We start from the raw sequence: 57,671 nt of genomic DNA, 5'->3' as shown, positions 1-57,671 counted from the left end.
CTGCCTGCCTGTGGCTTAGTAATATCACCGTTAACATAGCCCTGCTTACCTGCAAAACTATAATCTTCATAAAAGGTATAGGTCAATGTCACAGTAAGTTACTTAAACCAATATGAGAGGATGATGATTGATGTCAAGGGCCGCTCAAAAACTACGGTAGGAATCAAACTACGGTCCCTTAGATCAGTTTTTAACGAGGCTATAGAAAACAAAATCATCAAACGGGATAAATGTTACCCTTTCGAAAAAAGGAAATACCAAATTCCAACCTCCAAGAATATTAAAAAGGCTTTGGATATTAGTGAGGTTCAGCGCATTTATGAATTCAATCCAGAAAATGAATTCGATAGAAAGGCACGAGATTACTGGTTTTTCAGCTATCTATGTAATGGTCTTAATCCCAAAGATTTTGCCTATTTAAAATACAAGAACATTGACCAGGACTATATATCTTTTACAAGGGCTAAAACCGAAAGAGTAACCAGAAACAATCCTAAATTAATAATAGCCTTTATTACTGAGGACATGCGCCGGATAATAAACGAATGGGGAAACAAGGATCAAAATCCTAATAATTATATTTTCCCTGTACTCGTTCCCGGAGAAGACCTACTAAAACAACACATGAGGGTATGTTCCCTTGCAAAATTTATTTGCGATGGCATGCGGAATGTAGTCAAGGCCCTGGGAATTCAAAAGAAAGCTGGTAATGCAGAATGTAGACATACTACAGCAACAACCTTAAAGCGATCTGGAGCCACGACAGAATTTATCCAAGAAGTATTAGGCCATCACAACAAGAATACTACCGAAAATTATATGGATAGCTTTGAGAATGAAATTAAAAAACAGTTTGCACAAAAGCTTACCCAATTTAAATAATCGCTTTAAAGAGAAACACAACAACCTTAAACTAAGGCAGACTTTTATTCGACAATGGAGGAAATGAGGACAAAACCAATGCATGTCATGAGAAGTCCGGTATAAAGGCCGTCTCAAAACAAAGAGACGGCGTATTTCTATCTTTTTGGGAACTTATCTGTAATAGCTACTAATTGATCCAACACTATGGAAATGAACAACGAAACTTAATCTTACAATTCCTGAAATTTTGTTACTTAGGTCACTATTAGAAATATCGAGGCACTTACGTCAAATAAGTTTGAGACGGCTCGAAAGCCGAGGAAGTAAATTTTCAGGCGGACCATACCCTACATCGGTCAAATCCTGCCTAAAATCAGCTTTGGAAAGTTAAGAACTGGGGTATATTAATGCTCCTTAATTATTGTTGAGAATTCTATCGTTTTAACTCTTTTTAATTCTCCAGAGAAAATACGCTGGGTTGTCAATCATTTTTTCCTTATATTCTCTGTAATCTTTAAATCCCCGTCCTAATGCAATCATTGTTGCAATAAGCGACGTTCCACCTGATGCAAATGCACCAGCAAGGCCACCTACACCGAAAATAGTATTCAACGCAACTTGTTTTCTCAGATGGTTAAACTTCATTTTAATTCTTTGACCTTGTACATCATTAAGCTCATGGAAAACATTTTCTATTTTCTGTTTAAGCAGACTGGGGTCGGTAACCGACCGTAAATCGCGAAAGTTTTTTTCGAGCTCTAATCTAAAATTAGTAAAAACTTCTGCTTCATAATTTCTGATATCCATTAATTTTCTAACATCTATATTAGCCATAAACGGCAACTCAATGTTGAGCATTTGTGTTGCAGCAAATTCTGCAATAGATCCATTATCCCCAATTTCTTGATTAAGAATATCACTTTCAAATTTTTTGTTTAAAAGAATACTAGAACCAAGTACTCCGGACAAGTAGGTATCTTTTCGCAACTCCTCATAATGCGCGATTGCGGCCTGATTTACAGATTGTTTTACCCAAAGCTTAAATTCCAATTCAGATGGAGGAGTTTCTGGAAGCCATTTTCTTTCTTTTAGTGTTCGTGATTCTTCATCAAATGATATGACCTCGGATTGAAAAAGGAAATAGATTTTTCCGCCACCATTCCCAATATTTTCAAATTCGATTGAAATTCCTCTACCAGGAATAAGTGGTTGCTTATCCCGAATTATATATCCCCGTTCAGATTTTTCTAAATTAGAGACAATTACCTTATCCTTGTAAATCTGTAAAATCTCTTTCGGTAAAACATCTTCAAATTGATTCTCCTAATGTTTTAATATTAATTCTTTTGGTGGTTCTTTATAAAATTCAGTTGGAAAAACCTTAACAAAATCCCCTGCGATCATTGGTGTTAAATCTTTAAGATACTTGACAGCCTGGGCTATATCTGCTTTATTTATCCCGGTCTTTTCCATTCCAATGTATTTATTCAACGCTGCAGCTGTACCTGATCGCTCTTGTGTATGGCGAAAAAGTGGGTCTGAAACAATAAATTGATTGATGTACAATGCAGTTTGCTTAAGCAAACTTAATGGTGTTATGCCGTTGGTAGAAAATACACGTAAAGGCGATTCTGATTCTTTAATATCTTGCGCGATGTTCTGAATATTCTTCTTTATATATTCACGATAATTATTTAGCTTCCTTGCTAAACGCTCATCTGATTCATTTTTGAATTCATTTTCTATCGAAACTCTATTAAAAAGTATACTCTCATTAAGAAAGTCATAGTGAATACTTCCCATTCTTCAGGTTTTCATTCAAATATAAGCAAAAGGTCAAATAACGGAAACCTCCATGTCGCGGTTATGTAATAGATGAGTGCTTTTGTCCAGTTTACTCATGCTTATTTTAATAAAACTCTAAGCTCCATCGACAATAGGACCGTTTGTACTAACTCTACAACTAACACATTCGTTGTAGCGATAGAGCCAATTGGATATGACCCTATTAAATATTCTTAAATTCAAGTCGGTGTCTTCAGGCACAGAATTCAATTTTTTGCTTATGATAAAAAAGATTCCATTTACCTCCCCTTCATCACATGCCAGAGGAATTGGGCTGCAAATAATGCTAAACGCTCCCGCTAATCGTTCTTATGGCATGGTTGTCTGCGCTTAAATAACCCGAAACAATACCGATCAGAATAACCAATATTGCTTCGGCAATGGCAAATGCTACTATTGCCTTTTTTATAAAAGATATATACTTCTCTAATCGTTGAATAATATCCGTAAATGGCATAATGTAAAATTTATTCTAGGTAAATCCTATAAGCAATCTCATACGTTAACTAAGCATCATTTATTCTATATTCCATGATTCTTTTTGCAATATCCAAATCACTCCAATTTGGATATTCCGCAACATACTCCTCGACCATCTCTTGAATTAGATTTAATGAGAAAAGGTTTTTATATCGTATACCATCCATTTCAATAATTATGTAGCCTGGAATCGTTTCTGCATCAAAAAATGCAATTTCAGATTCAAAACTCAAGCTATCTTTCATGTACAGTTCTACAAGATCGTATTCAACGTCTGGGATCTGCTGATTTCGTAGCTGTTCAGCTTTGGAAGCTGTTTTTAAATGATCAATCAGTTCTATAAGTTTCATACGAAGTTTCATATAAGTATTCACTCATCTTTAGATGAAGTCAATTATCGACAGTCTGTTTGGACTCCAGCAGAGCAGCCTACAAATATGAGAATGGCGAAAAACCACAGAGTCTCTTTGGTAAAAGTATTTTTTGCGTTATAAATCATCGCTAATTAAATGCTCCGGCTAAAATGATATCAGCATTTCCTTTTATAAATAATAACACCTAGCAAATTACAGGATTACCCATTGAATAGGGGATTTCAATTCGAAATCCCCTATTATTATAATAACTCGTAAACTTACTCCATTACTCTATCAGGCTCTTACAAAAGATGAAATGACTCCTTCATGGTCGAGCTGCAACTTCTTATCAAGAATCCTAAATATGGTGATCTCCTTCCCAGGCATTGATGGTTGATCAGTAATCAATTTATCTTCCACTATTTGGTATGTCAGTAAAATAGTCTGGAACTTACCTTCTTCTTCGATGAGGTAAATAAGGTCACCATTGTCTTTAAACTCCATTGAAGCATTCCTGCCATACAACTCAATAGTGGGAATATGTAATGGATCTGTTTTCCATAGCCCTAAAAGTTCATTTGATTCCATAAAATTCGTCAAGCTGTTTAAGATGGATATTCACTAAATATTTGCTATCATTTTTCTCGCCATAACCGATAAGGTCTGAAACTTTCTTTGAGTAGTCCTCCATTTTATAGTGCCTTAATAAGATAGTCAGATAAGTTAATCTTTTCAATTCCTGAGAACCCTGTGTTTCATTATTAGACCACAGATCGATTAATTTGCTATCAGATATTCTGTCTTTGATGGTGGCAATTCCAATACGATCAACAATGGCAATAATATCGGATGACAATTGGTCTAAATCGGTAAATTGGTTAATGGTCCACCATGTATCTTTCCTATCCTCCATAAAATGCCCAATCCTGGCACTCCAATGGCAGTCAATTAAATTTGGTTTTGTCTCTAATGTATCTCCATCAAAATCTCTGATTACTGTTGAGGACACACCTAAATTTATCGTAAATTTTTTCTCAGTAGGGGAGTTATCACTACTACTTTGAAAATTTATTAGCCCCCAGTTATTATCAAGTTTAAGGTAAAAAGTATTTGACTTTTTCACCCATCCTTTTGCCTTCAAATGTTTTCCGACAAGGGAAATCAATTCATTAAATTTATCCATTAATTACCAGTTAATAGGTTTTCTTACAACGTCGACTCTATATTTTTCTGTTACCAACAACCAAAGGTCCTTCGCCCTCTGCGAGGCTCTGTATCTGGCAGACATACTGGCCTTGGCCTCGATTCCTCCCAGATTTTTACCTCCAAATTCTGCAGGAGCTGTCCATACGTCAAGATCAATAAACCTCTTGCCAAATGGAGTTTTCTTATAAACTTCTTTTACTACCGTCCGGCCTTCAGCCTCCAAAGCTGCCGCCAATTCATCCCGAAAAGCATTTCCGGCAAGCCTGTTAGCTTGCGCCGAAGAGGCACGTCTTGCAGCTGCTGTAACTGCCGCTTGTCCTGCTCCACGACTTATAGTGCTAACAAACAGCGCTTCAAGACCCATTGTAGTTATATTCGTTACAACGGGCTCAACATAGTCAGTCACAAATATAAAAGTTTTTCGCTGGTTCTCCATTTCTCTGCGCCAGGCAGCTCCTGTTGTTTTCGGATCTTCGAATTGGCGTACAGGAAAGCTATTTTTCAATTCAATTTGCTGGCTTTGTTGTAAATCAATTTGGGACTGAATATCATACGATCTTTGTAAAGATTGAAGCCTTTGTAGTTCGTACACTTGACGCTGTTGCTGTTGATTAGCAACATAAGCTCCAATCTGGTTGAAACCATTTGTAGTGAAACTTCGAATACCAGCTTCAACTGCCATCCTGCCGGCCTGCTGGCCGATCACATCAAAGGCTTTATACTGCCAACCCCAAATACCATTGACCAGCCCCCAAAATGGAGGATCATCACCTAACGGATCAAAAATAGATATTGGGTTATTGAAATTGCTGTTGTAGGGACTAATACCAGGATACTTTTCAGCAGCGGGATCTATCTGGTTCCATCTGCCAATTTGTGGGTCCAGGGTACGGTAGTAGGCGTCATATTGATTCAGTCCGAATTCGTCCGTTTGCTCGATACCATTATAATTTAAATTATTCTTTGCATAAGGATTTTTCAAAGCCCTTGAGCTGATGCCGGCCATGGTTAATCCGAAGGGATAATAGTGGGTTTCCTCTAGTAATGGACCAGCATTGTGATTAATCACAATATTGTCAAAATATACGTCCTGTATACTTTCATTGGTGGTATATACGTAGAGAAAACCGGTTTTTTTCATTACCATAGGGCTTGTCGCCAATGTCTGAAGCTGATCGGGACTGCCCTGTACCTGTCTTACGCCGCTGTTTTCGTCCACCATACTCATTTGCTCATCAAAAAGCACATATGCCAGGTAAGCTTTGGGCAGGGTTGTTACGTTCTGAGTCGGGTCTTTGTCCCGGATGGATTGATAGTTGGCAGCCGTAAAATTGGAGACTATGGGTGAGCCAGCACCGGTTCCATTACCGTGAGCGCCATCAACCGGACCGCTGCCAGTGGCAAAAGCCTGCAAAAGGGCAGCGAGCATATTAGCTACTGTGGTGCTTGAAGTACTGGCAGCGGCTGATTTATAAAACGCTTTGCTACCTAGCTGGATAGTATCGCCAGCCATTACCCGTAAGACAAGTGAGGGACCTATTTTCTGGCCGCCAGCGGAAGCGTTCAACTTTGCCAGATAATCATTAGGATTAGTAGTTGCATCAGTTGGGTAACCTACTGGTTTGGCTGCCCGGCAAAGGTTAATATTAGCGAATAAGGCATTTTCCTTTGCTGAAAGAGCGGTTTCCATAGTGGCAGCATAAGTTTGCTTTCCTGACTCTTCAGTAAGGACCATGCGGGTATTACCCAGGTGATCGGTAAGGAAATAGTCATAAACAAGCTGCACGGGTAGCCCGGTGGCATACAGATAAGATTATTTGCTTCCGTATACATCATTAAGTTGTTTAAGATGGGCTGTTACTAAATAGTTGCGATTATGTCTCTCGCAATACTTTGAGAAATCTTCCAGTGCCTTTCTATACTCTGGCAAATTGTAATACTTCAAAAATGTAGTTAAATAGGTCAATCTTTTAAGTTCTACTGGCCCTTGAGTTTCATTTCTGGACCAATATTCAATCAACCCATCATCTGTTATCTTTTCTTCAATAGCATGAAAGCTAGAATGTTACATTAGTCGTTTTATAAAACAAGTAAAAGAGAAGCTGGTTGTCGATAGGCAATTCCAGCTTCTCTTTTTATTACGATATTGCCTCAGAAATTTTACTGACCAGCCCTAAACGGAGCCTCATCTCCTAAAGGTCAAAATTGGATATTAGGTTGTTGAATGGTTTGTCTGTACATAACATAACTAAAGCCCACGATATTTCGGGGCCTTAGTTATATTCCGTTTTTGTTGTAAGTACTTGGGTAAAGATGTTACCGTCCAAACTCAATCAAGCAAATACCCTTTCTATCTATTCATTTTGAAACTTCTCGAAATCATCTTCATCTTTTAAAGCTTGTGGTAAAAATTCCTTTGCAGTTTCAAGGATGTACTCCCATTCTTCAACTTCTAATGAAACGTCTGCCTGAGAGGCATAAAATTTAAAAGACAATTCCTTTTTTGCTGAAATCGAAACTTCCAGAAAAGGAGTATCACTATTTTTTAAAAAGATTTCTAAATAGGGATATTCGGAATTAATATCTCCAACTTTTTCTACGCGAATGTTTTTCATATATTTTTTGTTATCTAAGTCCTCTAAATCCAATAAATATTCCATCTAATCCCCAACTTGCTGCGTTTCCATTACCCAAAGTAAAAGTAACCCAACCATTAGGATATCGGCCTCCTGCACCTGTACTTTTTGCACCATTACGCAATATATTTTTTATCGTGGTTGAAGCCAAATTGTTTATGGCTTCTGGAGTTCGATATACCTTCATCAGAGCTTCTGTGGATTCAAACCCAAAATATTCAGGATGTTTAGTTACTGCACGACCTGCGTTAGTAAACCTCCCACCTTTAAACGGTGAAATTGCATTTTTAAAAGCTCTTATTGTATTAAATCCTCCCTCAACTCCATTTAAGGTCACTCCAATAATAGCAGATGAAGCAAGTCCTTCCAAGCCCATGGTTGCAACCGTTGTTACAACCGGTTCAACATAATCAGTTACAAATATAAATGATTTATGCTGTCTTGCTAATTCATCATCAAAAGCAAAGCTGGTTTGGGAATATGGTTCGAAGACTCTTTGTGAAGCAGGATGCCCGTCTATTATTCTATTAGGACTAATTGAAACTTCTGGCAAGTCGATCGGGCCAGCGGTTTGACCATTAATACTCGACAATAAAATGTTTCGCGTTTGAGTCTGTTGCGACCTTCTCGCCGCGAGCTCTGCTATTTGATTGAATCCGTTGGTAGTAAAGCTTGTAATACCGGCTTCAACGGCATTTCTACCGACTTGTTGGGCAACTACATCAAATGCTTTGTAATGCCAGCCCCAGAATCCATTAAGAAAGCCCCAGATGGGAGGATCATCACCCAGCGGATCAAAAATGGAAATGGGATTATTGAAATTACTGTTATACGGGCTAATTCCAGCGTACTTGTAGGCAACTGGATCCAGCTGGTTTTGTTGTCTTCTTATCCCACGGAGATACTTGACCGATATGTCAGAAAATTCCGATGGAACAGAATCGAAAAAGAGCTGCTCGTTACCGTAAACCAGAAAAGCGGTAAACCCAAACCCAAAACAGAATTAATAACAGCAAATTATCCATTACCATCTGGCATTTAAGTTCTTTATTAAAATTGGTTTCATCAACATAAAAAACTTTTTGATGAAAAGTAAAATACAAAAAGGAATAGGAAGGCTTGTCGTGGTTCATCCGGAATTAACAGTCGATCCAGCAAATATGAAGGGGGAAATTGGAAGGGTGCTTGCTTTCAATAATTCGGCAGATATATCTGTTCAGTTTCCAAACGGCACAGTTGGAAGATACCAGCCTGATGCGTTACTTACTTTAAAGTCACCTGTGGATATATTAGCAACACTTAAGAGATCGCTTGAGCAATTATGCTTACATCAGCAAAAAAGTGTACTAGAAATTGCTAGACTGGTATTGAATGGCGAACCGATTAAAGCGCTTGAATCCACAGGGGGAAGAGAACTGTTTCTATATTATTGTACGATGAGCTTCCAACAATGGATTGAAGCGAAGCAAAAATCAAGCAATTCTTTGAAACTATAGAATCCGGTCGCTGGCTTGTATTAATGAAATATTTGTTTGGTGTTAAATATTCGGATGATTTTAATGGCTCTTAATCTACGGTTTTATGGGTGAGTATATAAAATACAAAGGAGAAGAGGTTAAGATAGGTACAGTAGAGAACTTGTATTACGTTACTTATCCTCAAATGGAAAATGCATTCCAGAAAGGGCTTCTTGAGACGGCACCTAATAATTGTAGTCCGCAACAATATCTTAATCCGGATTCTGGTTTTCGGTTCAGGTTTCCTTTTCCAGATGAAGATGGATTTAACATTTGCGATTCAAGATATCAGTATGACCGTGGTGTTAGTTTTATGGACTATTATGGCCAAAAGGTTGAAATTGTTCAACAGAAACTTCTCCATCGTCAAAGTGATAATAAGTTATGTCTTGCTTTGGTCCTGCGGGATTCGGAAAGAAATCGCTTTAGGATTGAGGACGATGCAGATGTAAAAGAGATATTGAAGCAGATAATTCGGAGTCGCGTGATCAATAGTTCAGATACAAATGAAATACAATTTTACCGGGAAATAGCGAGGAGAATTCTTTCCGGGTATATTTTACCGGAACATGCTTTGAAAGCCACCAGGCCCCTTAAAAAAAATAATGTACAGCGGAACAGGAAGCGAGGACCCGGAATTTAGGTTTAAACAAAAAATTTTAGGAATGGCAGATATTAAAAAACGAATACTACAGCTAAGTACAGGAAAGACCATAAAGCTTTTTGGTAATAGTATTGCTATTGGAAAATCTCTTGAACTAGGAGAAGGGTATGCACCCAATCTTTTCTCTGTCGGAACCGGAAATGATCGTGAAAAGCCAACTAGTACAGTAAGCAACCTACATTCCTTAACAGCTGAAGAACTGCATGAGATTGCAGATTTTAATATAAGGCTTTGGCTGGAATTAAAGGAAAATTTACGAAAATATGGGCCGACTAGTATTAAGGTTTTCAAATCAGGAGAATAAACTAGATATAAATAAAAGAACAATTTTGATTACAGTAAGGAAAAGGAGGAGGTATGGACACTATCTTTATTCCCAACGAAGGTGATTTTAAACGTTGGATAAAGGAAGCTTTACGGGAAATTACCGAATGCCAGAATGGAAATATTAGATCACAGGAGAGTACAGAAACCGAACCACTATTATCACGTAAAGAAATTGCATTTATGTTTAAAGTTTCCCTGGTTACGTTGAATAATTGGAAAAAGGCCGGTCTACCATCGTATAAGCAAGGTGGTCGCGTTTACTTCTTATATTCGGAGGTAATGGCTTACCTTAAACAAAAAACTAAACCAGAATAAATTGTTTTCTTCTCGATTATTAAAATGGCCCCTCGCAAATTTGCAGGGGCCATTTTAATAATACTTAATTTAGATAATCAAGGACAAAATATACCAAATCCTGGATCAAGTTGAAAAGTTGGGGGATGTCCATAAATTTTAGGCATAAAGTTTAGTCAATCTATAAAGAAAGAATTCTACATCCCGCACCCCTCGCAGTGCATTTCTAAAGGACTTTACTTTTGCATTGAATGATTCTGCAGCCGCATTGGTGGCTCTGTTGTTGAAGAAGTTGAGGATACCCAGATAATGAGTTCTGATAGTCCTGGCAACGGTCTTGAAGGATAAAATCCCCGCTTCCTCCACGTCATTATACCACAAAGCCAGCTTCTTAAATGCTTCTTCTTTACACTTACAATGTCTGTAAACCTCACCGAGTCGCAGGGATAGCTGGTAGGATTTATGAATAAGGGGGTAATGACTAAATAAAAGTTCCGCTCTCTGCTGCTGCTCTCTGGTCCATAGTCTGGGATGCTTAAATAGCAAGTATCGGCTTCTGGCCAGCAGCTGTTTAGCTGTATCGCCGTTAGCGAGCCTGACTGGCTCATACTTCATTGCGGCTCGTTTTGCCTGCTCGTATTCCAGATTCTCCTGTTCCAGGGCTTCCCAGCGATGCTTTATTCTGATTTCCTGTACCGCATCAAAAGCCAGGTGTTGCACATGGAAGCGATCTATCACCCGATGGGCGTTAGGGAAACAGGCTTTAACAGCGCTATTAAGGCTACCAGACATATCGATGGTAACTTCCTGTACTCTTCCACGCAGGCGCTTAGGGATTTTAAACAGTATTTCTTTCAGAAATTCAGACTGAGTGCCCTTGATCATAGCCACTATTGAGCCTTTGCGCCCTTTGGCCAGCTTATTAGTGACAATTGTATACAGTTCTCCACTGGAAAAGGCTGTCTCGTCTATACTTAAAGCGGCACCAATGTTTTGTTCAAAAAGCATCCATTCAGTAGCATGTTCTTTTTGATCCCAGGTACCAAAATCACTGAGATGATGCTTGTATTGCTGGCCTAACTGTTTACCGTCTATCTGAAAGAAATGGCCCAATTGCACAGGGCTTACAGGATATTTATCTAAGTAATCCTTTTAAAAAAGCACCGAACTCCGGTGTCATTCGTGTGCCTTTTTTAACTATTTCCCAATCTCTTGTTATTATTTCTCCATCCTCTAAAACCTCCCACCGACGGCGTTTGGCATGCAGGGTGACCTTTTGGCCACGTATAGGAAAATCCTGAATTGCAATTTCTGAGAAGAAACCTTTGGAGTGTGCTTTTCTATGCTGATGCTCTACTGGGATTGTATTCTTTTCTTCCAGGTATATATCAATACCCTCCTTATTCTGACTTGAATCAATTAAGTCAAAATACTCTAAAACCCCTGCTGGTAACAGCATCTCTACTAGTTTGCGAAAATTCTGATCCACGTGCTTCGTTGGTTAATCTGCTGCAAAAAAACTACTTTTTATCCCATCCCCCAACTTTTCAACTTGATCCCAAATCCTTAACTAGCAATGGTTGCATGATTTTTTGTATTTTTGTAATCAAAGTTCTTTAACACCTTACCACATTGGGATTTTGTGCAAATTTTGTGCAAATAAAAAAGGTCCACTTTCGTGAACCTTTATAACTAACTGATAATCAGGTGCCCAGAACAGGAATCGAACCTGCACTCCCTTTCGGAAACAAGATTTTGAGTCTAGCGCGTCTACCAATTCCGCCATCTGGGCAATCTTACTAATGAACTTACCGCTTCGCTTGCGGGATGCAAATATAGAAACTCTTACTTAATTCACAAATAAATTTTACATTTTTGTATATTTTTTTTCTAACTCCCTATTAACAGGGCGTCCCAGCCGGTTTACAAAGACATACAGTTCGCAAAAATACCCTACATTCAAAGATGGAAAACAAGATACATATCGGGCTTATCCGGGAAGAAAAACACCCCCACGATAACAGGGTTGCCTTTACTCCAAAGCAATGCCAATGGATCATGCATCATTACCCACAGGTGCAGATATTCGTACAGCCCTCCCCGTTACGATGTTACAAAGATGAAGAATATGGAAAAGCAGGCATCACCCTCCGGGAAGATCTTTCTCATTGCACTATACTGCTGGGTATTAAAGAAGTACCTGCTGATAAACTGATGTCTGGAAAAACATACCTGTTCTTCAGCCATACCAAAAAGAAACAGCCGCATAACCAGCATATGCTCCAAACTATATTGGAAAAAGGGATTACACTAATAGATTATGAATGCCTTGTGCATCCCGACGGACAACGTATCCTGGGATTTGGCTTTTTTGCCGGTATTGTGGGCGCTCATAATGGCCTTATGGCTTACGGGGAAAAAACACAGGCCTTTCACTTCAAAAGGGTACACACCTGCCATGATTTCCAGGAACTGATCAACCATTATTTCGGGATCAAACTGCCTCCACTGAAGATAGTGATCACCGGCTCCGGACGCGTGGCCGCCGGCGCCCTGGAGATAATGGGGCTGCTCGGTATCAAATATCTTCCACCGGAAGAATACCTGATCAATACCTATTCTTACCCGGTATATACCCAGCTGAAAGCCGGAGAGCTATACCTGCGGAAAGATGATAAAACATACAGCCGCGCCGACTTCCACCAGCACCCAGAGGCATACGAATGCCGCTTTCTTCCTTATGTTACTGCAAGCGATATCCTCATGAACGGGATTTACTGGGATAAGAAAATCCCCCCGCTCTTCCAGGCAGATGACCTGAAAAAAGATAACTTCCGTATTAAGGTGATCGCCGATATTACAGATGATACAAACGGTTCCATTCCCTGTAACCTGGGCGACAGCACCATTGAAGATCCCGTATACGGCGTTACAAAAGACAAGATGGAGCAAACGGCCCCCTATCTTCCCGAAACCATTGATATGATGTGCGTTAGCAACCTCCCCAATGAGCTGCCAAGAGATGCTTCCCAATACTTTGGAGATCAGCTGATGAAATATGTTTTTGATGAGCTGTTGAAAACAGATAGCGAAATAATCATGAATGCCACCATTACAGACAAGGGGAAACTAACTACCAGGTATAGTTATCTCGACGACTATGCAAAAGGAACAACATCATAAATAATTCAATAGCATTTCGCTTTACACTAAAGCTTTATTTCAAACATAAGCCGTGAACCAGTTCGCGAAACCGTAAACGGATGATCCTCTATTGCAGGCTCCGTAATGCTTATATAATAAGGGTTACAGATATTATCGGATTTCTCTTTCCTGTTAGTGTGAGATAGCGTAATACTACCTACATTGGCAATATCTATCCGGTACTTAAACACTCCTTCCTTCGTATCAGTCACAGGAATCACCAGCGCTCCATACATGGGAGATCCTGTTTGCTTTACAATCACTCCTCCTCTCAAACTCGGTGGCGCAGGGGTAATTGTTATGGCAGAAGTATCAATATTTTTTGATAACAGTATATTCTCCCCTGTTTGTTTATCCAGCAAAATTAACGCTGCCTGGGCCGGCATTCCTTCACTGAGCACGTCTTCACAGGGATTCTTTTGTGATGACTTTTTACACCCGGCACCTAAAACCGTAGCCAGCAGTAATATTAGCGACAGCTGATAAATTTTCTTCGTAAAAAAGCGAAGCAACCGTTTTTCTTTCATAAAACCATTTTATTTTTAATACAGAACAGATTATTCAATCACCCTTATGCCACTCTTCATTGAACTTATCTACCTCTGGTTTACTGGGTGCTGCCACTGCAACTATTACCCCGGTTCCATTATTTGTTATGAAGAACTTTAATGGCCTGAAATACTTTGCGCTCTCTCCAATTGCCTTATAATATAAGTCCCCGTTTTTTACGCTCCGGTTAAATTTAAAAAACGATGCGTATGGCGCCAAACCCAACCGGTATACGGTTCCGCTGTCCGACGATATATTGGTCACCGCAGTTACAACTGTATAGGTCCCCCCGTTCACAGCAGGATCTGGTTCCGGCAGATTTGATATAGCCTGTGCATTTTGTTTTTTACATGCAATAACCAGGGGAAATAACAGCGAGTAAAAAAGTATCTTCTTCATAAAATGAATCTAAGAAACTTTGCGAGGTTGCAAAATAAAAATATCGCAATTGTTATCTTGAAGATCATTCGAAGGGAGCTATCGTAAAAGATTAACAGTGCCTTTCAATTGTTTCTCTGTGCCATTGATGTTCTTATAGCGGATAGAATAAGTAGAAGCTCCAAAGTACTATGGCGGACTTTTACAGGTGCTGTCTACAGATATAAATAATACGGCTGCAGCAACTCTACAAACCCCGGCGTATACACCCGTTCCGCATCATACACGGAAAGCTCACTAACCACTGTATTCCCCGGCTTCCTGGAAAAAATACCCACAGTCCGGAAAAAGCCATGACTCACACTCTGCCGGATATATAACACCTGCTTCAGGTGAAGCCTTGCTGCCAGCGCCAATTCCCTGAAACCTTCAAAAGCCTTATAGGGCAGCAATACCGACAGCTCGCCGGAAACGGCCAGTTGCTGATCTGCTGCTGTGATCAGCTCCTGGTAACTCAGGTTGGTGGCATGCATCGCCTGGTCTTTTCCTGCATGCCCGCTTTTAAGCGCATGCTCATAGAACGGCGGGTTGCTGATAATAAAATCATACTTCACAGCCCCATCCATTTTTCGTATATCCTGCCTGGTTAGGGTCAATCTGTGCGCCCAGGGAGAATCATCAAAATTCTGCATGGCCTGGAGCGCTGCGGCAGCGTCCAGTTCCACCCCGGTTATTACCCCGTCTACCTGCTGAGCCAGCATAAGGCTCAGCAGCCCGGTGCCGGCGCCTAGATCCAGTATAGCCGGCGCCGTTATTTCATTTTCTGCCAGGTACCGCGCCGTGAAAGCGCCTTGTATACAGGCATCTGTACATACTTTCATGGCGCAGTGCTCCTGGTGAACGGTAAACTGCTTGAATTTAAAAAATGTGTTTGCCATCTTTATTTTGAATCTAACACCAGCGCCAGGTTGGGCATCCGTAAATTACGGTGAACAGATACCGGGTTTGCCTCCCTGATCACACAGCTTTCTACTTTACCATTGCCCTTTATATATACGGGTAGCTGCTGTATATATATTACCTGCGGTACGTTGCGGTTGATGCCCGCTACTGCCTGTTTTGCAAAGCGGTTATAGTATTTAACCACTAACTGGTTCTTTCCTTCTTTAAGCGATAACAGCACTGCTTCCGATTGTGTTCCTCCACGTTCGGGGTTATTATGCAGTACCTGTTCTTCTCCGTTCAGGTATACCGCAATACCATCTCCGCTGTTAAAACCTACCAGGTAATCACCCGCTTTCGGCGCTGTAATTTCCTGTAAAATATAACTGGCTACGCTCCTGCCGGCGGTTAAAGTAATGGGCGCATCATTTTTCCAGTCGCTGTGCAATGTCCATGCAGCGTTGTCTTTATCCGGCCATGGTTGTGCAGGATCAATATTTTTTACGCTGCCATGTGTTCCATCAATGCCGGACCAAAACGGTCCTGCGCTATACATCGGCCCCCATTGCAGGGAAGCGGCATCATTTTTCAGTGTAGTGGTTACGCCTCCATCCAGCAGTACTTCGCTGGTAACATCATTCAGCGTGAGCGCAATACGCCGGCCTTTCTCCGCATCACTGTACACCAGTTGCAGGGCCGCCGGCTTTTGTGCAGTAAATGCCCATGATTCACCCACTTCACTACGGTAGTAGCTTTCGTAATCAACACCGGAGAAGCTGAATAAAGGCGTGGCATTATGCCTGTTTAAACGGGTGGCATGACGCAGCAGGTGCCCAGGTGTAATATCCACCGCTCCTCTAAAAGCAACAGCCAGTACCGGGATTTCTTTATCGGCCGGTTTAAAATCTGCCGGTAACCGGAGATAGGTGTTGTTATCTTTCAGGGAGATTTTTACCGGCACCTTCTTCCCGCTGCCCAGTAATGTAACCTTGCTGATCTTACTGTTCAGTCCGGGCAATATAATAGTGCCCTGTTCTGGTTGCTGCAGTAAATGCAGGTATAATTTCCCGGGCTTCGCGGTTACTTCACCCCAGGCAAATGTAGTATCAAACGGATTGGCTGAAGCGCCATAAACAGCTTCCCCATTGAGTTTCAGCCAGGCGCCATTGAGCAGCAGCACTTCTTTTTCAAAGTCTACAACCGAGCCATCCCCGCGGGGACCAATATTCAACAGGTAGTTGCCACCGCGGCTTACCACTTTAATCAACCCTTCCAATTTCTCATGTGCCTTATCTGTGGCTTTACCATGTTGCTGCCAGCTGCGGTATCCCCATGTTTCATCATATACGGAGGCAGGTGTTTGCCAGGCGGAAGCAATCTTATAATCGGGGTATTGATTATCTCCCATTACACAAAAATCACCGGCATCATTACCCAAACGTCCGCTAACCATACAGCCCGGCTGCAGCCGATGCACAATATCTGCCAGATCGCGGCTCTGCTGCGCGGTAAGCGACCCCATATCAAACCAGATCTCAGATACAGGGCCATAGTTGGTCATCAGTTCTGTTACCTGCTTCTTGTTAAACTCATGATGTTCGGGGGTAATAGGATCGCTGTTGCTGCTTGAGATAGGATATGCCTGCGGAAAATGCCAGTCGATCAATGAAAAATACATCCCGAATTTCAATCCATGCCGGCGGCATGCATCCGACAACTCTTTCAGCACATCCCGCTTAAAAGGTGTTGCATCCACTACGTTATAATCTGTACAGGCTGTATGGAACATACAAAAGCCATCATGATGTTTGGAAGTCATCACCACCGATTTCATGCCCGCAGCCTTGGCCAGCAATACTATTGAATCAGCATTCCAGTGTTCAGGGTGAAATTGTTTGGCAACATCGCCATATACATCACTGTAAATTCCGGCGTGCGACTGTATCTGCTCACTGTATCCCCGGGTAACAGGTTTGCCTTCCCAAACACCGCCCAGCGTGGAATAAATCGCACCCCAATGGATGAACATAGAATACTTCTGGTTCTTCCACTCCGTCTGAGCCACAGGCGTTTGCGCCAACAATAATTTGCCCATCACAACAAGGCCCAATAAAAAAACAAAGCTTTTCTTCATAGATATGAAACAGTTATAAAAATCCCGTAATCAGCCTAATCATCATAATCCTGAGTCAGACAAAATCCGCATCGCCAAAGGCGAGCATAAAGCTAAACTGATATATGGATGGATGAGAATAGAATTTTAACAATTAGCAGTTCCTTTTTACCGTCCCTTGTTAACGGAATTTAAAAGCGGTTAAAAAGCGGCTCTTGCAGTAGGTACCGCATCCAGTGATGCAAAATCACCCGCCAGGTATTTATAGTAGGCGGTAATCGCAATCATGCCTGCATTGTCTGTACAATATTCAAACTTCGGAATAAAAGTACGCCAGTAATGTTTTTGCCCCCACTCCGTTAATGCAGCGCGCAAACCACTGTTGGCGCTTACGCCGCCGGCAATGGCAATATCGCGGATACCTGTTTCTTCTGATGCCTTCAGCACCTTGTTCAGTAATATACTAATGATGCGTTGCTGTATAGAAGCGCAGATATCGGGGAGATTTTGAGAGATAAAAGCCGGATCTTTCTGCTGATTCTCCTGCAGAAAATATAGAATGGCCGTTTTAAGCCCGCTGAAGCTGAAGTTCAGGTCCGGGATACGTGGCTCGGGGAATTTAAACCGGGCAGGATTACCTGTTTGAGCATACTTATCAATCAGCGGACCGCCGGGATAAGGCAATCCCAATATCTTGGCGCTTTTGTCGAAAGCTTCGCCGGCAGCATCATCCAGTGTTTCGCCAATCACCCGCATACGCAGTGGGCTTTCACATAAAACGATCTGGGTATGGCCTCCGGACACGGTTAAGCATAAAAAGGGGAAATCCGGTTTGGGATCGTCAATCAGGTTCGCCAGCACATGCGCCTGCATATGATGCACGCCTATCAGTGGGATATCCAGCGCCATGGCCATGGACTTGGCGAAGCAGCTGCCCACCAGCAGGGAGCCGATAAGGCCGGGCGATTGTGTAAAAGCAATAGCGCTCAGCTCCTCCCGCTTCACGCCTGCCGTTTTCAGGGCAATATCCACCACCGGCACTATATTTTCCTGGTGCGCCCGGGAAGCCAGTTCCGGTACCACGCCTCCGTATTGTTCATGTACTTTCTGGCTTGCAATATGATTGGATAATACCTTTCCATCTACGATCACTGCTGCTCCTGTATCATCGCAGGACGACTCTATAGCTAATATTTTAACCGACATAAGGAACAAAATTAATAAAAAAGGCGGGAAAACCCCGCCTGTACAACAGCCCCGCTGTTGCCGTTATTTTAAGCCCTGCTTAGTTGCTCCGGATGGCCACTACCGGATCCAGCTTACTGGCGGTATAGGCCGGGATAAAGCCCGCCAGCAACCCTACCAGGGCAGATATGCTCAGCCCGAATATGACAGATCCCGCGGAAAGTACCATCTCGAAAGTACCAGACAGGTTAATAATCACTGTAAGCAGGTATACCAGCAGTAACCCAAACGTTCCCCCCAATAAACAGAGGCTCACCGCTTCCAGCAGGAATTCCATCAGGATAATACCCCGCCGCGCCCCTATAGCCTTTTTCAGCCCGATGATATTGGTCCGTTCCTTTACGGTTACAAACATAATATTGGCAATACCAAAAGCCCCTACAATGAGCGCAAACACAGCAATCAGTCCCCCGCCCATATTAATGGCGGCAAACATGGAGTTCAGGCTATCGTTGGCCGTACTGATCTCATTCAGCGAAAAATCATCCTCCTCTTTAGGCCTTAACCGGTGACTGGCGCGCACTACTCCCCTTAGCTCATCTTTCAGCTGCTCCATGCTCACATTGGGTTTTGCTTTAATAAGGATGTATGGGTCCGCAAAACGGCGCTCATCCACCACGGTGCGGGCAAACCGGTATGGCAGGATGATGGCATTATCATACCCGATCCCGCCGATCATGCTCTCCCCTTTTTTCTTCAGCAGCCCGATGACCTTCACATCCCTGCCGGCTACCTTTACCACTTTGCCCATGGCCGCTTCCGGCGAAGGGAAAAGCCCATCCCATATCGTAAAGCCCAGTATAGCCACATTGGCGCCGCTGTTACTCTCACTGTTGGCAAAAAAACGGCCGTCCAGGATCTGTAAGGTCTGTATCTGGTCAAAGTCATTAGTCACCGCCATCATTGTCACCCCATCCATATAATCATCTCCAAACTCTACTTTCTTATTACCCGATTCAAAGTTAAAGGAAGCAAAGCTGGCGCTCTGCACCTTATCCTGGATAGGTTTGAGATCTTTATATTCCGGCTCCGGGCGGTTCATATATTTCCACCAGGGATACTCACCATTGCCACCCCAGGGCCACTTCTGCATATATACCACATCATCGCCCAGGTCCGCCAGATCCTTCCTGATATTGTGTTCCAGGCTGCCGGTAAGCGTAAATACCGCGATGATGCAAAAGATGCCGATGGTAATCCCAAACAACGATAAAAAAGTGCGCAATTTATTTACCCGCAGCTCCTGCATCGCCATTTTGAAACTATTCCATAATATTTTAAGGGTCGCTATCATATTCCAAATTTAGCGGATTTATCGGCACGGGCAGTGCCAATAAACACGAAATATAGCCGGACAAAAAATTTAGTTACCTTTGCTGCCATTTTTCGGATATATATGAAGTACGCTAACGAAATCAGTAAAAGAAAATCCTTTGCTATCATCGCTCACCCGGATGCCGGTAAAACTACGCTGACAGAGAAATTCCTCCTGTTCGGCGGAGCTATCCAGACTGCCGGTGCGGTGAAGTCCAATAAAATAAAGAAACATACCACTTCGGATTTCATGGAAATTGAAAGACAAAGAGGTATCTCCGTAGCCACTTCCGTAATGACCTTCGAATACCGCGATATCCTGGTGAACCTCCTGGATACTCCCGGTCACAAAGACTTTGCGGAAGATACCTACCGTACGCTTACGGCGGTAGACAGTGTAGTGCTGGTGATCGACTGTGTGAAAGGGGTGGAAGAACAAACAGAAAGACTCATGGAAGTGTGCCGCATGCGCGATACGCCTGTGATCATCTTCGTGAATAAAATGGACCGCGACGGTAAATATCCCTTCGATCTCCTGGATGAACTGGAAGAAAAACTCAACATCCGCGTAAGGCCCCTCAGCTGGCCTATTAACATGGGCAGCGACTTTAAAGGCGTTTACAACCTGTACGATAAAAGTCTGGTATCTTTCTTACCCAATAAGAAAGCAACCGATGAAGATGTAGTGCCGCTCACAGATCTCAGCAGCAGCTACATCGACGAGCACTTCAATGAAAAAGATGCCGCCCAGCTGCGTGGCGATGTAGAGCTGATCGAAGGCGTGTACGACGCTTTTAACCGGGAAGATTACCTGGCCGGTAAACTGGCCCCCGTATTCTTCGGCAGCGCCGTAAATAATTTTGGGGTGAAAGACCTGCTCGATACCTTTGTGGACATCGCTCCCATTCCGCGTAACCGCACTGCCACCACGCGTGAAATAGACGTGAACGAAGATAAATTCAGCGGGTTTATATTTAAGATCCATGCCAACCTCGATCCCCGCCACCGCGACCGTATCGCTTTCCTTCGTGTTTGCTCAGGCAAATTTGAAAGGAACAAATTCTATCATCATGTTCGTTTAGACAAGGACGTTAGGTTCAGCAACCCTTACAGCTTTCTTGCCCGTGAAAAGAACGTGGTAGATGATGCCTTCCCTGGCGATGTGGTGGGCCTGTTCGACACCGGTAACTTCAAGATCGGTGATACCCTTACGGAAGGTGAAGACTTTTACATCACCGGCATTCCAAGCTTTTCGCCTGAACTGTTTAAGGAACTGGTGAATAAAGACCCGCTGAAAACCAAACAACTGGAAAAAGGTATCCGCCAGCTTACAGATGAAGGCGTGGCGCAGCTCTTTACCCAACACGGCGGCAACCGCAAAATTATTGGCTGCGTGGGCGACCTCCAGTTTGAAGTGATCCAGTACCGCCTGCTCCAGGAATATGGCGCCGCCTGCCAGTTCAATACCCTGCCTTTCTACAAGGCCTGCTGGCTCACCGGCCCTAAAAACAAGATTGAAGAATTCATCCGCTTTAAATCCTCCAATATCGTGGAAGATAAAGACGGCCATCTGGTATACCTGGCCCAGTCGGAATGGTACCTGAATACAGAGCGCACCAACAACCCGGAGATCCAGTTCAACTTTACTTCGGAGATCCACAAGTAGTGGGGCTGAGCGCCGAAGGCAGGCACAAAAAAGCCGCTTCCCGTGAACAGGTGCGGCATTACTTGTACGACCAACTCAAATTATTGCTTTATTGAGAATATTTTGATTTAGGTGCTGTGTATCGTGTGTGTGATGCAAAAATAGGTTCCCCTTTCCGCTTCCATTTCTCGAAGCGGGAAAATGATTTACGCAATCGGGAATCTTTAATCCCGGGAAATAGAATACTGGAAGATGTATTCCTCTATAGTGCCATCCCGTACGCCTTCTACGCGTGCATCCAGGTGCCTGGCATCTTTAAAGCGATAAGTGATCTTTTTGGGGAAATCGTTGTTCAGGTCTTCTGCTACGAAACCAATTGGTTTTAATACCCGCAACCGGAGATGTATGGTAGCGGGTTTATCCTGTCCTTCATAGGCAGGGATATAAAAGATGTCGGCGCCTCTTCGTACCAGCTGCATGGATTGCTGCAACGCGCTGTCCGTTCCCACTACCCGCCAGGTTTTCCCTGTCCAGGTAGAATCGTTGCTCCGGCTCCATGTTTCCACGATGGTGCTTTTGCGGGTATTCATCTTCCAGGTGCCTTCCAGCTTATCCAGGAAGCGGAAATCGGCAGGGTTCACCTGGCCGGCAGTTTGCAGGCTGCCGGCCAGTAAAAGGATCAGCAGCAGGTAACTACTGTTGTACCACCGCTTCTTCGCCATAGATCTGCTGTTTATATTTAAGAGAAGGAGAAGTAAGTAAAGGCCCCATGCCCAGTTCTGGCCATTTGGTATCCACTTTCCGGATAGTGGCATCGTCCGCAACAATGATATTGGGCCAGTCGCGCTCAAAATTGTCCAGCAGCCTGGTTTTGAGGGTACCGTCCATACCAATTCCACCTATATACCTGCCGGGTTCAGTGCTTGGTACGCGAACTATAAAGCTGTCGCGCTTAGGGTCCAGGTTATTGCAGAAACGCCATAATGCGGAGGCAAGGTCGCTCACATCTACCGTATGCTCCACGAAGAGGATCATTTTAATACCGGCGAGTGCGGGCAGCGTGTACAGCTGTTCATTCAGTTCCCGTACATGCGAAGGGCGGGCTTTTTCTACCGCTATCAGTATACAGGAAATATCCTGCTGGAGCAGGGAAGCATTAATGCCTTTTATTTCGGGGAACTGCTGCATGATAGCCGCCGTGTCTATCTGACGGGGTGCAGGAACAGTTACAAAAGCTGTATCCTGCTCCTCTTCATATTTACGGGTACCGTCTATACACATTTTACCGCCAAAGCCCATTTTGGAGCAGGAATGATCCAGTACATCCATTGGGCCCTGGCTCAGGTATATGTCGGTAGCAGGATTCAGGTGTTGGAAGACATATTGCGCCAGCTGTTTGTAATCATTGATCTTTGTGCCGTCGTCTGTTACTACCAGGATCTTGTTAAACATCATCTGGCCTGCACCCCACATGGCATTCATTACCTTCTGTGCCTGGCCTGCATAGTCTTTTTTGATCTGCGCAATCACCAGGTTATGGAACACGCCTTCCACCGGCATTTCCATGTCAATGATTTCAGGTACCAGGGTCATTTTAATAGGCGCCAGGAAAATACGTTCGGTAGCTTTACCTATCCAGGCGTCTTCCTGTGGCGGAATGCCTACTATCGTTGACGGGTATACGGCGTCTTTGCGGTGTGTGATAGCCGTTACATGAAACCGAGGGTACCAGTCGGCCAGTGAATAATAGCCTGTATGATCACCGAAAGGTCCTTCCCATATGAGGTCTTCAGCAGGTTCCACATAACCTTCAATCACAAAATCGGCATCTGCCGGTACTTCTATTTCCGGTTGGGTGATACATTTTACCAGTTCTACTTTCTTTTTACGGAGAAAGCCTGCCAGCATGTATTCATCCACGTTTTCCGGGAGCGGCGCAGTAGCGGAGTAGGTATAAACAGGATCCCCGCCCAGTACTACGGCAACGGGCATACGCTTATTCAGCTTCTTGTATTCCATGAAGTGCTTGGCAGATACTTTGTGTTTATGCCAGTGCATACCGGTCATATCTTTTTCAAATACCTGCATCCGGTACATTCCTACGTTACGGGTGCCGGTAAGGGGATCTTTGGTATGGATCACGGGAAGCGTGATGAACGGGCCTCCGTCTTTAGGCCAGCAGGTAAGCACCGGCAGTTTGCTGAGATCGGGATCGGCCATTACTACTTCCTGGCAGCTGCCTTTACCGCTTACCACTTTGGGCATCCAGGAGGCAAATTGTCCGAGTTTTGGCAGCAGGGCCAGTTTATCGAGTATACTTTCCTTGGGTTTGGATAATAATTTAAAGAGATCTTCAATTTCACCGGCTACATCGTCCAGTTCATTCACGCCCAGCGCCAGGCACATACGGCGGTAGCTGCCCATGGAGTTGATCAATACGGGGAAACCGGTACCGGTATTTTCAAACAGCAGGGCTTTGCCTCCGTCTGGCGATTTGCTCACCCTGTCGGTGATTTCAGCGATTTCCAGTTTAGGGTCCACATAAGTTTTTATGCGTACCAGTTCTCCTGCCTGTTCCAGCGTATCTATAAAATGTCTGAGATGTTTATATGCCATGTTGAATCTTATTACCAATCAACAAAAGTAACCATCCCGCACCGCAATAAAAAATGCCCCCCATTTAAAAACGGGAGGCATCTCATTTATTCCATTTTCAGTTATCAGTTCACTATGGTAACACCTGCGTGGAATACGGCCCTTGGCCTGGACGGATAGTAGCGTACCGGGGGCGGTACTGGTACCGGAACAGGTACTACAGCCGGATAATACGCAGGCCTTGCATATACCACCCGTGGCCGGCGGTAGCAATCATCGTATCGATCGCGTACATACACTCTCCTTGGGCGCTCGCATCTTTCCCAGCGGTCATCATCCCAACGGTCATGTCCACGTCCGTGTCCATATCCATGGCCGCGTCCCCTTTGTGCATACGTGGTGAGCACAGTGCCGCCAATAAGCAGCATCAACAGCAGTACTTTTTTCATTTTTTTTGGTTTTTAGTTCAAGATCGGTTGGCAAATAAAAGTTGTGGTGTGTTATTCATTTTCAGCCCGTATACCGGGTAAAGGACGCATCAGCAACAACATAAACGGATCCGGGATATTCGATAAAAGTATACCTGCGAGGCTTATGCCGTTTCTTATAGTGCTTTTTATAATGATGCGGTGGATGCGGCGGCCGGTGATGCGGAGGCCTTGGTGGCCTGGGCAGCCCTGGTGGCAAAGGCGGCGCCGGTGGATGTGGTAAATGTGCCGGTGCCGGAGGCCTTGGCGGCAGTGGTGGTGCGGGCGGCCGGTGCTGCGCGGAAACGCTCATGGCACCTGTTATCAACATCACGGAAGCTATATTTAAAAACTTCTTCATGGCACTTCGTTTTCGTTAGCAAAACAGGCAGTGGCGCACCAACTTATTTTTGCGGGCTGTTGTTTCATTACTCTCTCCGCGATTTGTGATACTGCGATCCGCCATAAGCTGGTGGCTGCATTTATACCTGTTTGAACTCATAAATTCAACAACTATGCCAATAAAAAAATCCCGGCGTATGCCGGGATTTATACTATCGTTAAAGCATGAGTATTAATTTATTATGGCCTCAGTATAGGGCAGCGGGTAGCCTTCGGTTTTCCCCAGCCGCTGCCACCACCCAAACGGTAGGTAATGGTAAAGCCGGAAAAGGCATACCAGTCTTTATATTTATCGGAACCACGTATAGTGCCATCCGCAGGATAGGTTCCGGGCGTCGCTTTGCCGGTTATTTCATCGCCACGGTAAGCCATATCCACCGATTTCTGGCCACGGTAAGTGAGCAACGTGTTCTGGTCTACATAATTAGTGCTCAGGTCATCCAGGTAATCCGTGGTAGTAGGACGAAGCCCTATTTCAAATCCAAGTGTCCATTTTTCATTGATATTGGCCTTTATACCGGCTCCAAAAGGGAAAGAGAAGGAAAACAGGTCGTAAGGCTGCCTGGTGGGGTATTGAGGTAATCCCTGCCCTTCGGTACCCAGGGGCCGAAGCCTTACCCGGTTACCCGACTGGTCTTTCGCTGTAGGATCAAAGCCGAAACCTCCCACACCTACAAATACATAAGGCGTAAATCCTTTTTCATCCAGGTCAAAAAAGTTGATCTCGCCAATCAGGCTACCTTCAAATACGTTTGAGCGGAAACTCAGGTTGCGGGCCAGCAGGTCTTTGCTTGTATTTGTGCTGTCGGCTCCTGTGGCAATTCCCCAGGTAAAGGCGGCACGGATAGTAAGGTAACGGTTAATGTCTTTTCTCACCAGCAGTCCCAGTGCAGGCCGGGTATATTTCATATCCACCCGTTGCTGGGTAAGATCCCCGCTGTAGTTGGAAATACCTGCAAAAGCGCCGACATGCCAGTCCTGCGCAAAGGTAAAAAAGGGAACTGCCATGAATAACAACAGTATTCCGGTAGATTTGGAGAATTTCAATGTATTTAAGTTTAAGAGGTTAGTCCTATTTGATCGTGCATCCATTTAACGTTATTACCACAATTTTTATTTGGTGCCTCCCCCTCAAACTTTCTGCTGCATTTCTGGCACAACTACTTTAAAAATGTAAAAATAAACTAATAAACCAATTAACTAATAAACAATTAAACTAACATCTTATATAAGCCCATCCCTGGTGCTGCCTTTCCACCAGGTGCGCTATGGCCGCAGGTACTACTTCCACAAAGGGAAACAGCTGCTGCACTGTCAGCTGGTGGCTGTTCAGGGTATTGCTGCAAATAAGGAAACGGACGGACCGCTCATGCAAAGCGGTCACTTTTTCAGGGAAAGGATGCCCTTCTGCCAGCAGCAGATTCCAGGCGTGGCCATGCACTACCACCTCCACGGCTATACGTGCTTCACGTTCGCTGGTATAATTAAGCAGATTATTGAGTTGCCCCAGCATAGATAAATGGGCATGCTGCTCCCCGGATGTGATCTGAAAAACTACCTGCATGCCGGCAAACCTAACTAAATATTGTTAAACCCGGAAGCAATGGCATCAAAACCAGGTGGATGTTATTATCAGTGATGATTCTCTTTTTGTTTTTGCAGCTCATACTGCAGCTTCCGCAGCTTTTCTTCGAGTCTGCAATATCTTTCCTTCGCCTCGTGCAGCTGGAATAATAACGAAGCTTCTTTCTGTTCCTGCTTCACAAGATTAACATTTGCTGCCCGCAAGGCCCTGAAATGGTGGAACAATATCGTCCAGCCCAATAACAATAATAAAACTAAAACAATGATGACGGCTACCATAAAATAAAAAGGTTAAACTTCCCTGTGCCAACTATGCTGAACTGCCGGACAATGGCGTTGCGACCGGCCGCAACTCCATAACAGGATTTATAGGACAAAATGACTTTAATGGTTAATGATCCTTTTGACTGGCCTGACTGATGGTATATACATGACACGACTATCAAATTTATTCATTCCTGCAGTTACCGGTTTGTCCATTTTAGCTTTTTTGATTTTTTTCCTGCCGCGAACCTAAGTTCCCGGTAGCTTTTTTCTATATATTAAAAATATTTACACTAAGACCGTCGTGTATCATTCTGAAAATCAATCATATAAAATGATCTGAAAATTTACTCCGGGAGAACCGTAAAAAAAATTAAATTAGGCATCATATTTCACGTAATTATCTTCTGACACAGGACTTAGATCAGCGTACCGGATCCGATGAAAATCAACTAAATCCCTCATATTGTATGGCCGCCCTACTGACCAAAGAACAACTCGAAAATTTTGCTTTACAGGGATTATCTTATGCAGATGATCATGTGAGTGATCCCTTCAACATTAAAGATGTGGCCGAACGCCTCGGTATTTCCTATTCCTATTTTTATCACACCTTTGCCAGCTATATGGGAGAACCATTCTGGCACTATGTAAAGCGGCACCGGCTGGAACTGGGTGCAGGCCTGTTACGGCATAGCGGTTATAACATCAGCGAAATAAGCGAATATTGCGGATATGCCACCATCGCCGCTTTCAGCAAAGCCTTCAAGCTGCACTTTAAAGAAAGCCCCAAGGATTTCCGCCGTATCATTATCCTGCCCAATGAAAGCAGAACACTCCAGATCACTAAAACCATTACCAACGCATTGGGCAATGAAGCATTCCAGGAACTGTTCAACTACGATCGCTGTGAAAAGATCAGGATGCCTGACAGCGTCCTCTACTACTCCTTCATCTCCCGGGGCCAGGACCCCATCGCAGAAATGATCGCCAGGATGAACTTTTATCACAACCTGTTTAAAAAGATGCAGACATTATACGATCTGCCACAAAGCAGGATCATTACGGGAACCCTCGATGCAGTACCTGTAACCAACTATGAAAAATTATCCATGTTTGCCGGACTGCTGATCCCTGCATCGGCTATTGGCGCACATATACAACTGCAAAAGAACCATGCCTATCTCGCCACCAAACGGATAGCGGGTGGCAATTATCTCAAACTGCCGGTGCCTATGGACTTTGCCACCGCTGGCATGCCCATGTACAACTTTATCAGCACCAATTGTAAAGAAGGAGTATTCAAAATGAGCGGGAATCACTTTTTTATTTCGCTCGACGGCCCGAAATATTCTGAAATATTTATCCCGCTGCTCAAAAAACATTATTAAAAAGAAGGGAATACCCAGCCCCTTATCCCCTTCCCTGCTCTACTATCTGGTAAATATTGCCCGGAAACAATTGGCGCTTGTATTCACTGTATCTTTCTGCGGTTTGCCTGTTCCGTAAAATTCATTCAGGAAACCGGCGGCATCCGTCCACACCGTTTGCATCATCCCGCGGAAACGCGGCTTCATTTCTTTGGTGGCGCTGGCACGGTAGTCGTACATATCTTTCAGTTGCTGCTTTGCATTGGCAGGCATTCTCCACGGACAGGTGATTACCGCCAATCCCTTCATGGCCAGGTATACCGGCGTTTTATCAGGGCGCTCATAATGCCAGTCGCAGATGATCACATCTTTTGGAACCAGGTCCACCGCACGGTGGGTATTGTTCATACTCGCCTCCCAGGCGCCTAAACCGGTAAGCTTGCCATCCAGCAACCGGTCGCCCCATATCCATAGCTCACGGCCCTTTTCGGCCAGGTGATTGCGGATCGTCCATACTTCCGCGGCAAATAATTCTGCCTTATCACGGCCACCACAGCGGGGGCACTTATCTTCCCCGATATAAAAAACTTCATCCATGCCCGCATGAAAGGCGGTACTTTCAAACACATCACAGATCTCATCTACCAGCTCAAAAACAATTTTATGTACTCCCGGGTGTAACGGGCAATAACTTTTACAATACAGTCCGTCGGCATTAGGCCATACATAGTTTGCCGGCAGCTTCACCCAGGGCGTTTCATCAAAGTCCGGGTATATCTTCAGCAGGTTGCCAATGGTACCTGCCCACGACTGATGCCCAAGCAAATTGATCTGTGGTATCAGGCGGATGTTGTGTTTTCGGCAGGTTTGAATCAGCTGCTTTACCTGCTGCTCCGTTAAAGCGCCTGCATCACGCAGCTCAGGATGTGATTTAAACTGGTAATTAAAATCAACACGCAACACCAATGTGTTGATATGCCGTGGCGCCAGCTCGGTATCAATAAATTTAAGGAAAGAAGCCAGGCCTTCCGCTCTGGGCGCTGCTATACAAAAACCGCGCACAGGAAGCGTGTCCGCCGGCAAGGGTTTTGCAAAGGAAAGGGACACACTGCCACAAACAAGCAGTAAAAGGGTAAACAATTTTTTCATAAGTGATAAATTTTTTCAGGCATGCCCTAAAATAAAGAAAGCAATGCGTAACTGCAACCTTTTCGATGTAACAAATGTATAATCACCTTCCCGTCTTATACATCTTGATTTTTAATATCTTTGATAAAAGCACTACCTCTATGAACGAGATCAAACTTCCGTTTACTGCCCGTCTCACTTTTACCCTTTTTTCCATCATCCTTATTATTTACATTGCCCACGTAGGCAGCGGTATCATTGTTCCGCTCATGTTTGCCATGCTTATTGCCATCATGCTGCTGCCCGTAGTTCACCTACTGGAAAAATGGCGTATTCCCCGCGGACTGGCAGCTATTATAGCCGTATTGCTGTTTATCATAGGCCTGGTACTGTTAATACTACTGCTGGGCAAACAAATGGAAGCCTTTATTTCCGACTTTCCCCAGCTGGAACAGAAACTGACGCTAGTGATCGACTCCACCCAGGATTGGGTGAACACCAAATTCCATATCAACTCCAGCACCCAGATGAATTACGTGGAAAAAGCCATGATGGGCACATTGGGCACTGCTACCAGCTTCATCAGTCAAACATTCCTCTCTGTTTCTTCCCTGTTAATATTTGTAGTGTTTGTATTCCTGTATGCATTCTTTATTCTCTTCTACCGCAGGTTGCTGGTATCTTTCCTGATAAAGATCTTCCAGGAACAGCACCGGGAAAAACTGCTCATTGTTATTGCCAGCACCCGCACCATTATTAAAAGCTATGTAGGCGGATTGATGATAGAAATGGTGATAGTAGCAGTTCTCAATACAACACTGTTTTTTATCCTTGGCATCAAATACGCTATCCTGCTTGGCGTAATGGCAGCCATCTTCAATATTATCCCATATGTAGGTATTTTAACAGCTGCCATTCTCATTATCCTGGTCACCCTGGCCACGGGCACGCCTATACAGGCATTACAGGCGGGGATCGCCCTGTTCCTTATTCATGTGTTCGACAGCAACATCCTGTTCCCCAGTATCGTGGGGTCTAAGGTGAAGATCAACGCATTGGTCACTATTGTGGGAGTAGTGCTCGGCAATATGTTATGGGGCATTCCCGGAATGTTTCTCGCCATCCCTACTATCGCCATCATTAAAATTATTTGTCAGAATATCGAAGAAATGGCCCCCTGGGCTATCCTGCTGGGTGATGAATCCAAACCGAAAGTGAAGAAGGTGAAAATGCTGAAAAAAGACTAACAAAAAAATTGTTCCCGGCATCATCACCGGGAACAACTTCACACTATAAATCAACAACCAATCGCTATGATAATAATGGCTCTTTCTTCAACCGGTTCTTATATACCCAGTAAAACACAACCGGGAATATAAAAAGGTTGAAAAAAGTATCCGTGATCAACCCACCTATTACCACACGGGCCAGCGGCCGTGCCGTTTCAGATCCAATACCCATACTGGTGGCAGCGGGAAGTAACCCGATAGCCGCCATCATCGCTGTCATGATCACGGGGCGTATCCTCGACTCCACCCCTTCCAGGATGGCACCCTGCAAATTGAAATGCGCCCCCGCGTGCATGGTACGCACATTCGTTTTAAACTTCGATAACAGGATCACACCATTTTGTACACAGATCCCAAACAAAGCTATAAAGCCAATACCAGCTGATATACTAAAGTTCATCCCGGTAAGCCACAGGGAAAAGATGCCGCCAATGATCGCAAACGGCACATTATTCAGTACCAGCAGCGCATCCTTCACCTTACCAAAAAGAATAAACAGGATCAGGAAAATCAACAATAAACTAACGGGTACCACCTGCATCAGCCGTTTTGTAGCGCGTTGCTGGTTCTCAAAATCGCCGGCCCACTCCAGGGAATACCCCTTCGGCAAAGAGATTTGCTCATTCACTTTATGTTGCGCCTCTGCAATAGTACTGCCCAGATCCCTGCCTCTTACCGAAAACTTAATAGCCCCATACCGCATATGCTTATCCCTGTAAATCATACTGGGCCCTACTATATGCTCAATTTCAGCGATCTCTTTCAAAGGGATCTTGTTTCCCCGTATAGTCGGTATCGTTAGATTACCGATGGATACCTCGCTTTCCCTGAAACTTTCGGGATAGCGTATACGAAGATCAAAACTCTTCTCCCCTTCATAAATGCGGGTAGCCGCCTTTCCCCCTATGGCCATTTCTATAACAGAATTCGCATCTTCCGTGGTCACCCCATACAGGGCCATCTTCTGCTGGTCCAGGTTAATGCGCAGCTCCGGCTGGCCAATATTCCGCAGGATACCCAAATCCTCAATACCATGCACCCCTTTCAGGATCTTCTCAATCGATTCTTCCTTCTCCTCTATCAACTTAAAATCATCTCCAAACAACTTCACTACAATAGAGCCCTTTACACCGGAAACCGCTTCCTCCACATTGTCCATGATCGGTTGGGAGAAGTTCAGCGTAATACCGGGGATACCATCCAGCGTATTGTTCATCTGCTCTATCAGTCTAGCTTTCGTGAGACCGCTCTTCCACTCGCTTTGCGGATAAATATCTACGTGAAACTCAATATTATAAAATCCTGTTGCATCGGTTCCATCATTCGGGCGGCCCGTTTGAGACATCACCTGCTTTACTTCCGGGAACGTCAGCAGCTTACGCCTGATATCATTGGCCACCTTCACCGACTCATCCAGCGATGTGCTCAGCGGCCCCGTGGCCCGGATATAAATAGCCCCTTCATTCAACTGGGGCAGGAATTCGGTGCCCAGGAACCTGAAACAGTACAACCCAAACGCCAGCACGATAAGCGATACGGTAAAGGCTATACGTCGGTGACGGAAGCAATAGTTAAAGATCCGTAGCGTGATACGGTTAATAAATTCCAGGAAAACATTATGCTTTTCCTTTACATTCTTCCGGAGCAATACGCTGGCCAGCGCCGGCACCAGGGTAAATGTAAGGATCAGCGCCCCCAGCAGGGCAAATCCCAGCGTCCAGGCAAGCGGCGAAAACATCTTTCCCTCCACTTTCTCAAAAGTGAAAATGGGTAGCAACCCGGTAATGATGATCAGCTTTGCAAAAAAGATCCCCTTGCCATTTTCAAGGCAGGCCCTGCGGATCATTCCCGCTTTACTCAGCTTATTAAACCGGTCCATCCCCACACTATGCGCTTTCCTGTCGAGCACCACGAAAATCCCCTCCATCATTACCACTGCCCCGTCTATAATGATCCCAAAGTCGATAGCTCCCATAGACAACAGATTAGCGCTCATCCCTTTGATCCGTAAACAAATGAACGCGAACAACAGCGCCAGCGGGATCACCACCGATACGATCACCGTAGTGCGCCAGTCGGCCATGAACAGGAATACGATCACCGTTACAAAAATGATCCCTTCCAGCATATTATGCAAAACAGTATGCGTGGAAAAATCGATCAGGTCTTCCCGGTTATAAAATGGTTTTATCTTCACATCATCCGGCAAAATACGTGTATTCAGCTCCGTTATCTTCTGCTTCAGCGCTTCAATCACGGCTGCAGGGTTCTCTCCTTTCCGCATTACCACAATACCTTCCACAACATCATAGTCCTGGTCGCGCCCCACCTGTCCCAGCCTGGGCAGCGCCGATATGCTTACATCGGCTACATCCTTTACCAGTATGGGCGTACCATTGATATGATCTACAATAATATTTTTGATCTCTTCTGTATTATTGAGGATACCTATCCCTCTCACCACATATGCCTGTGCATTTTTTACAATCACATCCCCGCCTACATTGATGTTACTTTTAGATAATGCCTGGTACATCTCCTGTGCTGTAATATCATACTGTACAGCCTTATCAGGGTCAATCGTTACCTGGTAAATTTTCACCTCCCCTCCAAAGCTTACAATATCCGCTACTCCAGGCACCGACAACAGGTTCCGCTCAATCACCCAGTCCTGCAGGGTTTTCAGCTCCGCTACCGATAATTTGCTGCTCTGCAGCGTATAGCGGTAGATTTCCCCGGTGGGGCCGTAGGGCGGCTCTATCTCGGGGTCTACACCATCCGGCAGCGAAGCGGATGTGATGTTGTTATTGATCTGTTGCCGTGCAAAAGTATCGTCCACATCATCATCAAAAATCACTTTCACTACAGATAATCCAAACAGTGAAGAGGAACGGATATGCGTTTTCTTCTGCGCCCGGTTCATGGCAATCTCTATCGGTCTTGTTACAAACTTCTCCACCTCTTCTGCGCTCCTGCCCTGCCATTGCGTGATAATGGTTACGGAAGTATTGGTAACATCAGGGAAGGCATCCACACCAATCTGCTTAAAGCTGATGTAGCCGGCAACAGCCAATACCCCTGTGGCAAAAAAAATGAAGTATCTGTTGCTTAAAGAAAAAGCAAGTACGCGCTTAATAAATCTGTTCATGGTGGTGCCCTTTACTGCTGATCCTTCAGCGTTTCATAAATGAATACCTGCCTGGAAGCTATTACCTGCTCTCCCTCCTGTAAACCGGCACTGATATAAGCGCGCCCCTCACTGGTTTTCTCCACCTTCACTTCCTTTACCGTTACGCCGCTCTTCGCGTTGGAGCGCACCAATACATAATATTTGTCGTGATCAAAAATGATTCCCCTCGAAGGGATGCTTACCGTATTACTATCGGAATGACGGTTGGCTTTGACCCTTACAAACATTTCAGGCTTCAGCAGGAAACCGGGGTTATCCACTACCACCCTGGCTTTCATTACTTTATTTTCAGGATCCAGTACGTTGTAAATTTTATCGATAGTGCCATAGAAAATTTTATCGGGGTAAGACAAAGTACTCATCTGTACTTTATCTCCCTCGCGGATGCCGGCGATATCCGATTCAAAGATGTTGATCATCGCCCATACATTATTAAGATCAGCCACCACGAAAATGGGATCAGTGTTATCCGGCCGCCACTGCATACTTTCAGCAGCCCGCTTACTGATCACAAATCCCGGCACCGGCGCTTTCACGGCATAGTCGGTACGATGCCCGCCCCCGTTGATCTCCAGGATGGCCTGCGATTTATTGTAAGCGGCAACGGCCTTATCATATGTACTTTTGGCTTCTTCATATTCCCGGAGGGAGTTTAACCCGCTCTTATAAAATGATTCCGCTACTTGCATATTTCTCCTGGCAGTTTCCATATCGTTAACGGATATACGCTGATCTGCCGTGAACCCAGCCATCTCAGGACTTTTAATAATGGCCAGCACCTGCCCTTTTTGCACAAAATCACCGGAGTGGACCTTTACAGCGGTAACAATACCACTCACCATCGGGAAGATACGAGCCGTCTTATCTTCGTTCTCTGTGATCTTCCCGGTAAGCAGTATTTCACTTTCAACAGGCCGGGCGGTTGCAGTATCAACTACCAGCGTGCGGAGCAAAGAATCGGAAAGCGTCCATGAACGGGGTGCTTCAGGCCCTGCTTTGCTGCCGCAGCCGGTGATAATACTACTAAGGGATATAACGATAACAATTGCAGGTATATGACGTTTTACTGAATATTGCATGTGAGAAAATTTATCAGGGATGAAAAACAGGCGTGCCGGTACTGAAATTAAGCGACTCCAGCGCATGCAGACGATCGTATTTCAACGCATTCATTTTAAGGACATTGTTCCGGTAGGCATCATACAGGTCAATGAATTCGAGTAGCCCGATATTATGAAGCCGGAAATTTTTCTCCACCTCATTCATCATGGTGGTGTATTCATTTTCAAAACCCGGATCAAACTCACTTACCAGCTTCTCTGTTTGGAGCGCCAGCTGGTAACTGTTCATCACTTCGTGCGCCAGCTCATCTTCCTGTCCTTCCAGCTGCAGCTTGCTGCTTTCCAACGCTGCCCTGGCGGTTTTTATGTTCCCCTGGTTGCGGTTAAAAAATGGCAGCGGCATGGATATGTTCAGTCCATTATAATTGCGTTCAAAGTTGCCCTGCTTATCGTATGAAAATCCTACCTGCGGATCTGGTACAGCCATCGATTTCTGCAGCCGCAGGTTCAGGTGATTATAGTTCACTGTTTCCTGCGCTATCTTCAGGTCGTAACGGTTTTGCCGCGCTGTATCCAGCAGCGACTGATAACTGTAACTCAGCGCCTGTGGCTTCTCTCCCGCGCCTTCCGGTAATACAGGCCGGATCACAGTACCCGGTGGTACCCTTATGAGCAACGCCAGGTCCGACTGCGTTTGCTGAATATCCTGTTGCAGTGATAAATGATCATGCTGTAAGTCGTACAACATCGATTTGATACGCACCAGCTCTTTGGGCGCAATATTGCCCTGGGCCTGCTGCGCGGTAAACACGCTCACCACCGTTTGCAAAAAAGCAATCTGGTCGGCAAAGGTTTCCAGCGACCGTTGTTTATAATAGAGATCATAAAAATTATCGTGAAGAGAAAAACGCAGGGTGCGCAACAGGTCGTAGAACTGGTATTCGCTCATCTTTACCCCGCTTTGTGCCAGCTTTACCGCCTTATTCCGCTTACCGGCCATTTTAAACAATTGTTCTGCCTGCAGAGTGTTCTGTCCTTCATAGGAGAAGTCGAACCACTTCCTGGTAGTATGGTTATACAACCCGTTTTCAAAAGTCACCTGTGGATTATCATACAGCCTGGCTGTGATCACGCCGGCTTTGGCCGAATCAATACTGTAACGCTGGGTAAGTAAAGGAATATTTTTTTGCAGGAATTGCTGCTCCGCCTGCGGCAATGTTAACGTTAGTGTGTCTTTCTCCTGTGCTGATGCAGCGGTACGGAACACAGTGGCAAACAGTACAAGCCAGGTAAGCCCTGCTAATCTATTGATCATACAACTTTTTTTCGTTGCACAAAGATGGCGTAGGGCTATTAGCAGCTTATTAGAATAAAGTTAAAACCGGATTAGAATTTACCGGCAGGCGTAAAGAATATATTAAACGTAGTGCCCTGGCCTATTACACTGCTTACGGTGATAGTGGCTTTATGCAGATGCAGGATCTTTTGAGTCATCGATAAACCGATGCCATACCCGTCGAAAGTATGCGCATTATCCGCCCGGTACAACGGCATAAATATCTTTTCTGTGTCTGCCGCCTCAATGCCAATACCCTTGTCGCTTACAGACAGGCTAAGGCCGCTGCTGCTGTAAGAAAGCAGGCAACTAACGTCATGGTTATACGAAAATTTAAACGCATTCCGGAGAATATTCTGTAACGCCAGCGCCAGCAGGGAACGGTTGCCCCGGATACACAGAAGGGAAGCATCTTCCGGCAGGCCGCTGAGCTGTACATGCAACTGCAATGCGGGTGTTTTATGGCGCCAGTATTCCGACAGCTCCCATAGTAGTTCGTCCAGCCGGATCAATTCACTGTTGGCTTCCGTAAGGTTAGCATCCACCCTGGTAAGCTGCAGCAAGCCATCGATGATGATCTTAAGCTTTTCAGATTCGCCCAGTAAAGTACCCAGCGTTTGCACATACTCTTCCCGGCTGCGGCTGTTCTGAAGCGTTACTTCTATCTCCCCGATAATAGTAGTTAAAGGCGTACGCAACTCATGGGATGCATTGGATACGAATGAGCGCTGCATATCAAAGGCCTGTTCCAGGTGTTGCAGCAGGCCATTAAAATTAGTGGCCAGTTCATCTATTTCATCTTTATTCAATCCCTGCTGTACACGCATATGCAGGTTATTGGAGCGGATCTTCTGTACCTGCCGGTTAATGTTCTTAATAGGCTCCAGCGCCCTGCTGGCATACCATTGCCCCATCAGGAAAATGATGAGCAGCGCCGCAAAGAACATGACGATGAGTATCCATAAAAGATATTGCAGTTGCTGGACGCCTGCCGTATTACGCGCGGTAACAATCACTACAAAATCGCCCTGGTTATCGGGATAATAAATGCCCAACCCCGATTCTTCCCGGAAACGGAACCGGTACACTTCTTTATGACGGATGGTTTCCAACAGGGATACCGGCCAGTTGTATCTCGTTTTTTCAATAAATACACCCTGGTTATGCTGATCATAAATATTACTGGATTCATCGGGTATGCGTTCCCGGTAGCTCTTTTCAATCTCCAGGAATTTCTTTTTTGTGAGCTCATCTTTTTCAAGGTATACCTGCGCAGTTACCAGCGCACGCATCTGCAACAGTTTATAAAAACTGTTCTGGATATATTGGGCGGATAACAGGTATATCAGTACGAAAACAACGGTGAGGATAATGCCTGAGATCAGCGTAAACTGCAGTGATAACCGGTGACGGATCTTCATAAGCTATTTCTGTTTCATCACATAACCCATCCCTACTACCGTATGGATCAGCTTTTCGCCGGTAAAGCCCTTTTCTATTTTATTCCGGAGATAATTAACGTATACATCAATAGTGTTGGTACCTGTGTCGAACTCCAGCCCCCATACGGCTTCAGAAATAAGCGCCCGGGAAAGCACCTTACCGGTATTGCGGAGCAACAATTCCAACAGTGCGTACTCTTTTGCAGTGAGCACAATTTCCTGTCCTTCTCGGCTGGCAGTTTTAGTGTGGGTATTCAGCTGCAGATCTGCAAAGGTAAGCACCGCCTGTTCCTGGTGGAAATGGCTTTTCCTCCTCGACAACGCATTGATACGGGCTATCAGCTCAGAGAAATGAAAAGGCTTGGCCAGGTAATCATCCGCGCCGGCATTCAGCCCTTCTACAATATCCTGCGTAGCATTCAGCGCAGTAAGCATTAATATAGGCACAGCAATATCCAGTGCGCGCAGGTTCCTGCAAACGGTAGTACCGTTGATGCCCGGCAACATCAGGTCCAGTAAAATCAGGTCGTAGTCCTGCTCCAGGGCTGCCTGCTGACCCCCAATGCCATCTGTATACACATCCACCTGGTGGTGATGCTCTTCCAGCCCCCTTTTAATAAAAGCCCCCACTTTAACTTCATCTTCTATAACCAGTATTTTCATATCAAAAAATTATAAGCAATAACCCCTGCAAAAGTAGGATTGTTTACCCGGGCGGGCATTAAAGCGGGATTAAAATCAATGTTCCCATGGACAATTTATCAATATCTGTTAGCTTTGCGTTCATCTAAACCGGCAACCAGATCATGCATTTACCTGTTTTAAGTACCGGCGACCTGGTGTTGCGACCTATAGAAGACAAAGACACTGCCGCACTGTTCAGCCACTTCTCGGATGATGCGGTCACAAAATATATGGATATTGATTCCTTCACCAATATCAGTGAAGCCACCCAGATCATTCAGTTCTTTCACCAGAGCCTGGAAAAGGAAGAAGGCATGCGATGGGCCATTACACTGGCCGGGAGGGATGAATTGATAGGTACCTGCGGGTATCATAAGATCAGTAAAACACATTTCAAAGCCGAGATTGGTTACGACCTGCGGCCCTTCTACTGGGGAAAGGGCATTATGAAAGAGGCGGTAAGCGTTATGCTCACCTATGGCTATGAAGAGCTGCAGTTTAACCGCATAGAAGCTTTTGTGGATCCCGAAAACATCGCGTCGTCCAAGCTGCTGACCAGGCTCGGATTCCGTTACGAAGGTTTTCTGAGGCATGCCTTTTTTGAGAAAGGAAAATTTGTAAACGCGGAGCTTTACAGTCTTTTAAGGAGCGAGCACACACGTGAATCCATCTTTTAATTATTATATACTATGAGCTTACAATTCCGGCATGCTACGGAAGCCGACCTGCCAAGGATCGTTGAAATTTATAACACTACCATTGCCAGCAGGATGGTGACTGCCGATACCTCACCGGTAACCGTTGAAAGCCGCCTGGCCTGGTTTCATGCGCACGACAGTATCCGTCGCCCCCTGTGGATGATTGACACTAACGGCAGCAATGTGGGATGGATGAGCTTCCAGTCTTTTTACGGCCGCCCTGCCTACAACGGCACCGTAGAAATAAGTATCTATCTCGATGAAAGTGCCAGGGGCAAAGGGTTTGGAAAGGAAATACTGCAATATGCCATTAGCATAGGACCCGAATTTGGTGTACAAACATTGCTGGGTTTCATCTTTGCGCACAACGTCCCCAGTCTGAAACTGTTTATGAAGATGGGCTTTGAAGAATGGGCGCACCTGCCGGAAATAGCGGTGCTGGATGGTGTGGAAAGAAGTTTGAAAATTTTAGGAAGAAAGATCTGAGGCACTACAATATTTCTACAGTTTTGAGAAATAACTTCGGACCTAAACCAGGAAAATATGTGGTGGATTTATGCTTTGCTGTCCGCTTTCTTTGCGGCTTTAACTGCTATCCTTGCCAAGATCGGGGTAGCGGATATTCCTTCCAACCTGGCCACAGCTATCAGAACGCTCGTGATACTGGTGCTGGCCTGGGCCATTGTGTTTGCGGGAGGGGAATATAAAAGTGTGGGCACCGTTTCAAAGCACGGGCTGTTATTCCTTATATTATCTGGTATTGCCACCGGCTGCTCCTGGCTTTTTTATTTTAAGGCGCTCCAGGCCGGGCAGGTGTCGCAGGTAGCCCCGGTGGATAAACTCAGTGTAGCGCTCACTATTGTATTATCAGCCATTTTCCTGCACGAAGCCATCACGCTGAAAACAGCCATTGGTGCTGGGCTTATTATTGCGGGCACACTGGTGCTCATCTTAAAATAACGCGGATGTTGTCTGAGTCAGACAACATCCGCAGCTTCAATTTTATACACGCAACGGCGGGCGCCATTGATGATATGCTCCATACGGGATACATTCATTTTTTCGCCGAGTATGCTGACAAAGGTCCGCATCTCTGAAGTGCAGATATTGTCGCATTCTGTGGCGGCACAGCAAATGGGACAGTGATTTTCTATAAAGTAATAGGTATCGCCTTCTTTTTTCCATTCGGCGAGGTAGCCTTCGCCGGAACGGATGGCAGCAAACGAAGTGAGCCGGTTTTCCAGGCCGTTAACGCCTTCGAGGGCGCTACTGTATTTCTCGAGCTGGCTTTTTTCCCTGGCGTTTACCACGTTATCGAGCGCTTCCTTACCTAATACATTCTTAATGGTTTGAATGATCTGAAGGGTGAGTTCGGTATGGGTATCCGGGAAGCGGGCATTACCCAGCGGGGTAAGGCTCCATATTAAAACAGGGCGTCCTACGCCTTTGGAAGCACTTTCCGACTGCACCAGTCCCTCTTCTGCCAGCTTTAGCAGTTGAAGACGGGCGCCCTCTCCGGTAATACCCAATTCATTGGCCAGTTCTGCTGCAGGCAGGGGCCCCCGGGTCTTGAGCAAGGTCAAAAACCGGTCGGCAGCATTCTTGGTTCGTATTGGATAATTTTCCAAGTTCTTACTTGTTTTATTCTCAAATATCGGTATTTTTGTGAAAGCTAAAAAAAAGATTTTGGGATTTTGGTGAGTTTATGAGATCCTTCATCAAAATTTAATCTCATAATCATTTTAATCTCTAAATGTTAAATATTAATGAACGTCCTGATATTTAATGGTGCAATAGATGACCGTCCTTATGCCACTTCCAACCAGTTGGCGGCATACCTGACGGAAAGGTTGAAAGAGAACGGATTTTCCCCAGAGATCTTTAGTCTTGGTAACACCCAGATCCCATTTTTCTCCCAGGCAGAAGCAGGATTGAAGCCACCAGCGGTAGATGCCATGTGTAAAGCCTTTTGCAAGGCTGACCTGCATATCTGGATGACTCCATTATATCATGGCAGCATGACGGGCGCCATGAAAAATTGCCTGGACTGGCTGGAAATGACAAGCAAGAACCAGCGTCCTTATTTAACCGGAAAGGTTGTAGCTTTGCTGTCCTGGGCAGACGGCACCCAGGCCATGCAGGGTATAAACGCAATGGATGCAGTGGCTAAGGCGTTGAGAGCGTGGGTGTTGCCATACTCCCTGCCGATTTTGAAAGACAACCTGTATGACCCGGCAACCCGCGGGATCACCGAGTTCTATAAAAATAAACTGGATATGATGGTACAGTTGCTGTGTGCGGCCAAATCGCATGTAGTAGCTGGTATTGAAGGATAAAAGATAAGGAAGGCCGGGAAACCGGTAAATAGCTAATAAAAACAAATTCTGAGTATGATAACCGTTTCAGAAAAAGCAGGAGAATATATCAAAGCGCTGATGGAAAAAGAACATCATGCGCCAGGCACCTTTGTACGTGTAGGCGTAAAAGGTGGTGGATGCTCAGGTCTTGAATATGTGTTGAAATTTGAAGCAACCGAAGAAGAAGGCGACCAGGTTTTTGAAGATAAAGGCGTAAAAGTAGTGGTACAGATGAAAAGTCTCCTTTACCTGTATGGTACGGAGCTGGACTATTCAGACGGACTTAACGGAAAAGGCCTCTACTTTAACAATCCAAATGCAACCAGAACCTGTAGCTGCGGCGAGAGCTTTGCGGTTTAAATATTAAACTTGTATGATCAACAGTAACGAAATAATTGATGATATAGCCAATAAGGAATACGAGTTTGGCTTTAGCACCGATATTGAAATGGATATAGCTCCCCCGGGGCTGAATGAAGATATCATCCGTTTTATTTCGGCGAAGAAGAATGAACCCGAATGGCTACTGGAATGGCGCCTGAAAGGATTTGCCGCATTTAAGAAAATGGAATTTCCCAAATGGCAGCATTTTGAAATGCCGGAGCTGGACCTCCAGGCACTTTCTTACTATGCAGCGCCACGTAAGAAAAAACAGCTCAACAGCCTGGACGAAGTAGATCCGGAACTGCTGGCTACTTTCGAAAAACTGGGTATTCCCCTCAATGAACAGAAAGCACTTACCGGCGTAGCCGTGGATGCCGTTTTCGACAGCGTGTCTGTAGCCACCACTTTCAAAGGCAAACTGAAAGAAATGGGCGTGATCTTCTGCTCCTTCGGTGAAGCCGTGCAGGAACATCCTGACCTGGTAAAGAAATACCTGGGCAGCGTAGTACCTCACACAGATAATATCTTCGCTGCGCTCAACGCCGCCGTATTTTCCGATGGCTCTTTCGTTTACATTCCCAAAGGTGTACGCTGCCCGATGGAACTGAGCACTTACTTCCGTATCAATGCCCAGAACACCGGCCAGTTTGAACGTACCCTGATCATTGCCGACGATAACAGTTACGTAAGCTACCTCGAAGGCTGCACCGCCCCCATGCGCGATGAAAATCAGCTGCATGCGGCAGTAGTGGAACTGATAGCCCTGGAACAGGCTGAAATAAAATACTCTACCGTACAAAACTGGTATCCCGGCGATAAAGACGGTAAAGGCGGTATCTATAACTTCGTTACCAAAAGAGGTATCTGCAAAGGCACTGCCAGCAAGATCTCCTGGACACAGGTGGAAACCGGCTCCGCTATTACCTGGAAATACCCCAGCGTAATCCTGCAGGGCGATCACTCAGAAGGGGAATTCTATTCCGTAGCAGTAGTCCGCAACAAACAGATCGCTGATACCGGTACCAAGATCCACCACATCGGTAAAGGCACCAAAAGCCGTATCATCTCCAAAGGTATTTCCGCCGGCCGGGGTGATAACAGCTACCGCGGACTGGTAGCCGTAGGGCCCCGGGCAGACAATGCACGTAACTTTACCCAGTGCGACTCCCTGCTCATCGGTAACCAATGCGGTTCACACACCTTCCCATACATCGAATCAAGGAACAAAACGGCCATGATCGAACACGAAGCCACCACTTCGAAGATCGGGGAAGACCAGATCTTCTACCTGAACCAGCGGGGCATCGACAGCGAAAAAGCAGTTGCCCTCATCGTAAACGGTTATGTGAAGGAAGTACTGAACCAGCTGCCAATGGAATTTGCAGTGGAAGCACAAAAATTATTATCTATTACACTTGAAGGAAGTGTTGGATAATTCATTATCCAACTTAATACATACAGAACGAAATAAAACAATCATGCTGACGATCAAAAATCTGCACGCAGAAGTAGAAGGGAAAAAAATTCTGAAAGGCATTAATCTCGAAATAAACAAAGGAGAAATGCATGCTATCATGGGGCCCAACGGTTCCGGTAAAAGCTCACTGGCTTCTGTTCTCGCCGGACGTGATAACTACACGGTTACCGAAGGAGAAGTTTGGTTCAATGGCAAAAATCTGCTGGATATGGCTCCGGAAGACCGCGCCCGTGAAGGTGTTTTCCTCGCTTTTCAATACCCTGTTGAAATACCAGGTGTTTCTAATCTCAACTTCCTCAAAACAGCACTGAATGAAATCAGGGCGTACAAAGGCCTTCCCGCCCTCGAAGCAAGGGAGTTCCTGAAGCTGACCAAAGAAAAACAACAGCTGGTGGACTTCCACTCCAACCTGATGAACCGTTCCCTCAACGAAGGATTCAGCGGCGGAGAAAAGAAACGTAACGAAATTTTCCAACTGGCGATGCTGGACCCTCAGCTGGCTATACTGGATGAAACAGATTCCGGACTGGATATCGATGCACTGCGTATTGTTTCCAATGGAGTGAACAAATTACGCGATGCAGAAAAATCCTTCGTAGTAATTACCCACTATCAACGCCTGCTTGAGTATATCATACCTGACTTTGTACATGTATTATACAATGGCCGTATCATTAAAACCGGTACCAAAGAGCTGGCACTGGAACTTGAAGAAAGAGGATACGACTGGCTGAAAGAGGAATTACATTTGAAAGAATCTGTATAAAAAGAACTATGACAAGCGATATGATATTGCCATTTTACCAGGCGTTAACTGAAGATGTAAATGCACTGTCGGCGCAGGTTCCCTCCCTCGCTACAGATACATTGCAGGATGTCCGCCGCAAAGCGCTTGAGCGTTTTTCAACGATAGGCCTTCCTACGTTGAAAACGGAAGCATGGCGCTACACGAATATTCAGCGCTACCTGAAAGAGTTTCCATATGAACTGCTCTCTACCGCTTCCTGTGTACCGGAAGATGTGGTGAACAGTACTGCCATTCCTGAACTGGACTGCTACCGCATTGTGCTGGTAAACGGCCATCTCCAGGCAGAACAATCTACACTGCCGCAAGGTAAAGGCATCACTGTTGGCGCAATGAGCGCCCACACTACCGCACCCGGTTTCGCTGCTTATTTCAACGAACAGCAGCACCTGGCAGCCGAATCAATGGCGCAACTGAATACTGCCCTCTTTGCAGATGGCCTGTATATTGAACTGGCAGCCAACACCGTGATTGATAAACCCATACATGTAGTACACGTTTACTCCTGTACAGCGCATGCGTTCATTCAGCCCCGCCACCTGTGGGTACTGAACAGGAACGCTGCCGCTACCATTATCGAAACTTCCATACACCCGGAAACCAATACCATCGCATTTGCGAACAGCGTACTGGAAACCGTGGTAATGGAAAACGCAGAACTGTGGCACTATAATGTACAACAGGGCGCCGAAAGCTTCCGTGAAGTACATACCACCGCTGCACAACAACATAAAGACAGCCGTTACCATCATTTTAATTTCACCCTGCCCGGTACCCCGTTCACCCGTAATAACCTGAGCGTGGCGCTTAATGGCAGTCATACCGAAACTAACCTGAACGGCCTCTATATTGCCAGCAAACACCAGCATGTAGATAACCATACCTTTATGGATCACATCATGCCCGATTGCAACAGCAACGAACTGTACAAAGGCGTACTGCTCGATAACGCCAACGGCGTATTTACCGGCAAGATCCTTGTACACCAGGAAGCACAGAAAACAAATGCTTTCCAGCAGAACAATAACCTCCTGCTCGGTACCAAAGCGGACATCAACTCCCAGCCACAGCTGGAAATTTATGCCGACGATGTAAAGTGCAGCCACGGTTTTACTGCCGGTCAGTTCAGCGAGGAGTCCATGTTCTACCTCCGCTCTCGCGGTATTGGTGAAGATGCGGCAAAAGCACTGATGGTAAACGCCTTCTCCCACGATATCACAGATGCTGTGAAGGTGCCTGCCCTGCAACATTTCCTACAGACGCAGATTGCGGAGATCATGAATAACTAAATTAACGATGGAACATATTGCTAACATAGTCACCGAAGGCCTGGATGTAAAGCAGATCAGAAAGGATTTTCCTATCCTGCAGCAACAGGTACATGGTAAACCGCTGGTATACTTCGATAACGGGGCTACCACGCAGAAACCACAGGTCGTAATAAACGCGGAAGCCCGCTATTACGAAGAATATAACAGCAATGTGCACCGGGGTGTACATCACCTGAGCCAGGTAGCTACCAACGCATACGAAAAAGCCCGCATCACCATTGCAGGCTATATCAATGCCGCCGATCCCCATGAAGTGATCTTCACTGCAGGCACCACCGCCGGCATCAACCTGGTGGCCAATACCTTCAGCCGCCGTTTCCTCAAGGAAGGCGACAGCGTGATCATTTCCGCCATGGAGCACCATAGTAATATAGTGCCCTGGCAAATTGCCTGCGAAGAAACCGGCGCCAAACTGAAAGTAATTCCTATCAACGATCGCGGCGAACTCCTCATGGATGCTTACAAAGCCCTGCTGGACGACTCCGTGAAAATAGTAGCCGTTACATATGTTTCCAATACCATGGGAACCATTAACCCGGTACAGGATATCATAACACTGGCGCATGCACGCAATATCCCGGTACTGCTCGATGCTGCACAGGCTATCCAGCATATCAGCATCGATGTACAGGCGCTGGATGTAGATTTCCTGGCCTTCTCCGGCCATAAAATTTATGGTCCTACCGGTACCGGCGTGCTCTATGGTAAAAAGGCCTGGCTCGATAAACTGCCTCCCTACCAGGGCGGCGGAGATATGATCAAAACCGTTACTTTCGAAAAAACGACCTACAACGAACTGCCGTATAAATTTGAAGCAGGTACTCCCAACATTGCCGGTGGCATTGCACTGGGCACCGCTATCGAATACCTGCAGCAAACCGGTATCTCTAAAATCCAGCAATGGGAAGAAGAGCTGATGGAATATGCCATGCAGGAATTGCGTAAGATCGATGGGATCCGCTTTATCGGCGACGCGGCAGAAAGAAGCGGCGCCATCTCCTTCCTGGTACACAACATCCACCCGTTTGATATGGGTGAACTGCTGGACCAGCAAGGCATCGCAGTAAGAACAGGGCACCATTGCACCGAACCGCTGATGGATATCTTTAAGATCCCCGGCACCGTGCGCGCTTCCCTTTCTTTCTATAATACCAAAGAAGAAATAGACAAACTGGTAGCCGGCATCAAAAGAGCCGCCGCCATGCTTTTGTAAACAGGTGAATATGACGATCCAGGAAATACAGGAAGAAATAATATCCGATTTTTCGGTGATGGGCAGCTGGGAAGATAAATACGAATATATCATCCAGCTGGGTAAAGAATTACCACTCATCTCAGAAGAATATAAAACACCGGACAATCTCATCAAAGGCTGCCAGTCGCGCGTGTGGCTGCACACAGAACTGAAAGACGGGAAACTGTTTTTTACTGCAGACAGCGACGCTGTGATCACCAAAGGCCTCGTAAGCCTGATGATATATGTACTTTCCGGTCATACGCCACAGGAAATTGCTACAGCTGAAATTTATTTTATAGATGCCATCGGCCTGAGCAGCCATCTCTCTCCCACCCGCTCCAACGGGTTGCTGAGTATGCTTAAACAAATGAAACTGTATGCTATCGCCTACCAGGCTAAAATTAACCAGCAATGAGTGAAGCAACATTAAGAGAACAGATAGAAGCACAGCTCAAAACCGTATTTGACCCGGAAATCCCGGTGAACATATGGGAACTTGGACTGGTATACGAAGTAAAGATCAAGGAAAATAACAGGATCGGTATCGACATGACCCTTACCGCCCCTGGTTGCCCTGTAGCCGGTGATATTATCCGGGAAGTAGATGAAAAGATCAGGAATATAGAAGGCGTTTCCGATGTAGATGTTCACCTTACCTTTGATCCACCATGGACAAAAGATATGATGAGCGAAGAAGCTAAACTGGAACTCGGCTTCCTATAACATAACAATATTTAAATAATAAAACCAGATATCAGATACACTGCGTAGTGTTGTCTGATATTTGGTTTTTTATTTTATGGAATTATTTACTTTGCGCTTTAAATCGTTAATCCATTGAACCTATCCGACGAACAAGTGCTTGCGATGGCGCCTGATGAATCTTCCCGTAAATCCGGGAAGGATCTGGCCAACCCGGCTAAATGGGTGAGCAAAGGCGTCAGCGAATCAGCGTTATGGGGCGAGTGTCAGGGCAGTGGCAGCAAACCATACCAGACACAGATAGATACCGGCAATATGGCATTCAAATGCAGTTGCCCCAGCCGTAAGTTTCCCTGCAAACACGGGCTGGGCTTATTGCTGCTCTATTCAAGGCAACCGGCTTCCTTCACGGAAACAACACCTCCCTCCTGGGTGAGCGAATGGCTCTCCAAACGCGCTGAAAAGGAGGAAAAGAAAAATACTACCGCCACTGCTGCGGAGAAGCAGCCGGATACGGGCGCACAGGCCAAACGGCAGCAGGCGCGCATGCAAAAGGTAAGCGATGGCACGGCAGAACTGCTCCGCTGGATGAAAGACCTGGTACGCAACGGTATTATGGACCTGCCTGAAAAGGACCCCTCCTTCTTTGAAAATATGATCCGCCGCATGATAGACGCACAGGCCCCCGGGCTTGCCGGTATGATGCGGGAACTGGCAGACATCAGCTACTTTCATGAAGGCTGGCAATCGGCATTCATGAATCAGCTGGTACGTATTTACCTTGTAATACAGGGCTACCAGCACCTTTCAGCACTGCCCCCTGCATTGCAACAGGATATACGTACCCTCACCGGCTTTTCCACCTCGCAGGAAGAACTGAAAGAACAAACCGGTGTCGCCGATACCTGGCAGGTACTGGGAAAACAAACTACAGAGGAAGACCGCCTCGTGGTAGAACGCTACTGGCTGCACGGCGTGCATACCAAGCGGCCCGCGCTCATCCTGCAGTTTTATGTACGCGGACAAAGCACCATCAGCAATGCCCTCACTCCCGGCAGCGCCATTAATGCGGAACTGGTATTTTATCCGTCCGCAGCGCCGCTCCGCGCACTCATCAAACAACAGGTGACTGTGCCGCCCAATCATTCTTTCAGCGGATATGCCGGGTGGCAGGAAGTGGTATCGGCACAAACCAACATCAGTGAAGTACTTCCCGTTTATAACGACCAGGTATATACGATTGCAGACCTCACCCCCATTTGGCATGCTGAACAATGGTGGCTGCAGGACAGCCGGCAGCAACTGATGCCAGTGAAAAAAACATTCCAGCATATCTGGAAACTGCTGGCGCTGAGCGGCGGAAGCCCCCTGCACATGGCAGTTACAGGAAAAGAAACCCTATACGAGCCCATTGGCGTTTGGCATGAACAGGAATACAAAATATTATAATGGAGCACTGGAATCAACTTATAAATACCGCCCTTCTCGGCACCGCTAAAAAACCGGCTGGCAGCGCCGGTATGAGCGGCCCACTGTTACAGGCGGCAGATACCATACTGGCACAAGCCGATACTGATAAAGAAGATAAGTTCCTGCAACTGGCAGCAGTGCTGTATAATTACCGGCAAAGCGGTACACAGCCCATCACTGCCAATGTTGCGCCAATGAAGGTTTGCCCGCCTGAAACAAAAGCCTACTGCAAACCCGCCGCCATCCGTGTACTGCACCAGGTGCTGGAAACGGAAAGCATACAACTGCTTCAGCTCTGGCTGGAATACTGCGTAAAAGCCAATGTACTGGTGCCCCCGGCCCAGCTACCCGTGATACTCGACAAGGGATGGAGAAATAAATCACTACGCGCACTGGTTGCCGCCACGGGTGGGCAACGGGCAGCATGGCTTGGTCACTTTAACCCCGACTGGAATTTTTCCCGCGTGGCATACACCATTGAAGACAGATGGCAGAACGGCGCCACCGCGCAACGGGTGGAAGCCCTGAAAGAACTGCGCGTCGCGGATCCCGTGATGGCCCGCACCTGGCTGGAACAATCGTGGCCCAGGGAAAGCGTCACAGTAAAAACAGAACTGCTCTCCGTATTGGAACATCCCGCAGATCCGGCAGATATCCCCTGGCTGGAATCCCTTCTCACGGAAAAAAGTAAACAGGTAAAAGAAACCGCTACCCGCATCCTGAAAAAACTGCCCGGCTCCTCCCTCCATGAAAAATACTGGCAGATCATAGCTGGCGCCATTCAACTGGATAAATACGGACAGGTAACTGTGGCGCTTCCGGAAATAACCGATGAGAGTATCTTCCAGAGCGGCATCGAAAGGTTCAGCAGCGATAAAACCGTTACAGACGATACGCATGTTCTGTACCAGCTGATCAGCAGTGTGCACCCTTCCCGCTGGGAAGGGCATTTCCACAGGGATACGGAAAGGGTCATTGCACTCTTTCAGCAGCAGGAATCATTAAAGCCCTTTATCCCGGCGCTGGTGCTGGCCATCGCCTGGTTTGAAGACAAAGAGCGCGCACTTTCGTTTATGCAGCACAGTGAAACATTTTATATAGATATCATTCCCCTGCTGCCGGCAGCACAGCAACAGGAGTTCGGCGAAAAGTTCTTTGATGAGCACCCCGACGCTATTATTGAATATGCCTGCAAACACCAGGAGGAATGGAGCCTCCAGCTGTGTACCCGGATATTTAAATATGCGGCCACACAGCCGTACACCTATAATCAACAGTTCATGAACAATCATATCCGGCTCATCCCTGTGAGTATTGCCGCTACCCTGGATAGTATTACGCCGGTGGAAGCCTATCATACAGGATACTGGAATAATATAAAAGTTCACCTGGGCCGGCTGCTGCAGGCCAAAAGCCAGGTACAATCACTTTAATCCAAACATATTAATCAACATACCATGTCAGACATTTTACGTTATCACGCCGAGCAGCTGTATGCACAGGAACTGGAAGAACTGAAAAAGGACGATACAGGCAAGCGCCCGTACAACTGGCTATTGTCGCCACAATCGGTGGTTACTTACCTCATCGGCGGTAAGCTGAAGAACGGCTTTGAAGTGGCCCCTAAATATATTGGCAGCAAACGTCTCATGGAAATAGCTGTGGCCACTCTGGCTACCGACAGGGCCCTGCTGCTGTATGGCTTACCCGGTACCGCGAAGAGCTGGGTGAGCGAGCACCTCGCAGCTGCCATTAGTGGCGACTCCACCCTCATCATACAGGGTACTGCCGGCACCAGTGAAGAAAGCGTGCGTTATGGATGGAACTATGCCCGCCTGCTGGCGGAAGGGCCTTCTCCCAATGCGCTGGTGGAAACCCCGGTAATGCGCGCCATGAAGGACGGCAAAATTGCCCGCATCGAAGAGCTCACCCGTATAGGCGCCGATGTGCAGGATACCCTTATCACCATCCTGTCTGAAAAAACGCTGCCTATACCCGAACTGAATACGGAAGTACAGGCCAGTAAAGGATTCAACCTCATTGCTACGGCCAACAACCGCGATAAAGGAGTGAATGAGCTGTCAAGCGCACTGAAACGCCGTTTCAATACCGTTATCTTGCCGGTTCCGGATTCTATGGAGGAAGAAATTGATATTGTAAGAAGACGGGTGGAGAGCTTCGAAAAGACAATGGACCTGCCGGCAGAAAAACCTGCGCTGGAGGAAATCCGCCGTATTGTTACTATCTTCCGCGAGCTTCGTAACGGCGTTACCCTCGATGGTAAAACAAAACTGAAATCGCCCGGTGGTACGCTCAGCACCGCGGAGGCCATTTCTGTCGTAAATAATGGGCTGACCCTCGCAGCCTATTTTGGCGATGGTACCCTCAACGCGGCCGACCTTGCCGCCGGTATCATCGGCGCGGTAGTGAAAGACCCGGTACAGGATAAACTGGTTTGGCAGGAGTACCTGGAAACAGTGGTGAAAACAAGAGAGGAATGGAAAGATGTATACCGTGCCTGTCGTGATCTGACGTAGAGGGTGTCGGGCATGATATCAGCGGATCAAGTTCACCTTTTGTGCAGGTGCTAGGCATGCGCTAAGCGAATCAGATTTACTTTTTGCGCTGGTGTTAATTAGCAGCCAGGCAGGTTTCATTTCACTTCCGTTACTATATGAACATGGCAAAACCAGCTGATCTCAGCTGCGAAAAAGCCAGGTAAACGCTTAATGTTTTGCTTTAATAATAATTTCATAAAATCATCATACTGTACATATTACATTAAAGTTGTTCAAAAATTACTTTCAATATATTTTAGGATGATGTCAAACCACCGGCATCTCATTCTTATATAAATAATGATCGACGCATGTCTGTACATATATTAGGTATCCGGCACCACGGCCCTGGCTCCGCCAGGAATGTAAAAGCTTTCCTGGAAGAGCTGCAACCGGATATTGTGCTGATTGAAGGACCACCGGAAGCGGATGCCTTGCTGCAATGGGCTGGTCATGAAGAGCTGCAGCCACCGGTAGCCATCCTGGCCTACCAGCCCGACAGCCCGCAGAAAGCCTGCTTCTATCCCTTTGCTGTCTTCTCACCGGAATGGCAGGCGATGTTATATGCTAAAAACCACCGCATCCACGCGCGATTCATGGATCTTCCGCTGGCGCATGTATTCAGTATGGAAAATGAAGCAGCGGCGAAAAGAGCGGCACAGGGCCAGAAAGAAAATACACCGGAACATCCTGGGCCTGGTGAAGGAATTCCTCCTTCCGAACTGAACTCTTCATCAACCGGGATACCGTTGCCTGAAAACGCCGGCTCATTACGCAATTCCTCCACAGAAGAATTCACCGCTGCAGAACTGGAAATGGAATTCCTCCCTCCCTCACCACAGGACCCGGTAGCCCACCTGGCCCATGCCGCCGGCTATGACGATGGCGAGCGATGGTGGGAACATATGTTTGAATACCGCCTTGGGCAGGAACAGGTATTTGAAGCCGTGCACGATGCCATGCAGGCGCTCCGGGAAGAACTGCCCCGTCGCTACGATCATAAAGAAGCCCTCCGCGAAGCCTGGATGCGCAAATGTATCCGCCAGGCGGAAAAGGAAATGTTCCAGCGTATTGCCGTGATATGCGGTGCCTGGCATGCACCCGCATTGCAAACCACGCCTAAACAAAAAGACGATAACGAACTGCTGAAAGGGCTCCCTAAAACAAAGGTAGAATGTACCTGGATCCCCTGGACGTATAGCCGCCTCAGTTATGAAAGCGGCTACGGCGCCGGCATCCCCTCGCCGGGATGGTACGAGCACATATGGGAGCACCCTGCTGATGATGGCACCCGCTGGATGGCGCTGGTGGCAAAACTTTTCCGGGAACAGCAGCAAGACACCTCCGTGGCACATGTAATGGAAGCCGTACGACTGGCCAATGCGCTCGCCGCTCTCCGTCATTATCCCCGGCCGGGACTGGAAGAGCTGAACGAGGCCACACTCAGCGTACTTTGCAACGGGGAAAGTATTCTCATGCAGCTGATCCGCGACGAGCTGATTGTACGTAACCGCATCGGGAAAGTACCTGTGGAAGTACCCACACCACCGCTGCAGTCGGACATTACCCGGCAACAGAAAAAACTGAGACTGCCCCAAACGGCAGACTATAAAGACTATACCGTCGATCTCCGGAAAGATACAGACCTGGAGAGGAGCATTTTTCTTCACCGGCTGCAACTGCTGGAAATATACTGGGGGAAACGGTACGAAGTATCCGGCAAAGGCACCTTTAAAGAACAGTGGCGACTCCAATGGGATCCCGCCTTTTCTATTGACATCATTGAAAAAGGCAGCTGGGGAAACACGGTAGCAGAAGCTGCCACCAGCTTTGTAACCAGCGCCGCCAATAATACCGGCACCCTGCAACAGGTATGCAAAATGCTGGAATCGGCCATCCCGGCGGAACTGCCCGCCGTTGTAGAAGTGCTGATCCATCGCATCAGTAACCTCGCTGCAGCTTCCGGCGATGTGCTCCAGCTGATGGAAGTAATTCCTTCCCTGGTGAGCATCAGCAGGTATGGCAACGTGCGCAAAACAGATGCAGCCCTGGTTAGCAGCATCACTGAAAGCATGATAAGCCGCATCTGCATCAGCTTACCGGCTGCCTGCACTGCTGTAGCCGATGATGCCGCCCTCCCGCTGCTGGACCTCTTCTTTGCCATGAACGATGCCATCAACCTGGTACAGCACAATGCACTTACCACCTCCTGGCACGAAACACTGACGGTGATCTCCGGCAACCCGCAATCGGCCCCGATGATAGCCGGCTATGCTACCCGCCTTCTGTTCGACAGCAAAATTATGGCTGGTGAAACACTGGTAAGAGCTTTCAGTGTAGCCATGTCCGTAGCCAACCCGCCCTCGCTGGCCGCCGCCTGGCTGGAAGGGTTTCTCAAAGGCAGCGGTACCCTCCTGTTGCTCGATGAAGAGCTATGGACTATGGTGCATAATTGGGTTTCCCAACTGGAAAATGATATTTTCATACAGGTATTGCCGTTATTACGCCGCACCTTTTCTAACTTTACTGCCCCGGAACGGAAAAAACTGGGCGACAAAGTGAAGCATGGCGGGAATGGAACCAGCATAAAAGCAGCTACCACAGCGGATATTGATCATGAGCGGGGCGCCCGTGGCATCCCGGTAGTGATGCAGCTGCTGGGATTTAAAGACGCTAAACTATTACCGGATGGAGCATGATGAACAGGTTCGCAGATGGCGGCTCGTACTGGGAGGAGCCCAGAACGATGGTACCTCCTTTTCGTTGAATAAAACGGACCTGCAACTGGATAAAACACTGGAAGCCCTGTACGACAGCACCAGGCAGGGAGGATTAGGACCATCCTCCCCGAATGTAAGCCGCTGGCTGGGCGATATCAGAAGTTATTTTCCTGCCTCTGTGGTGCAGGTGATGCAACAGGACGCCCTCAAACGCCTGAACCTCACCCAGATGCTTTTTGAAAAAGAGATGCTGGAAAACGTGGAACCCGATGTGCATATGGTAGCCACCCTCATGACTCTGAGCCGGGTGATCCCGGAGAAAACCAAAGACACTGCCCGCCAGGTAGTAAAAAAAGTGGTGGACGAGCTGATGAAGAAACTGGCGCAGCCTACGCAACAAGCCATCACCGGCAGCCTGAACCGCAGCGCACGCAACCGCCGGCCCAGGCATAACGAGGTGAACTGGCCCCTTACTATTCAGAAAAACCTGCAACATTATCAACCGGATTATAAAACCATCATCCCGGAAACGCTGATCGGGTATGGCCGTAAACGGTCGGCACTCAAGGAAGTAGTATTATGCCTGGATCAAAGTGGCTCAATGGGTACGTCTGTCGTTTATTCTGGTATCTTTGGTGCCGTAATGGCTTCCATCCCGGCCCTGAAAACACAGATGGTGGTGTTTGATACCGCCGTAGCAGATCTTACAGAAGAACTGCAGGACCCGGTGGAACTTCTTTTCGGCGTGCAACTGGGCGGTGGCACTGATATCCACGCTGCATTGAAGTACTGCGCACAAATTATCACCCGGCCGGCAGACACAGTGCTTGTTCTGATCACTGATCTTTTTGAAGGGGGAGATGAGAAAAATATGAGGAAACGCTTTACTGAGCTCGCGGCATCGGGCGTGCAGGTAATCGTACTGCTGGCATTGAATGATGAAGGCGCTCCCAGCTACGATCACGAAAATGCGCAGTTCCTGGCAAACCTGGGAATACCGGTTTTTGCCTGCTCCCCGGATAAGTTCCCGGAAATGATGGCCTGCGCATTGAGCAAACAGGATGTTGCACAATGGGCCGCAAAAGAAGATATTGTGTTGAAAAAATAAACTGAATCTATCTATACCTTATGCCATACAAAAAGGAAACTATACTATCGCTTGTTGAAAAACTGAAACAACTGGATGACTATGAAAACATTGCAGGCGCTATACAGTCCGGAGTAGATTTCCTTACAGGGCATACCTATGAAACACCGGTATTTAACACCGCTGAAACCGCCCGGCAAATGGGGCATTTCATTCCCCTGCTGCAAATTCCCGAGCTCTGGGACGATAACGACCGGCTGGTATTAAAGCTGATAGCATCCCCGCTTGCATGGAACGAGTGCAGGGAAGCCTTCCTGTCGGCCATCCTTCCCATGATGGATAAACCCGGCACCTCTTCTTCCATTGTACTGCGGTTCAGCTACTTTACCAGCTACCTGCAGCAACGGGGTTGCACACCGGAAGAGATAGGCTCCCTCATGATCAGCCATTCCAGGGACGGCAACAACTTCGACCTCTCGCCACTAAAGTTCACGCCTGTACGTAAATTCCTGCAAGACCTGATCAAAAGCGCCGAGCCCAACGTGGTAGACGCTTATGTAAACACCTGGCGTAAAAAAGGATGGAACTCCCTCTTCTTCCGCTTACTCGTAAAAGGGCACCCGGAACGGGAAATGGAGTACCTGGAAAATATACTGTTGCTGCCGGATTATATCCCCGATCAGCAGGCGGTTTCCCGTGTATTATTACAGAATAACACTGATAAATATGAACCGCTGGTAGAGAAAACCACCACACAGCTGGCGGCATTGCCCGATTATGCGGCAGCGCTCAGCGGCTATTCTCTCCTCGCTGGTCATCTCCCGGAAAAATATAACCAACGGCTGCTGAAAGCAGCCTACGATTTCCTTGCCTGGCCGGATGCCGGAACCAGGGCGCCGGAATCAGCCTGCTCACAGGTAGCGGGCAACGTACCTCCCGGCAACGTACCTCCCGGTGTGCTGGCGGTACGCAGCGTACTGCATCTCGATCGCCCGGCAGCGGTTCCTTATCTCGGTGACCTCCTTGCACAAAAACGTTACTTCCACCCGGAAGCCTTCCAGGTACTGGCTGATGAGCTGAACGGGCTGGCCGCTCCCATGCTGCTGCAGGCGCTGGAAAACGATTACGATGCGAGAATGGTGCTTCCCGTGCTTTCCCAGCTGGATAAAGCATTGTACATCGATCAGCTCTGGCCTTACACCTTACATAAACTGAAATCCGTTCGTACGCTCGTTGCCGTTATCCTGGCAGAACATCCGCAGGCACTGGAAAGGGCTGCAGAACTGCTGGGCCACAAAAAGGCAGACCAGCGCCTGACTGCCGTACAGATCCTCTGTAAACTGGACGACGCCCATGCACGGGAACTGCTGCAGCACGCACTCCACATAGAAGTAAATGACGACGCCCGTGACCTGATGCTGGAAACGCTGGGAGGCCATACCCTCACCGATACCGACGACCTGGTACTGGTAACCAAGCTGGTGACCTTTGCCAAGAAAAGACATAAGCTTTCCAAACCCGCAGAAAAATGGCTGGATGATAAAGCCCTGCCTCCGCTTTACCTGCTGGACGGTACCGTGCTCACTACTGATATGATGCGCTTTCTCATCTACCGCATGTCGCGCGTAACGGAAGTGCGCCCCGATGTGGAAGCCATTCCCCTGCTGCGTTTGATCGACCGCACACGCAGCGGCGACTTTGCACGGGCGCTCTATAAGGCCTATGCCGACCAGGGCGGCGATCTGAAGCTGAAATACCTCATGACCCTCACTGCCCTTCTGGGAGATGATGAACTGGCTGAAACATTACGCGAAGACATACAGTTGTGGATCACCACCAAACGCCTGAAAATGGCGGAACATGGCGTTGGCGCACTGGCCCTGCATGGCAGCAACAAAGCGCTGCGCGCAGTGGAGTTCTTCTCGCGCAGATACCGCTTCCGCAAAGGCGTGGTAGGCGCGGCAGCAATGAGGGCATTGGAACAAACCGCTGCGGAAAGAGGCATTACCCTGCACGAACTGGTAGACTCGCTGGTGCCGGAATTCGGCTTTAAGGGGCTGTACAGGTTCTTTGAAGTAAAGGGCGAAACTTACCGAGCATTCCTGGATAATAATTTTAAACCTGCCTATCTCAACGATAAAGGCCGTCGCCTGAAAGCTATTCCCGTGGCCACGTCCCGGGAAACCCGGAACGCTTTTAAAGCGCTTTCGAAAGAAATGGCAGATACCATCCGGCTGCAAACACAGCGACTGGAGCAGTTCCTGGAAGAACAACGGAGATGGAGCGTTGCAAAATGGCAGACAGTATTCCGTCAAAACCCTGTGATGTCTGTTTTTGCCAACCGGCTGGCCTGGGCATTGTTCAATGAAGCAGATCAGCTGATCAGCACATTTTACTGCGAGGGCCAGGCCATGCCTAAAACACTGGCAAACGATGCGGTTGTTTTCCCGGAAA

At 46.4% G+C, this 57,671-nt stretch carries 58 protein-coding genes and 1 tRNA gene (2 of these 59 only partly in view); 27 read left to right on the top strand and 32 right to left on the bottom strand.

Annotated elements, in window-relative coordinates:
* Positions 1–92, bottom strand: partial view of an RHS repeat protein gene (locus tag FN124_RS14500; protein ID WP_221887777.1) — the 5' end (the start) only. The gene continues 2,926 nt to the left of window position 1, outside the view; only the first 92 of its 3,018 coding nucleotides appear in the window; its start codon is at positions 90–92; the stop codon falls past the left edge of the window.
* Positions 93–120: 28 nt separating this feature from the next.
* Here FN124_RS14500 and FN124_RS14495 point away from each other — a divergent pair, with 28 nt between their 5' ends.
* Positions 121–882 (top strand): tyrosine-type recombinase/integrase, encoded by a 762-nt coding sequence (locus FN124_RS14495; protein WP_142685413.1) that lies wholly within the window; start codon positions 121–123, stop codon positions 880–882.
* 423 nt (positions 883–1,305) lie between these two features.
* Here the strand turns inward: FN124_RS14495 and FN124_RS14490 are convergent, their stop codons facing one another.
* The 8 genes from FN124_RS14490 to FN124_RS14455 form a co-directional block, all read right to left on the bottom strand.
* Positions 1,306–1,914, bottom strand: coding sequence for a hypothetical protein (locus FN124_RS14490; RefSeq protein ID WP_142685412.1), 609 nt, complete (start codon positions 1,912–1,914; stop codon positions 1,306–1,308).
* 273 nt (positions 1,915–2,187) lie between these two features.
* Entirely contained in the window at positions 2,188–2,667 is a 480-nt protein-coding gene (locus FN124_RS14485) for a hypothetical protein (protein ID WP_142685411.1), read from the bottom strand.
* 548 nt (positions 2,668–3,215) lie between these two features.
* Entirely contained in the window at positions 3,216–3,539 is a 324-nt protein-coding gene (locus FN124_RS14480; protein WP_142685410.1) for a hypothetical protein, read from the bottom strand.
* A 300-nt stretch (positions 3,540–3,839) separates the two neighbouring features.
* On the bottom strand, positions 3,840–4,133 hold the full coding sequence (locus FN124_RS14475; RefSeq protein WP_142685409.1) for a hypothetical protein: 294 nt from the start codon (positions 4,131–4,133) through the stop codon (positions 3,840–3,842).
* Positions 4,120–4,728 carry a DUF4304 domain-containing protein gene (locus FN124_RS14470; protein WP_142685408.1) on the bottom strand — a complete coding sequence of 203 codons (609 nt, stop codon included), beginning with the start codon at positions 4,726–4,728 and terminating at the stop codon, positions 4,120–4,122. The genes FN124_RS14475 and FN124_RS14470 overlap by 14 nt, the downstream gene beginning before the upstream one ends.
* Before the next feature lie 3 nt (positions 4,729–4,731).
* A complete protein-coding gene (locus FN124_RS14465; protein ID WP_221887776.1) occupies positions 4,732–6,441 on the bottom strand; it encodes an RHS repeat domain-containing protein in 1,710 nt (569 codons plus the stop codon).
* A gap of 664 nt (positions 6,442–7,105) precedes the next feature.
* The gene (locus tag FN124_RS14460; protein WP_142685407.1) at positions 7,106–7,366 is read right to left on the bottom strand and encodes a hypothetical protein; all 261 of its coding nucleotides are present in this window, start codon (positions 7,364–7,366) and stop codon (positions 7,106–7,108) included.
* A 10-nt stretch (positions 7,367–7,376) separates the two neighbouring features.
* Positions 7,377–7,979: a hypothetical protein gene (locus FN124_RS14455; protein WP_142685406.1), complete on the bottom strand. Its 603-nt coding sequence runs from the start codon at positions 7,977–7,979 to the stop codon at positions 7,377–7,379.
* Between the two features lie 15 nt (positions 7,980–7,994).
* Here FN124_RS14455 and FN124_RS14450 point away from each other — a divergent pair, with 15 nt between their 5' ends.
* From FN124_RS14450 to FN124_RS14430, 5 genes are all read left to right on the top strand, one after another.
* Complete coding sequence (locus FN124_RS14450) at positions 7,995–8,429, top strand: hypothetical protein (protein ID WP_142685405.1); 435 nt, start codon at positions 7,995–7,997, stop codon at positions 8,427–8,429.
* A 43-nt stretch (positions 8,430–8,472) separates the two neighbouring features.
* On the top strand, positions 8,473–8,883 hold the full coding sequence (locus FN124_RS14445; protein ID WP_142685404.1) for a hypothetical protein: 411 nt from the start codon (positions 8,473–8,475) through the stop codon (positions 8,881–8,883).
* A gap of 85 nt (positions 8,884–8,968) precedes the next feature.
* A complete protein-coding gene (locus tag FN124_RS14440; protein WP_142685403.1) occupies positions 8,969–9,547 on the top strand; it encodes a hypothetical protein in 579 nt (192 codons plus the stop codon).
* A 22-nt stretch (positions 9,548–9,569) separates the two neighbouring features.
* On the top strand, positions 9,570–9,872 hold the full coding sequence (locus FN124_RS14435; protein ID WP_142685402.1) for a hypothetical protein: 303 nt from the start codon (positions 9,570–9,572) through the stop codon (positions 9,870–9,872).
* A gap of 53 nt (positions 9,873–9,925) precedes the next feature.
* On the top strand, positions 9,926–10,210 hold the full coding sequence (locus tag FN124_RS14430) for a helix-turn-helix domain-containing protein (protein WP_142685401.1): 285 nt from the start codon (positions 9,926–9,928) through the stop codon (positions 10,208–10,210).
* 138 nt (positions 10,211–10,348) lie between these two features.
* On the opposite strand, the gene FN124_RS14425 is transcribed toward FN124_RS14430, so the two are convergent.
* From FN124_RS14425 to FN124_RS14415, 3 genes are all read right to left on the bottom strand, one after another.
* Positions 10,349–11,308: an ISAon1 family transposase gene (locus FN124_RS14425; RefSeq protein ID WP_260607295.1), complete on the bottom strand. Its 960-nt coding sequence runs from the start codon at positions 11,306–11,308 to the stop codon at positions 10,349–10,351.
* A gap of 16 nt (positions 11,309–11,324) precedes the next feature.
* A complete protein-coding gene (locus tag FN124_RS14420; RefSeq protein ID WP_142683040.1) occupies positions 11,325–11,648 on the bottom strand; it encodes an ISAon1 family transposase N-terminal region protein in 324 nt (107 codons plus the stop codon).
* Between the two features lie 249 nt (positions 11,649–11,897).
* Positions 11,898–11,981 (bottom strand) — tRNA-Leu (locus FN124_RS14415).
* A gap of 173 nt (positions 11,982–12,154) precedes the next feature.
* Here FN124_RS14415 and FN124_RS14410 point away from each other — a divergent pair.
* Entirely contained in the window at positions 12,155–13,372 is a 1,218-nt protein-coding gene (locus tag FN124_RS14410) for an NAD(P)-dependent oxidoreductase (RefSeq protein ID WP_142685400.1), read from the top strand.
* Positions 13,373–13,398: 26 nt separating this feature from the next.
* On the opposite strand, the gene FN124_RS14405 is transcribed toward FN124_RS14410, so the two are convergent.
* From FN124_RS14405 to FN124_RS14380, 6 genes are all read right to left on the bottom strand, one after another.
* Positions 13,399–13,920 carry a hypothetical protein gene (locus FN124_RS14405; protein WP_142685399.1) on the bottom strand — a complete coding sequence of 174 codons (522 nt, stop codon included), beginning with the start codon at positions 13,918–13,920 and terminating at the stop codon, positions 13,399–13,401.
* A gap of 34 nt (positions 13,921–13,954) precedes the next feature.
* Complete coding sequence (locus tag FN124_RS14400; RefSeq protein ID WP_142685398.1) at positions 13,955–14,341, bottom strand: hypothetical protein; 387 nt, start codon at positions 14,339–14,341, stop codon at positions 13,955–13,957.
* A 194-nt stretch (positions 14,342–14,535) separates the two neighbouring features.
* Positions 14,536–15,258, bottom strand: a complete 723-nt coding sequence (locus FN124_RS14395; RefSeq protein WP_142685397.1) for a tRNA1(Val) (adenine(37)-N6)-methyltransferase — start codon at positions 15,256–15,258, stop codon at positions 14,536–14,538.
* A 2-nt stretch (positions 15,259–15,260) separates the two neighbouring features.
* Positions 15,261–17,396 (bottom strand): alpha-L-fucosidase, encoded by a 2,136-nt coding sequence (locus FN124_RS14390; RefSeq protein ID WP_142685396.1) that lies wholly within the window; start codon positions 17,394–17,396, stop codon positions 15,261–15,263.
* A gap of 180 nt (positions 17,397–17,576) precedes the next feature.
* Positions 17,577–18,581 carry a tRNA (adenosine(37)-N6)-threonylcarbamoyltransferase complex transferase subunit TsaD gene (tsaD, locus tag FN124_RS14385; protein WP_142685395.1) on the bottom strand — a complete coding sequence of 335 codons (1,005 nt, stop codon included), beginning with the start codon at positions 18,579–18,581 and terminating at the stop codon, positions 17,577–17,579.
* Positions 18,582–18,660: 79 nt separating this feature from the next.
* Positions 18,661–19,914 carry an ABC transporter permease gene (locus tag FN124_RS14380; protein ID WP_142685394.1) on the bottom strand — a complete coding sequence of 418 codons (1,254 nt, stop codon included), beginning with the start codon at positions 19,912–19,914 and terminating at the stop codon, positions 18,661–18,663.
* A gap of 102 nt (positions 19,915–20,016) precedes the next feature.
* Here FN124_RS14380 and FN124_RS14375 point away from each other — a divergent pair, with 102 nt between their 5' ends.
* Positions 20,017–21,600: a peptide chain release factor 3 gene (locus FN124_RS14375; RefSeq protein ID WP_142685393.1), complete on the top strand. Its 1,584-nt coding sequence runs from the start codon at positions 20,017–20,019 to the stop codon at positions 21,598–21,600.
* Positions 21,601–21,803: 203 nt separating this feature from the next.
* Here the strand turns inward: FN124_RS14375 and FN124_RS14370 are convergent, their stop codons facing one another.
* From FN124_RS14370 to FN124_RS31445, 7 genes are all read right to left on the bottom strand, one after another.
* On the bottom strand, positions 21,804–22,301 hold the full coding sequence (locus FN124_RS14370; RefSeq protein WP_142685392.1) for a DUF6265 family protein: 498 nt from the start codon (positions 22,299–22,301) through the stop codon (positions 21,804–21,806).
* On the bottom strand, positions 22,273–24,195 hold the full coding sequence (locus FN124_RS14365) for a menaquinone biosynthesis decarboxylase (RefSeq protein ID WP_142685391.1): 1,923 nt from the start codon (positions 24,193–24,195) through the stop codon (positions 22,273–22,275). The genes FN124_RS14370 and FN124_RS14365 overlap by 29 nt, the downstream gene beginning before the upstream one ends.
* Before the next feature lie 104 nt (positions 24,196–24,299).
* On the bottom strand, positions 24,300–24,623 hold the full coding sequence (locus tag FN124_RS14360; protein ID WP_142685390.1) for a hypothetical protein: 324 nt from the start codon (positions 24,621–24,623) through the stop codon (positions 24,300–24,302).
* A 167-nt stretch (positions 24,624–24,790) separates the two neighbouring features.
* Complete coding sequence (locus FN124_RS14355) at positions 24,791–25,024, bottom strand: hypothetical protein (RefSeq protein ID WP_142685389.1); 234 nt, start codon at positions 25,022–25,024, stop codon at positions 24,791–24,793.
* Between the two features lie 199 nt (positions 25,025–25,223).
* On the bottom strand, positions 25,224–26,090 hold the full coding sequence (gene porG, locus FN124_RS14350; RefSeq protein WP_185937198.1) for a type IX secretion system protein PorG: 867 nt from the start codon (positions 26,088–26,090) through the stop codon (positions 25,224–25,226).
* A gap of 169 nt (positions 26,091–26,259) precedes the next feature.
* Positions 26,260–26,607 (bottom strand): DsrE family protein, encoded by a 348-nt coding sequence (locus FN124_RS14345; protein ID WP_142685387.1) that lies wholly within the window; start codon positions 26,605–26,607, stop codon positions 26,260–26,262.
* Between the two features lie 68 nt (positions 26,608–26,675).
* Complete coding sequence (locus tag FN124_RS31445) at positions 26,676–26,807, bottom strand: hypothetical protein (RefSeq protein WP_260607429.1); 132 nt, start codon at positions 26,805–26,807, stop codon at positions 26,676–26,678.
* A gap of 554 nt (positions 26,808–27,361) precedes the next feature.
* Between FN124_RS31445 and FN124_RS14340 the strand changes: the two genes are divergently transcribed.
* On the top strand, positions 27,362–28,282 hold the full coding sequence (locus tag FN124_RS14340) for a helix-turn-helix transcriptional regulator (protein WP_142685386.1): 921 nt from the start codon (positions 27,362–27,364) through the stop codon (positions 28,280–28,282).
* Between the two features lie 42 nt (positions 28,283–28,324).
* Here the strand turns inward: FN124_RS14340 and FN124_RS14335 are convergent, their stop codons facing one another.
* On the bottom strand, positions 28,325–29,410 hold the full coding sequence (locus tag FN124_RS14335) for a family 20 glycosylhydrolase (RefSeq protein WP_142685385.1): 1,086 nt from the start codon (positions 29,408–29,410) through the stop codon (positions 28,325–28,327).
* 140 nt (positions 29,411–29,550) lie between these two features.
* On the opposite strand from FN124_RS14335, the gene FN124_RS14330 reads away from it, so the two are divergent.
* Positions 29,551–30,636: an AI-2E family transporter gene (locus tag FN124_RS14330; protein ID WP_185937197.1), complete on the top strand. Its 1,086-nt coding sequence runs from the start codon at positions 29,551–29,553 to the stop codon at positions 30,634–30,636.
* A gap of 64 nt (positions 30,637–30,700) precedes the next feature.
* Here FN124_RS14330 and FN124_RS14325 read toward each other — a convergent pair whose 3' ends face one another.
* The 5 genes from FN124_RS14325 to FN124_RS14305 all read right to left on the bottom strand — a co-directional run bounded on the left by FN124_RS14325 (position 30,701) and on the right by FN124_RS14305 (position 38,370).
* On the bottom strand, positions 30,701–33,826 hold the full coding sequence (locus FN124_RS14325) for an efflux RND transporter permease subunit (RefSeq protein ID WP_142685383.1): 3,126 nt from the start codon (positions 33,824–33,826) through the stop codon (positions 30,701–30,703).
* A gap of 11 nt (positions 33,827–33,837) precedes the next feature.
* On the bottom strand, positions 33,838–34,947 hold the full coding sequence (locus FN124_RS14320; RefSeq protein ID WP_185937196.1) for an efflux RND transporter periplasmic adaptor subunit: 1,110 nt from the start codon (positions 34,945–34,947) through the stop codon (positions 33,838–33,840).
* 13 nt (positions 34,948–34,960) lie between these two features.
* Positions 34,961–36,244, bottom strand: coding sequence for a TolC family protein (locus FN124_RS14315; RefSeq protein ID WP_142685381.1), 1,284 nt, complete (start codon positions 36,242–36,244; stop codon positions 34,961–34,963).
* A gap of 71 nt (positions 36,245–36,315) precedes the next feature.
* Positions 36,316–37,686 (bottom strand): sensor histidine kinase, encoded by a 1,371-nt coding sequence (locus tag FN124_RS14310; RefSeq protein WP_142685380.1) that lies wholly within the window; start codon positions 37,684–37,686, stop codon positions 36,316–36,318.
* 3 nt (positions 37,687–37,689) lie between these two features.
* A complete protein-coding gene (locus FN124_RS14305; RefSeq protein WP_142685379.1) occupies positions 37,690–38,370 on the bottom strand; it encodes a response regulator transcription factor in 681 nt (226 codons plus the stop codon).
* Between the two features lie 143 nt (positions 38,371–38,513).
* Here FN124_RS14305 and FN124_RS14300 point away from each other — a divergent pair, with 143 nt between their 5' ends.
* From FN124_RS14300 to FN124_RS14290, 3 genes are read left to right on the top strand one after another with little or no spacing between them, the layout of a single operon-like run.
* On the top strand, positions 38,514–39,068 hold the full coding sequence (locus tag FN124_RS14300; RefSeq protein ID WP_142685378.1) for a GNAT family N-acetyltransferase: 555 nt from the start codon (positions 38,514–38,516) through the stop codon (positions 39,066–39,068).
* Positions 39,069–39,080: 12 nt separating this feature from the next.
* A complete protein-coding gene (locus FN124_RS14295) occupies positions 39,081–39,575 on the top strand; it encodes a GNAT family N-acetyltransferase (RefSeq protein ID WP_142685377.1) in 495 nt (164 codons plus the stop codon).
* Positions 39,576–39,632: 57 nt separating this feature from the next.
* On the top strand, positions 39,633–40,049 hold the full coding sequence (locus FN124_RS14290; RefSeq protein WP_142685376.1) for an EamA family transporter: 417 nt from the start codon (positions 39,633–39,635) through the stop codon (positions 40,047–40,049).
* Between the two features lie 17 nt (positions 40,050–40,066).
* On the opposite strand, the gene FN124_RS14285 is transcribed toward FN124_RS14290, so the two are convergent.
* Positions 40,067–40,717: a helix-turn-helix transcriptional regulator gene (locus FN124_RS14285; protein ID WP_142685375.1), complete on the bottom strand. Its 651-nt coding sequence runs from the start codon at positions 40,715–40,717 to the stop codon at positions 40,067–40,069.
* A 138-nt stretch (positions 40,718–40,855) separates the two neighbouring features.
* Here FN124_RS14285 and FN124_RS14280 point away from each other — a divergent pair, with 138 nt between their 5' ends.
* From FN124_RS14280 to FN124_RS14215, 14 genes are all read left to right on the top strand, one after another.
* Complete coding sequence (locus FN124_RS14280; RefSeq protein WP_142685374.1) at positions 40,856–41,425, top strand: NADPH-dependent FMN reductase; 570 nt, start codon at positions 40,856–40,858, stop codon at positions 41,423–41,425.
* A 54-nt stretch (positions 41,426–41,479) separates the two neighbouring features.
* Complete coding sequence (locus tag FN124_RS14275; RefSeq protein WP_142685373.1) at positions 41,480–41,806, top strand: HesB/IscA family protein; 327 nt, start codon at positions 41,480–41,482, stop codon at positions 41,804–41,806.
* A gap of 13 nt (positions 41,807–41,819) precedes the next feature.
* Positions 41,820–43,265 (top strand): Fe-S cluster assembly protein SufB, encoded by a 1,446-nt coding sequence (gene sufB, locus FN124_RS14270; RefSeq protein ID WP_142685372.1) that lies wholly within the window; start codon positions 41,820–41,822, stop codon positions 43,263–43,265.
* A 43-nt stretch (positions 43,266–43,308) separates the two neighbouring features.
* Complete coding sequence (gene sufC, locus FN124_RS14265; protein ID WP_142685371.1) at positions 43,309–44,073, top strand: Fe-S cluster assembly ATPase SufC; 765 nt, start codon at positions 43,309–43,311, stop codon at positions 44,071–44,073.
* An 8-nt stretch (positions 44,074–44,081) separates the two neighbouring features.
* Positions 44,082–45,401, top strand: coding sequence for a Fe-S cluster assembly protein SufD (gene sufD, locus FN124_RS14260; protein ID WP_142685370.1), 1,320 nt, complete (start codon positions 44,082–44,084; stop codon positions 45,399–45,401).
* A gap of 7 nt (positions 45,402–45,408) precedes the next feature.
* Positions 45,409–46,656 (top strand): aminotransferase class V-fold PLP-dependent enzyme, encoded by a 1,248-nt coding sequence (locus FN124_RS14255; protein WP_142685369.1) that lies wholly within the window; start codon positions 45,409–45,411, stop codon positions 46,654–46,656.
* A 10-nt stretch (positions 46,657–46,666) separates the two neighbouring features.
* Positions 46,667–47,095, top strand: a complete 429-nt coding sequence (locus FN124_RS14250; RefSeq protein ID WP_142685368.1) for a SufE family protein — start codon at positions 46,667–46,669, stop codon at positions 47,093–47,095.
* Positions 47,092–47,403: a DUF59 domain-containing protein gene (locus FN124_RS14245; RefSeq protein WP_079467727.1), complete on the top strand. Its 312-nt coding sequence runs from the start codon at positions 47,092–47,094 to the stop codon at positions 47,401–47,403. The genes FN124_RS14250 and FN124_RS14245 overlap by 4 nt, the downstream gene beginning before the upstream one ends.
* 114 nt (positions 47,404–47,517) lie before the next feature.
* Positions 47,518–48,831 carry an SWIM zinc finger family protein gene (locus FN124_RS14240; RefSeq protein WP_142685367.1) on the top strand — a complete coding sequence of 438 codons (1,314 nt, stop codon included), beginning with the start codon at positions 47,518–47,520 and terminating at the stop codon, positions 48,829–48,831.
* Entirely contained in the window at positions 48,831–50,285 is a 1,455-nt protein-coding gene (locus FN124_RS14235) for a DUF5691 domain-containing protein (RefSeq protein WP_142685366.1), read from the top strand. The genes FN124_RS14240 and FN124_RS14235 overlap by 1 nt, the downstream gene beginning before the upstream one ends.
* Before the next feature lie 24 nt (positions 50,286–50,309).
* Entirely contained in the window at positions 50,310–51,389 is a 1,080-nt protein-coding gene (locus FN124_RS14230) for an ATP-binding protein (protein WP_142685365.1), read from the top strand.
* 332 nt (positions 51,390–51,721) lie between these two features.
* Positions 51,722–54,109, top strand: a complete 2,388-nt coding sequence (locus FN124_RS31155; protein WP_221887775.1) for a DUF5682 family protein — start codon at positions 51,722–51,724, stop codon at positions 54,107–54,109.
* Positions 54,099–55,238 carry a VWA domain-containing protein gene (locus tag FN124_RS14220; RefSeq protein WP_142685364.1) on the top strand — a complete coding sequence of 380 codons (1,140 nt, stop codon included), beginning with the start codon at positions 54,099–54,101 and terminating at the stop codon, positions 55,236–55,238. The genes FN124_RS31155 and FN124_RS14220 overlap by 11 nt, the downstream gene beginning before the upstream one ends.
* A 20-nt stretch (positions 55,239–55,258) precedes the next feature.
* Positions 55,259–57,671 carry the 5' portion of a DUF4132 domain-containing protein gene (locus FN124_RS14215; RefSeq protein WP_142685363.1) on the top strand. It continues 215 nt past the right edge of the window, so only the first 2,413 of its 2,628 coding nucleotides appear in the window; its start codon is at positions 55,259–55,261; its stop codon lies off the right edge, out of view.

It is taken from the genome of Chitinophaga polysaccharea, assembly GCF_902150045.1.
In the GTDB taxonomy this organism is placed as follows: Bacteria; Bacteroidota; Bacteroidia; order Chitinophagales; family Chitinophagaceae; genus Chitinophaga; species Chitinophaga polysaccharea_A.
Note: the sequence above shows the minus strand (reverse complement) of the source record. Positions and strands in the feature narration are given on the sequence as shown.

Excerpts from the sequence above, each read along its gene's own strand:
- FN124_RS14300 (WP_142685378.1), top strand. The coding sequence starts at position 38,514 with ATGCATTTACCTGTTTTAAGTACCGGCGACCTGGTGTTGCGACCTATA.
- FN124_RS14405 (WP_142685399.1), bottom strand. The coding sequence starts at position 13,920 with ATGAAAGAAAAACGGTTGCTTCGCTTTTTTACGAAGAAAATTTATCAG.
- FN124_RS14280 (WP_142685374.1), top strand. The coding sequence starts at position 40,856 with ATGAACGTCCTGATATTTAATGGTGCAATAGATGACCGTCCTTATGCC.
- FN124_RS14485 (WP_142685411.1), bottom strand. The coding sequence starts at position 2,667 with ATGGGAAGTATTCACTATGACTTTCTTAATGAGAGTATACTTTTTAAT.
- FN124_RS14310 (WP_142685380.1), bottom strand. The coding sequence starts at position 37,686 with ATGAAGATCCGTCACCGGTTATCACTGCAGTTTACGCTGATCTCAGGC.
- FN124_RS14400 (WP_142685398.1), bottom strand. The coding sequence starts at position 14,341 with ATGAAGAAGATACTTTTTTACTCGCTGTTATTTCCCCTGGTTATTGCA.
- FN124_RS14395 (WP_142685397.1), bottom strand. The coding sequence starts at position 15,258 with ATGGCAAACACATTTTTTAAATTCAAGCAGTTTACCGTTCACCAGGAG.
- FN124_RS14295 (WP_142685377.1), top strand. The coding sequence starts at position 39,081 with ATGAGCTTACAATTCCGGCATGCTACGGAAGCCGACCTGCCAAGGATC.
- FN124_RS14335 (WP_142685385.1), bottom strand. The coding sequence starts at position 29,410 with ATGAAAAAATTGTTTACCCTTTTACTGCTTGTTTGTGGCAGTGTGTCC.
- FN124_RS14445 (WP_142685404.1), top strand. The coding sequence starts at position 8,473 with ATGAAAAGTAAAATACAAAAAGGAATAGGAAGGCTTGTCGTGGTTCAT.
- FN124_RS14320 (WP_185937196.1), bottom strand. The coding sequence starts at position 34,947 with ATGCAATATTCAGTAAAACGTCATATACCTGCAATTGTTATCGTTATA.
- FN124_RS14495 (WP_142685413.1), top strand. The coding sequence starts at position 121 with ATGATGATTGATGTCAAGGGCCGCTCAAAAACTACGGTAGGAATCAAA.
- FN124_RS14330 (WP_185937197.1), top strand. The coding sequence starts at position 29,551 with ATGAACGAGATCAAACTTCCGTTTACTGCCCGTCTCACTTTTACCCTT.
- FN124_RS31155 (WP_221887775.1), top strand. The coding sequence starts at position 51,722 with ATGTCTGTACATATATTAGGTATCCGGCACCACGGCCCTGGCTCCGCC.
- FN124_RS14440 (WP_142685403.1), top strand. The coding sequence starts at position 8,969 with ATGGGTGAGTATATAAAATACAAAGGAGAAGAGGTTAAGATAGGTACA.
- FN124_RS14390 (WP_142685396.1), bottom strand. The coding sequence starts at position 17,396 with ATGAAGAAAAGCTTTGTTTTTTTATTGGGCCTTGTTGTGATGGGCAAA.
- FN124_RS14365 (WP_142685391.1), bottom strand. The coding sequence starts at position 24,195 with ATGGCATATAAACATCTCAGACATTTTATAGATACGCTGGAACAGGCA.
- FN124_RS14370 (WP_142685392.1), bottom strand. The coding sequence starts at position 22,301 with ATGGCGAAGAAGCGGTGGTACAACAGTAGTTACCTGCTGCTGATCCTT.
- FN124_RS14305 (WP_142685379.1), bottom strand. The coding sequence starts at position 38,370 with ATGAAAATACTGGTTATAGAAGATGAAGTTAAAGTGGGGGCTTTTATT.
- FN124_RS14315 (WP_142685381.1), bottom strand. The coding sequence starts at position 36,244 with ATGATCAATAGATTAGCAGGGCTTACCTGGCTTGTACTGTTTGCCACT.
- FN124_RS14250 (WP_142685368.1), top strand. The coding sequence starts at position 46,667 with ATGACGATCCAGGAAATACAGGAAGAAATAATATCCGATTTTTCGGTG.
- sufC (WP_142685371.1), top strand. The coding sequence starts at position 43,309 with ATGCTGACGATCAAAAATCTGCACGCAGAAGTAGAAGGGAAAAAAATT.
- FN124_RS14245 (WP_079467727.1), top strand. The coding sequence starts at position 47,092 with ATGAGTGAAGCAACATTAAGAGAACAGATAGAAGCACAGCTCAAAACC.
- FN124_RS14345 (WP_142685387.1), bottom strand. The coding sequence starts at position 26,607 with ATGCAGGTAGTTTTTCAGATCACATCCGGGGAGCAGCATGCCCATTTA.
- FN124_RS14290 (WP_142685376.1), top strand. The coding sequence starts at position 39,633 with ATGTGGTGGATTTATGCTTTGCTGTCCGCTTTCTTTGCGGCTTTAACT.
- FN124_RS14380 (WP_142685394.1), bottom strand. The coding sequence starts at position 19,914 with ATGATAGCGACCCTTAAAATATTATGGAATAGTTTCAAAATGGCGATG.
- FN124_RS14235 (WP_142685366.1), top strand. The coding sequence starts at position 48,831 with ATGGAGCACTGGAATCAACTTATAAATACCGCCCTTCTCGGCACCGCT.
- FN124_RS14255 (WP_142685369.1), top strand. The coding sequence starts at position 45,409 with ATGGAACATATTGCTAACATAGTCACCGAAGGCCTGGATGTAAAGCAG.
- sufB (WP_142685372.1), top strand. The coding sequence starts at position 41,820 with ATGATCAACAGTAACGAAATAATTGATGATATAGCCAATAAGGAATAC.
- FN124_RS14230 (WP_142685365.1), top strand. The coding sequence starts at position 50,310 with ATGTCAGACATTTTACGTTATCACGCCGAGCAGCTGTATGCACAGGAA.
- FN124_RS14360 (WP_142685390.1), bottom strand. The coding sequence starts at position 24,623 with ATGAAAAAAGTACTGCTGTTGATGCTGCTTATTGGCGGCACTGTGCTC.
- FN124_RS14480 (WP_142685410.1), bottom strand. The coding sequence starts at position 3,539 with ATGAAACTTATAGAACTGATTGATCATTTAAAAACAGCTTCCAAAGCT.
- FN124_RS14430 (WP_142685401.1), top strand. The coding sequence starts at position 9,926 with ATGGACACTATCTTTATTCCCAACGAAGGTGATTTTAAACGTTGGATA.
- FN124_RS14410 (WP_142685400.1), top strand. The coding sequence starts at position 12,155 with ATGGAAAACAAGATACATATCGGGCTTATCCGGGAAGAAAAACACCCC.
- FN124_RS14465 (WP_221887776.1), bottom strand. The coding sequence starts at position 6,441 with ATGGAAACCGCTCTTTCAGCAAAGGAAAATGCCTTATTCGCTAATATT.
- tsaD (WP_142685395.1), bottom strand. The coding sequence starts at position 18,581 with ATGTCGGTTAAAATATTAGCTATAGAGTCGTCCTGCGATGATACAGGA.
- FN124_RS14275 (WP_142685373.1), top strand. The coding sequence starts at position 41,480 with ATGATAACCGTTTCAGAAAAAGCAGGAGAATATATCAAAGCGCTGATG.
- FN124_RS14475 (WP_142685409.1), bottom strand. The coding sequence starts at position 4,133 with ATGGAATCAAATGAACTTTTAGGGCTATGGAAAACAGATCCATTACAT.
- FN124_RS14470 (WP_142685408.1), bottom strand. The coding sequence starts at position 4,728 with ATGGATAAATTTAATGAATTGATTTCCCTTGTCGGAAAACATTTGAAG.
- FN124_RS14460 (WP_142685407.1), bottom strand. The coding sequence starts at position 7,366 with ATGAAAAACATTCGCGTAGAAAAAGTTGGAGATATTAATTCCGAATAT.
- FN124_RS14375 (WP_142685393.1), top strand. The coding sequence starts at position 20,017 with ATGAAGTACGCTAACGAAATCAGTAAAAGAAAATCCTTTGCTATCATC.
- FN124_RS14220 (WP_142685364.1), top strand. The coding sequence starts at position 54,099 with ATGGAGCATGATGAACAGGTTCGCAGATGGCGGCTCGTACTGGGAGGA.
- FN124_RS14325 (WP_142685383.1), bottom strand. The coding sequence starts at position 33,826 with ATGAACAGATTTATTAAGCGCGTACTTGCTTTTTCTTTAAGCAACAGA.
- FN124_RS14420 (WP_142683040.1), bottom strand. The coding sequence starts at position 11,648 with ATGCTGTTACCAGCAGGGGTTTTAGAGTATTTTGACTTAATTGATTCA.
- FN124_RS14340 (WP_142685386.1), top strand. The coding sequence starts at position 27,362 with ATGGCCGCCCTACTGACCAAAGAACAACTCGAAAATTTTGCTTTACAG.
- FN124_RS14435 (WP_142685402.1), top strand. The coding sequence starts at position 9,570 with ATGGCAGATATTAAAAAACGAATACTACAGCTAAGTACAGGAAAGACC.
- sufD (WP_142685370.1), top strand. The coding sequence starts at position 44,082 with ATGACAAGCGATATGATATTGCCATTTTACCAGGCGTTAACTGAAGAT.